The 57,671-nt window shown below is 43.4% G+C and carries 47 protein-coding genes (1 of these 47 running past the window's edge); 14 read left to right on the top strand and 33 right to left on the bottom strand.

The window, feature by feature from the left end:
• Positions 1–113, top strand: the 3' portion of a protein-coding gene (locus JU57_RS13705; RefSeq protein WP_051906627.1) for a nucleotide-binding protein. 718 nt of this gene lie to the left of the window's left edge; 113 of the gene's 831 nt are visible here — the last part of the coding sequence; the start codon falls outside the window, past its left edge; it ends in the stop codon at positions 111–113.
• A gap of 52 nt (positions 114–165) precedes the next feature.
• The gene (locus JU57_RS05210; RefSeq protein WP_051906625.1) at positions 166–723 is read left to right on the top strand and encodes a hypothetical protein; all 558 of its coding nucleotides are present in this window, start codon (positions 166–168) and stop codon (positions 721–723) included.
• 72 nt (positions 724–795) lie between these two features.
• On the opposite strand, the gene JU57_RS05205 is transcribed toward JU57_RS05210, so the two are convergent.
• The 5 genes from JU57_RS05205 to JU57_RS05185 all read right to left on the bottom strand — a co-directional run bounded on the left by JU57_RS05205 (position 796) and on the right by JU57_RS05185 (position 5,339).
• Positions 796–1,386 carry an LUD domain-containing protein gene (locus tag JU57_RS05205; protein ID WP_037957862.1) on the bottom strand — a complete coding sequence of 197 codons (591 nt, stop codon included), beginning with the start codon at positions 1,384–1,386 and terminating at the stop codon, positions 796–798.
• A complete protein-coding gene (locus JU57_RS05200; protein WP_037957861.1) occupies positions 1,383–2,756 on the bottom strand; it encodes a lactate utilization protein B in 1,374 nt (457 codons plus the stop codon). The genes JU57_RS05205 and JU57_RS05200 overlap by 4 nt, the downstream gene beginning before the upstream one ends.
• Positions 2,753–3,496, bottom strand: a complete 744-nt coding sequence (locus JU57_RS05195) for a (Fe-S)-binding protein (protein WP_037957860.1) — start codon at positions 3,494–3,496, stop codon at positions 2,753–2,755. Before JU57_RS05195 ends, JU57_RS05200 begins: the two co-directional genes overlap by 4 nt.
• A 172-nt stretch (positions 3,497–3,668) precedes the next feature.
• Positions 3,669–4,295: a LysE family translocator gene (locus JU57_RS05190; protein WP_037957859.1), complete on the bottom strand. Its 627-nt coding sequence runs from the start codon at positions 4,293–4,295 to the stop codon at positions 3,669–3,671.
• 54 nt (positions 4,296–4,349) lie between these two features.
• Positions 4,350–5,339 (bottom strand): hypothetical protein, encoded by a 990-nt coding sequence (locus JU57_RS05185; RefSeq protein ID WP_037957857.1) that lies wholly within the window; start codon positions 5,337–5,339, stop codon positions 4,350–4,352.
• An 80-nt stretch (positions 5,340–5,419) separates the two neighbouring features.
• Here JU57_RS05185 and JU57_RS05180 point away from each other — a divergent pair, with 80 nt between their 5' ends.
• Together JU57_RS05180 and JU57_RS05175 are read left to right on the top strand one after the other, a co-directional pair.
• On the top strand, positions 5,420–6,076 hold the full coding sequence (locus tag JU57_RS05180) for a hemolysin III family protein (RefSeq protein ID WP_294876028.1): 657 nt from the start codon (positions 5,420–5,422) through the stop codon (positions 6,074–6,076).
• An 88-nt stretch (positions 6,077–6,164) separates the two neighbouring features.
• Positions 6,165–6,677, top strand: coding sequence for a ferritin family protein (locus JU57_RS05175; RefSeq protein WP_037957855.1), 513 nt, complete (start codon positions 6,165–6,167; stop codon positions 6,675–6,677).
• A 163-nt stretch (positions 6,678–6,840) separates the two neighbouring features.
• On the opposite strand, the gene JU57_RS05170 is transcribed toward JU57_RS05175, so the two are convergent.
• From JU57_RS05170 to JU57_RS05160, 3 genes are all read right to left on the bottom strand, one after another.
• A complete protein-coding gene (locus tag JU57_RS05170) occupies positions 6,841–7,827 on the bottom strand; it encodes an acyltransferase family protein (RefSeq protein WP_037957853.1) in 987 nt (328 codons plus the stop codon).
• A 27-nt stretch (positions 7,828–7,854) separates the two neighbouring features.
• Positions 7,855–8,481 (bottom strand): thiamine phosphate synthase, encoded by a 627-nt coding sequence (thiE, locus tag JU57_RS05165; RefSeq protein ID WP_037957851.1) that lies wholly within the window; start codon positions 8,479–8,481, stop codon positions 7,855–7,857.
• A gap of 98 nt (positions 8,482–8,579) precedes the next feature.
• The gene (locus tag JU57_RS05160; protein ID WP_037957847.1) at positions 8,580–10,460 is read right to left on the bottom strand and encodes a methyl-accepting chemotaxis protein; all 1,881 of its coding nucleotides are present in this window, start codon (positions 10,458–10,460) and stop codon (positions 8,580–8,582) included.
• A gap of 154 nt (positions 10,461–10,614) precedes the next feature.
• On the opposite strand from JU57_RS05160, the gene JU57_RS05155 reads away from it, so the two are divergent.
• The gene (locus tag JU57_RS05155) at positions 10,615–12,429 is read left to right on the top strand and encodes a methyl-accepting chemotaxis protein (RefSeq protein WP_051906621.1); all 1,815 of its coding nucleotides are present in this window, start codon (positions 10,615–10,617) and stop codon (positions 12,427–12,429) included.
• Here JU57_RS05155 and JU57_RS14040 read toward each other — a convergent pair.
• Entirely contained in the window at positions 12,412–13,683 is a 1,272-nt protein-coding gene (locus JU57_RS14040; RefSeq protein WP_294876021.1) for a methylated-DNA--[protein]-cysteine S-methyltransferase, read from the bottom strand. The genes JU57_RS05155 and JU57_RS14040 overlap by 18 nt on opposite strands.
• A 165-nt stretch (positions 13,684–13,848) precedes the next feature.
• Positions 13,849–15,111, bottom strand: coding sequence for a serine hydroxymethyltransferase (locus JU57_RS05145; protein ID WP_037958093.1), 1,263 nt, complete (start codon positions 15,109–15,111; stop codon positions 13,849–13,851).
• A gap of 258 nt (positions 15,112–15,369) precedes the next feature.
• On the opposite strand from JU57_RS05145, the gene JU57_RS05140 reads away from it, so the two are divergent.
• Positions 15,370–15,747 (top strand): metalloregulator ArsR/SmtB family transcription factor, encoded by a 378-nt coding sequence (locus JU57_RS05140; RefSeq protein WP_037957846.1) that lies wholly within the window; start codon positions 15,370–15,372, stop codon positions 15,745–15,747.
• Positions 15,734–17,725, top strand: a complete 1,992-nt coding sequence (locus JU57_RS05135; RefSeq protein WP_037957845.1) for a heavy metal translocating P-type ATPase — start codon at positions 15,734–15,736, stop codon at positions 17,723–17,725. The genes JU57_RS05140 and JU57_RS05135 overlap by 14 nt, the downstream gene beginning before the upstream one ends.
• 64 nt (positions 17,726–17,789) lie before the next feature.
• Here the strand turns inward: JU57_RS05135 and JU57_RS05130 are convergent, their stop codons facing one another.
• The 4 genes from JU57_RS05130 to JU57_RS05115 all read right to left on the bottom strand — a co-directional run bounded on the left by JU57_RS05130 (position 17,790) and on the right by JU57_RS05115 (position 20,997).
• Positions 17,790–18,248, bottom strand: a complete 459-nt coding sequence (locus tag JU57_RS05130) for a bacteriohemerythrin (protein ID WP_037957844.1) — start codon at positions 18,246–18,248, stop codon at positions 17,790–17,792.
• Between the two features lie 76 nt (positions 18,249–18,324).
• Positions 18,325–18,789, bottom strand: coding sequence for a threonine/serine exporter family protein (locus tag JU57_RS05125; RefSeq protein ID WP_037957843.1), 465 nt, complete (start codon positions 18,787–18,789; stop codon positions 18,325–18,327).
• Positions 18,790–18,791: 2 nt separating this feature from the next.
• Entirely contained in the window at positions 18,792–19,577 is a 786-nt protein-coding gene (locus JU57_RS05120) for a threonine/serine exporter family protein (RefSeq protein WP_037957840.1), read from the bottom strand.
• Between the two features lie 109 nt (positions 19,578–19,686).
• Positions 19,687–20,997 (bottom strand): DUF234 domain-containing protein, encoded by a 1,311-nt coding sequence (locus tag JU57_RS05115; protein WP_037957839.1) that lies wholly within the window; start codon positions 20,995–20,997, stop codon positions 19,687–19,689.
• Between the two features lie 174 nt (positions 20,998–21,171).
• On the opposite strand from JU57_RS05115, the gene JU57_RS05110 reads away from it, so the two are divergent.
• The 6 genes from JU57_RS05110 to JU57_RS05085 all read left to right on the top strand — a co-directional run bounded on the left by JU57_RS05110 (position 21,172) and on the right by JU57_RS05085 (position 27,352).
• Positions 21,172–22,527: a hypothetical protein gene (locus JU57_RS05110; protein ID WP_037957836.1), complete on the top strand. Its 1,356-nt coding sequence runs from the start codon at positions 21,172–21,174 to the stop codon at positions 22,525–22,527.
• A gap of 132 nt (positions 22,528–22,659) precedes the next feature.
• Positions 22,660–24,033 (top strand): circularly permuted type 2 ATP-grasp protein, encoded by a 1,374-nt coding sequence (locus tag JU57_RS05105; protein WP_037957823.1) that lies wholly within the window; start codon positions 22,660–22,662, stop codon positions 24,031–24,033.
• Positions 24,030–24,692, top strand: a complete 663-nt coding sequence (locus tag JU57_RS05100) for an alpha-E domain-containing protein (protein ID WP_037957821.1) — start codon at positions 24,030–24,032, stop codon at positions 24,690–24,692. Before JU57_RS05105 ends, JU57_RS05100 begins: the two co-directional genes overlap by 4 nt.
• Positions 24,682–25,452 (top strand): transglutaminase family protein, encoded by a 771-nt coding sequence (locus JU57_RS05095; protein WP_037957818.1) that lies wholly within the window; start codon positions 24,682–24,684, stop codon positions 25,450–25,452. Before JU57_RS05100 ends, JU57_RS05095 begins: the two co-directional genes overlap by 11 nt.
• On the top strand, positions 25,449–26,402 hold the full coding sequence (locus JU57_RS05090; RefSeq protein ID WP_037957816.1) for a M14 family metallopeptidase: 954 nt from the start codon (positions 25,449–25,451) through the stop codon (positions 26,400–26,402). The genes JU57_RS05095 and JU57_RS05090 overlap by 4 nt, the downstream gene beginning before the upstream one ends.
• Positions 26,399–27,352, top strand: coding sequence for a M14 family metallopeptidase (locus JU57_RS05085; protein WP_037957814.1), 954 nt, complete (start codon positions 26,399–26,401; stop codon positions 27,350–27,352). The genes JU57_RS05090 and JU57_RS05085 overlap by 4 nt, the downstream gene beginning before the upstream one ends.
• A gap of 3 nt (positions 27,353–27,355) precedes the next feature.
• Here the strand turns inward: JU57_RS05085 and JU57_RS05080 are convergent, their stop codons facing one another.
• The 18 genes from JU57_RS05080 to JU57_RS05000 form a co-directional block, all read right to left on the bottom strand.
• Positions 27,356–27,868, bottom strand: a complete 513-nt coding sequence (locus tag JU57_RS05080) for a nucleotidyl transferase AbiEii/AbiGii toxin family protein (protein ID WP_294876003.1) — start codon at positions 27,866–27,868, stop codon at positions 27,356–27,358.
• Positions 27,869–27,898: 30 nt separating this feature from the next.
• Entirely contained in the window at positions 27,899–28,057 is a 159-nt protein-coding gene (locus JU57_RS14035) for a hypothetical protein (RefSeq protein ID WP_294876000.1), read from the bottom strand.
• Positions 28,047–28,430: a hypothetical protein gene (locus tag JU57_RS05075; RefSeq protein WP_037957812.1), complete on the bottom strand. Its 384-nt coding sequence runs from the start codon at positions 28,428–28,430 to the stop codon at positions 28,047–28,049. The genes JU57_RS14035 and JU57_RS05075 overlap by 11 nt, the downstream gene beginning before the upstream one ends.
• Before the next feature lie 95 nt (positions 28,431–28,525).
• Positions 28,526–29,416: a transglutaminase family protein gene (locus JU57_RS05070; protein WP_037957806.1), complete on the bottom strand. Its 891-nt coding sequence runs from the start codon at positions 29,414–29,416 to the stop codon at positions 28,526–28,528.
• Between the two features lie 3 nt (positions 29,417–29,419).
• Positions 29,420–31,900, bottom strand: coding sequence for a circularly permuted type 2 ATP-grasp protein (locus JU57_RS05065; RefSeq protein ID WP_037957802.1), 2,481 nt, complete (start codon positions 31,898–31,900; stop codon positions 29,420–29,422).
• On the bottom strand, positions 31,901–35,263 hold the full coding sequence (locus JU57_RS05060; RefSeq protein ID WP_037957799.1) for a transglutaminase family protein: 3,363 nt from the start codon (positions 35,261–35,263) through the stop codon (positions 31,901–31,903).
• Between the two features lie 146 nt (positions 35,264–35,409).
• Positions 35,410–36,045, bottom strand: coding sequence for a transglutaminase-like cysteine peptidase (locus JU57_RS13700; protein ID WP_051906617.1), 636 nt, complete (start codon positions 36,043–36,045; stop codon positions 35,410–35,412).
• Positions 36,045–43,520: a BapA/Bap/LapF family large adhesin gene (locus JU57_RS05050; RefSeq protein ID WP_037957797.1), complete on the bottom strand. Its 7,476-nt coding sequence runs from the start codon at positions 43,518–43,520 to the stop codon at positions 36,045–36,047. The genes JU57_RS13700 and JU57_RS05050 overlap by 1 nt, the downstream gene beginning before the upstream one ends.
• A 273-nt stretch (positions 43,521–43,793) precedes the next feature.
• Positions 43,794–44,405: a response regulator transcription factor gene (locus JU57_RS05045; RefSeq protein WP_051906615.1), complete on the bottom strand. Its 612-nt coding sequence runs from the start codon at positions 44,403–44,405 to the stop codon at positions 43,794–43,796.
• 1 nt (position 44,406) lies between these two features.
• Positions 44,407–45,735, bottom strand: coding sequence for an HlyD family type I secretion periplasmic adaptor subunit (locus JU57_RS05040; protein ID WP_037957790.1), 1,329 nt, complete (start codon positions 45,733–45,735; stop codon positions 44,407–44,409).
• On the bottom strand, positions 45,732–47,900 hold the full coding sequence (locus JU57_RS05035) for a type I secretion system permease/ATPase (protein WP_051906614.1): 2,169 nt from the start codon (positions 47,898–47,900) through the stop codon (positions 45,732–45,734). The genes JU57_RS05040 and JU57_RS05035 overlap by 4 nt, the downstream gene beginning before the upstream one ends.
• Positions 47,901–47,902: 2 nt before the next feature.
• A complete protein-coding gene (locus tag JU57_RS05030; RefSeq protein WP_037957780.1) occupies positions 47,903–49,861 on the bottom strand; it encodes a LapD/MoxY N-terminal periplasmic domain-containing protein in 1,959 nt (652 codons plus the stop codon).
• Positions 49,858–50,499, bottom strand: a complete 642-nt coding sequence (locus tag JU57_RS05025; RefSeq protein ID WP_037957770.1) for a transglutaminase-like cysteine peptidase — start codon at positions 50,497–50,499, stop codon at positions 49,858–49,860. The genes JU57_RS05030 and JU57_RS05025 overlap by 4 nt, the downstream gene beginning before the upstream one ends.
• Positions 50,500–50,543: 44 nt before the next feature.
• On the bottom strand, positions 50,544–51,866 hold the full coding sequence (locus JU57_RS05020; protein ID WP_051906612.1) for a TolC family outer membrane protein: 1,323 nt from the start codon (positions 51,864–51,866) through the stop codon (positions 50,544–50,546).
• Between the two features lie 629 nt (positions 51,867–52,495).
• Positions 52,496–52,963, bottom strand: coding sequence for a CreA family protein (locus JU57_RS05015; protein WP_051906647.1), 468 nt, complete (start codon positions 52,961–52,963; stop codon positions 52,496–52,498).
• Positions 52,964–53,168: 205 nt separating this feature from the next.
• Entirely contained in the window at positions 53,169–54,083 is a 915-nt protein-coding gene (locus JU57_RS05010) for an alpha/beta hydrolase (RefSeq protein ID WP_037957758.1), read from the bottom strand.
• Positions 54,074–54,598 (bottom strand): 3-isopropylmalate dehydratase, encoded by a 525-nt coding sequence (locus tag JU57_RS05005; RefSeq protein WP_037957757.1) that lies wholly within the window; start codon positions 54,596–54,598, stop codon positions 54,074–54,076. Before JU57_RS05005 ends, JU57_RS05010 begins: the two co-directional genes overlap by 10 nt.
• Positions 54,599–54,608: 10 nt before the next feature.
• Positions 54,609–55,859: a 3-isopropylmalate dehydratase large subunit gene (locus tag JU57_RS05000; RefSeq protein WP_037957750.1), complete on the bottom strand. Its 1,251-nt coding sequence runs from the start codon at positions 55,857–55,859 to the stop codon at positions 54,609–54,611.
• 111 nt (positions 55,860–55,970) lie between these two features.
• Here JU57_RS05000 and JU57_RS04995 point away from each other — a divergent pair, with 111 nt between their 5' ends.
• On the top strand, positions 55,971–56,801 hold the full coding sequence (locus JU57_RS04995; protein ID WP_037957749.1) for a LysR family transcriptional regulator: 831 nt from the start codon (positions 55,971–55,973) through the stop codon (positions 56,799–56,801).
• Between the two features lie 74 nt (positions 56,802–56,875).
• Here the strand turns inward: JU57_RS04995 and JU57_RS04990 are convergent, their stop codons facing one another.
• Positions 56,876–57,643 (bottom strand): hypothetical protein, encoded by a 768-nt coding sequence (locus tag JU57_RS04990; RefSeq protein ID WP_037957748.1) that lies wholly within the window; start codon positions 57,641–57,643, stop codon positions 56,876–56,878.
• Positions 57,644–57,671 lie beyond the last annotated feature (28 nt).

Raw genomic sequence — 57,671 nt, 5'->3', positions numbered from 1 at the left:
GTGATATAAGTGGTCTAGTTTATACACAAATGGATGAACATGGGGGTTGGCAATATAAACTTGTAGAAGAACTTAAAGCTTCAGGTTATAGCGTAAGCAAAGATAGTATTTAATTATATGCTTTCATATTATAAGATTCTTTATTTAAATAAAAAGGCGTAAATAATGAAAAGTATACTTATATTTTTAGTGTTATTCACAACAACATTGTTTTCAGCAGGAATAAAACTTGGAGAAAATTATGTTAAAAGTGATTCTGCCAAAGTTTTGCTTTCGGCGAGCGATAAAGGCAAAGAAACAGGAAAAGTGAGAAAATATGAGACTGTTACTGTTTTAGAAATCAAAAACAACTATGCGCGTGTTTCAAAATACTATGATGGATGGTCTGAAGGAGTAGATGGTACTGTCGCTCGCTGGGTCTCGGTAAATGCTCTATCAGCTGAAAAACCTGTTAAAAAAATAATTGAATCTAATTCTCTTGTTAAAAAATATATCGAAAACTCTGATGATTTTGAAAAATATTCTGATGTAATGATAAAAGCTTCTGAAGAATTGATCAAACAAGGAAAATGTACACTAAAAGATTTTGAAAAATTTGGACCGTGGGGACAATCAACAATAAAAACAAGGGGCGAAAACTATTATTTTATATATTGTGGTGCAATGAGAAGTAGTAATAAAATTTACTTAAATGTTTTAAATGGAAAAATAGAAAAAGATTGATGAAATAAATAAGAACTCAGCGCTCATGTTTACATGTAAAGCCTCGTAAATAATATTTACGAGGCAATATATTTAAATAAACACCACACACGCCTCAGTAGCGCCATGCGCTCCGATGACGAGGGATTGTTCGATGTCAGCGGTTTTGGAAGGTCCGCTGATGAAAAGCCCAAAGACATCTTTATCGCCAAAATTCACTCTTGTATACGCTTCGTGCATGCTGTGAACGATCTCACCTTTGGGGACGATGATCATCAATTTTTGAGTAATAAAATAAAGAGCGCGGTGCCTTGCATCGGCTTCTTTGATCCACACAGCACCATTTTCAGCCACGGCAAATTCACCTTTGATGATCGCCAAATCGACATCTTTAAGCGTATGCGGATCATCCGTTGCACCTAGCTCTTTCGTGTTTGTTGACAAACCTTCCACGGTTGAGACAATGACCATTGCTTCTTTGTAATGCTCTTTAATGTAGCTATCAACCACGCTCAAAGAGTCCAAATGAACGGCATTTCCACCCACGCCTGCAAGGGTTGTTGCAAATTTTGCATCCAAATCATCATACGTCGTATGAAGAATGTTGACCTCAGGAAGGGCACTTTCGCTATTTTGAGGTTTTGCCTCTTTGATTGCATTTAAAATGGCTTCGCGTGAACTCATTTGATACCCTTTTTCACTTTGTAAAGTTCTTTAAAACTGTTTTTGGGAAATGGCGGCAACTCTCTATTTTTGCCCCAGAGGTTGAATTTTGAATAAACCAGTGCGCGCGGCAAAAGTGGTACCATTTTACGCGCCATAAAGCCTGCAAAGTCCATCAGTTTTGGACGGCACATCAGCCATGTCGCCATCTTCAAAGCATTGTGTTTGACAGGACTTAGATAGCCCGCATCGACCACATCTTGGCGTTTTAAATAGAGCTGATCAGCCAAATCCACTTTGACAGGACAGACGTTGGAGCATGAAAAACACAGAGAGCAGGCAAACGGCAAGCTGTAGTATTTTTTAAGATCACGACTTGGAGCCAACGTTGAACCAATCGGTCCTGGAATGACGTAACCATAACTGTATCCACCGCTTCTACGGTATATCGGGCATGTGTTCAAACACGCACCACAGCGAATGCACTGAAGCGATTTGACGTAACGTTTATCGGCGAGGATTTTAGTTCTTCCATTGTCCACGATGACCACGTGCATTTCACCACCTTCCACGGCGCCATGATAGTGCGATGTGTAGGTTGTGACAGGCTGACCCGTGGCACTTCTGGCTAAAAGGCGCGTAAAGATGCTGAGATCTTTCAGGCGAGGAATGATCTTCTCAATGCCCATACACGCGATATGAAGCTTCGGTAAACTTGCACCCAAGTCGGCATTGCCCTCATTGGTACAGACCACGATGCCACCCGTTTCGGCGATGGCAAAGTTGACACCTGTCATTGCCGCATCGGCACCCACAAATTTTTCACGCAAATGCGCACGCGCCGCACGGGTCAAATAGGTCGGATCGGAATTGCCTTTTTGGGTGTTTAAAAATTTTTCAAACGTCGTTCCAACGTCCTCTTTTTTGAGGTGAATCGCTGGAAGAACGATGTGCGAAGGTGGCTCATTGCGTAGTTGTACGATGCGCTCACCCAAATCGGTGTCGACCACTTCGATGCCGTGCTCTTCCAAGTAAGGATTCAGATGGCACTCTTCGGTGAGCATGGATTTGCTTTTGACGATCATCTTAGCGTTGTGAGAACGCAATAAATCTAAAACGATCTCGTTGTGCTCTTTCGCATCTTTCGCCCAATGCACGCGAATACCCCGTGCTAAGGCATTTTTTTCAAACTGTTCAAGATACTCATCTAAATGCGCCAGTGTATGTGATTTGATTTTATCGGCGGTATTGCGTAGCTCTTCCCACTCGTCCAAGCTTTTGGCTTGATTGTCGCGTTTGACACGAACAAACCACAATGCTTTGTCGTGCCATTTCATACGCTCAACGTTGCTCGCAAATTTATCGGCCAGTTCAGAGTGATTGTGACTCATTGGAGATCTCCTGCTAAAATTTGAGCGATATAGATCGTTTTAAGCGGCATTTTTTCGCGATCAATCACGCCTTGCATGTGCATCAAACACGACATATCCACCCCCGTGATGTACTCACTGCCAGCATCCAAATGGTCTTGCAAACGCGCTCGCCCCATCGCCACACTCATCGCTTCTTCACTCACGGAAAACGTACCGCCAAAGCCACAGCATTCATCTTTACGCGTGAGCTCAGAGTAGCTGATGCCTTCCACTTTGTCGAGTAAATTTTTGATTTTGGAAAACTCAGGTACATTTTTCTCACTCATGCTCGCCATGCCAAGCTCTCTGTGCGCATGGCAACTGTTGTGAATGCCGACTTTGTGAGGAAACGAAGCATTCATCGAAGTTGGCTTGATCACATCGTGTAAAAATTCGATGAGTTCAAAGGTGTGTGAACGCATGCGCTCAAACCCATCACGTCCCTCTAAAAACTGGGCATAGTTATGACGCACCATGCTCACACAGCTTCCACTGGGTGCTACGATGTAGTCGTAATCTTTGAAGATTTTTAAAAAACGTTCGGCTAAAACCGCGGTCTCTTTCGTGCAACCTGTGTTGGCTTGGGCTTGTCCACAACAGGTTTGTTCCAGCGGATACTCCACATCTAACCCCAAATTTTCCAGCACCTTGAGTGTTGCCATGGAGGCTTCAGGGTATAACTCGTTCATAAAACAGGGGATAAAAAGACCTATTTTCATCTCTACTCCATTAATTCTAATTTTTTCATTATATCGTAACAACTATGTCACACAAACGTATGATATTTTTTACGAGCCTACTATATTTTGTAAAATGATTTCAATAAGTAACACTCCTGCAAAGAGCGCAAGAATGACGGCTAAGAGTTGACTTTTTTTCATCGTGTAAGCCCTATTTGGATGTAAAGGCTAATTTAACAGCCAATGCTGCAAAGATGGTTCCAGCAACGCGGTTGAGAATTTTCTCACCGTTTTTGGTTTTGGAAAACCATGCACCCACACGACCTGCAAGCAAGGAGACCAAGGTGAAAACCACAAAGGCACTGAGCATAAACAAAGCGCCCAACGTAAAAATTTGCCCAGTAACATTGCCCACTTCAGGGTTGGTGAATTGCGGTAAAAACGCTAGAAAAAAGATGGAAACTTTTGGGTTGGTGATGTTCATCAAAATGCCACGTTTGTAAAGTGAAACGAGACTGAGGCGGCTTTTAGACGATTCGAGTTTACTCTTACTGGCATCTTTAAATGCCATAAATGCGAGGTACAAAAGATACGCAGCTCCCACGAATTTGAGAAGGGTAAAGGCTAAAGCCGAGGTTTGAAAAATCACCGCAACACCCAAAGCAACGGCGGTTGTGTGAAAGATGAGCCCGCTGCAAAGACCTAGGGCTATGACAATGCCAGAACGACTTCCCTTGCTCATAGATTGGGTTAAAACAAAGAGGATGTCAGGTCCTGGAGCAAGGGCTAACAAGGTTGAAGCGGTCACAAACATCACAATGGTTTGAAGCTCAAGCATCGTAATCTCCTTTTACATGTAAAGATGTAAAATTGTACCGCCTAAAGCTTTAGGTTAACCACCCAGTTGCGCAATTTGCATGGAGATTTTGAGGATTTGCATGATAATGCCACTTTTTTCACTTTCATCATGCGTCTTCGCAAGTTTAGCATGTAAAACTTTGAGTCTATTTTTAAGCGAAGAGAGTAGATTTTCCCCAAGATCCGAAGAGGAGGATTGTTTAAGTTTCCCAAGTGACGCACTTAAAACACTGCTCGTACTGGCAGTAAGGCTTGGCGTGCTTGTTTGACCGCTCTGCTCTTGCGTCGAAGTGATCGCAAAATCGACATGCGACACCCACCCTACTTTGCCATTTTCAAAAAGAACAACGCTGCTTTCTTGAAGCTGGGCATTGGTATCGGCACCCTTTTTGTAGGTAAATGAAGAGTCCGCACTCTCCAATAAAAGCGCTCCCACTTGGGCTTGACTTAGAGAGATCAGGCTATCTTCCAAAGCACTTTTTTGCCAAATTTTTAGCATAGGGAAGATGCTATCGTTCTCATCGATCCACCCATTGCCATCATCATCGTACTGTGCTAGATCAGCAAATCCATCGCCACTTTGGGTACCAAAGAGTTCGCTGCCATCATCAATGATACCATTTTCGTTTTTATCATAGGTTAAAAATCCGTTATTGTGTCCCAAGAGTGACATCTCATCGGCTGAGCCATCACTGTTTAGATCAAACAAAAAGGTGTTTAATGCGTCAACATCGGCGAGTCCGCCACTCAGATTAATCACCAAAGGGTCCATCAAAGAAGCAATGGACTGAGAGGTAAAGGTCTCATAACGATCATAGCGCTCCAACGTACTCTGCAAGCTAATATCCAAGACATCGCCTGATTGTGTCGTGACATTTCCTGTTGCTTGAAGCTGTAACGTTTCTGCTTCGCGGATGCGTGTGAGTGTTTGCACATCTGTATCGGTTGTGCGCCTATACGCTGTACTGTTTTCCAGCGCCTCATGATTTGACTGTAATGTCAGTGATGATGATTCGATAATCATAGCTTTTTGCCCCCAAATAGCTGATGTGAACTAAATCGGCAAAATCGCAGTATAATAAAGACACTCTCTTACGAAATTCTTTGAAAGGAGATACCATCGCAACATCACACGACTACTCTTTAATGGAAGAGATTTGGCATAGTAGCATTCATGGACTTGGGTTATTGCTCAGTGTGAGTGCGCTGAGTATTTTGTGCGTTTTTGCAGGACAAAGTGGTGATGGCGCAAAGATCGCGAGTGCTGTCGTTTTTGGACTCTCTTTGATCGTTATGTACGGAGCCTCTACCCTTTATCACGCCATATGCGCCCCAAAAACAAAATCTATTTTGCAGCTCATTGACCATTGTGCCATTTACATTCTCATTGCAGGAACCTATACGCCGATTAGTTTGCTCGGCATCCAAGGGGTTACGGGATGGGTACTTTTTGGCATTGCGTGGGCGATTGCAGCCGTTGGGGTTAGTCTCAATCTTTTTTTCCCCCATCGCTTTCATCGCCCTGCGGTTATTCTTTATATCTTAATGGGATGGATGGTGGTTGGTGTGTTTAAAACACTCCTCACCAATCTGGACACCCTGACCCTTTCACTTCTAATAGCCGGAGGCGTCACGTATACGGTTGGTGTTATCTTTTACGTCTGGAGAAAACTCTATCTCAACCACGCTATCTGGCATTTTTTCGTCTTAGGAGGTTCTACATTTCACTTTTTTATGGTTTTATTGCTGATAATGAATTAAGATTGATTCTTTATCAGACTTTTATCATAGATTTCTTATAAAATGGATATAGATTTACTTTATCAAACTATCACAAAAGGGGTGTACGATGAACGTTTATGAATACGCGATGAAAGCGGAAAAAGATGGGGAGCTCTACTACAGAGAGCTTGCAACAAAAACCGATGATGCAGGCTTAAAGTCTATATGGACGATGCTTGCCGAAGAAGAGGTCAAACACTACCATATTTTTGAGAAGATGAACCAAAACAGAGCCATTCCAACTGTTCCCAGTGTCGATCTGTTCAAACACACCAAAAACATCTTTGAGAAGATGCAAAAATCAAATCACGTGCCCTGTTTTACCGAAGATCACATCAACCTCTACAAAAATGCCTTACGCTCTGAAGAGAGCAGTTACAAATTTTACACCGAAAAAGCGTTGATGCTTGAAGAGGGTGAACAAAGAAATGCCTTTTTACGCATTGCCGAAGAGGAACATGCCCATTATGTGCTTTTAGAAAACATCGTCGAGTATGTGAGTGCTCCCGAAACATGGGTGGAGAGTGCCGAGTTTAACCACTTAAGTGAAAAATTTGTGCAAAAATCAGCACTGATTTAACCATTTTATCACGGTTGTTAGGCAAAGCCTAATAACCTACGCTACGCCGCTATGGCGCTAAAGCTTGCCTCTTCGAGGCAGAAGATTTCTTGCAATTTTGCAAGAAATCTATTTACATGTAAAGTTTCCAAACCCGTAAAACAAGTGGGTTTGGAAGCTATTTTTAAATCAATTTATCAAATCCAATTTTCTTCTTAAAGCTCTCGATTCCTACGGAGATCACCAAACAAACCCCCAAAAGTACTGCAAAGATCATTACGGGATAGTGAAAACTGTAGATAAAATCAGGAAAATAGTAGTAGTAAATGAACGTGTGAAATAAGAAAATATTAAACGAATGTACGCCCACAAACTCAAACGCTTTTTTTGCCAAGGGTGAAAAAACAACCAGTTCCGTTGTCCAAAGGATCAGTAAAATCGCAAAAAATGTATCGGCACGGACACTGTCAAAAAGCCAGCCATTTTGTCTATACCACGCCACGCACACGGTTAAAATCGCAAGCGTGATAAAGCGTGCTTTACCTTGTTTATCGAGCCAAATGAGCAGTTTGACAAACCCATCTTTTTGCGAAAGGTACACGCCCACCGCAAAAGGGAATATCCAGTCATTGACCAAGGGAATGGGGAAAAAGAGAAGCCATGCACAAAAGGCTAAAAACCAGAGGTGGTATTTTTTCGTTAAGACATTCACCAAGGGGAAAATAGCGTATAGCACGATGATCAGGCTCATAAACCACCATGTTGCATTGTAACCATAACCAACCCACGTGAACATATGGATACCTAGCATTTGAAGCATAAAGCCTTGAAAAACATGCTCGCCGTAAACGCTTGAAAGCGACCTTTCCATAAACCAGACACCAATCGGCACAAAAATAAGCGCGATCAGCCAGTAATTCATGTACAGTTTTAGCAAACGTCGCTTGTAAAAAACGCCCAGTTCCAACCCTTTTTTCTTCACAGATTCCGCCAAACCATACCCACTGAGCACCACATAAATGCCCACACAGACTTTCGCCAAAAGTGCTGTTTGAAAGACGATCAAGCCCATTTCAGGCTTTTCATAGAAAAGATGATGCCACAAAATCAGCATCAGTGCCATTCCTTTACTCGCATTGGTGATGGAGACATCAAACTTTTCTAAAACCATACCCGCTCCTAATAACGTATAATTTTTCTAAATTTTAGCCTGTAATCTTTCTAAATTTTCCTCGATCTTATCGTCTTTATACACCGCACTAACGAGCGAATACATCGCAATATCATAGCGTGAAAGAAGCTCAATATTCTCCTGAGTAATGCCTCCAATGGCACAAATAGGCACATTCAGTTGCGCTTTGGCTGTTTTCAGCAATTCAGGGTCTACGATTTTGGCATGGGGTTTGGTTGGGGATGGGAAAAATGAGCCAAATGCGACATAGTCGGCTCCTAGATTGGCGTATTTTTTTGCGCGTTCGATGTCGCCATAACAGGAAACGCCGATGATTTTATCATCTCCTAGCAGGGCGCGAGCCTCTTCGTAACTTACATCATCTTCGCCTACATGTAAACCATCGGCATGGATGCGATACGCAATTTCCAAGCGATCATCAATGATGAACACTGCCTCGTAATAGTCACACAACGCTTGAAGCCTGATGCACTGTTTTTCAGCCTCTTCATCACTAGCGTATTTGTCGCGGTATTGGATGATCGTAACGCCGCTTTTTAAAACGCGTTCTACCTGTTCAAGTATTGTTTCCGTTGGGGTTAGGGTTGCATCGGTGAGGACATAAAGTCCTTTGAGGAGTTCTTTGTTTAACATAAATGCTCTCTGTTTTTTTACAAAGATTGTACAGACTCAAAGCTTAAATTGCCTACGCAATATAACGAAGCGTAGGCAATTTTGAGTAAAAAGTGCGGTTAGGACTTAAATTTTCCCAGTTCATTGTTGAGGTTTTCGGTCATGACATGTAAATGCTCACTCGCTTGTGAAACATTGTCGATGCTTCCCACATTCTCTTTGGAAATGCCATGAATTTGCTCAATCGCATCCACAATCTTTTTGATTTTCGTCGAAGTATCGATAAAGTTATCAACATTGTAATGGCTCTGATCAATGGTTTTTTGAATAATATTAGCAACATTATTCATGCTATTTTGAAGATCCGAGGTAATGGAGGCTAACGCTTGCACCTCTTGAACATTTTGAGCAATGTCAGTATTGGCATCCATGATGGACTGGACAACGACATTGATCGTTGCATCGATCTCTACCAACCCTTTTTGGGTACGTTCAGCCAATTTTCGTACTTCATCGGCAACTACCGCAAATCCACGTCCGTGCTCTCCTGCACGCGCTGCTTCAATGGCGGCATTCAACGCTAAAAGGTTCGTTTGATCGGCAATATCACGAATAACTCCTAGTACATCTTTAACTTCATTGGCATTGTGGCTGACGTTATCAAGTCGTTCTGCTAAACCCTGCTCTTTAATCGCAGCTGCTTGCATCGTGGACTCAAGTTGTTCAACTTTGCTTTTGACCTCAACGATGTCATGTTGTGTTTGACTCAGGGCTTCTTGGGAACCTTTGGCTTTCACCACCGAGGTTTCAAGACTTTTGACCAACGCAATGCCCTCATCTTTGGTCGTATCCATGATGCGAGATTCACTCTCCACATTGCGGACAACCTCAGAAGCGGTACGTGAAAGCTCTTCGGAGATGGACGCATTTTCAGTACTGATGATTTTGGAATTTTTAACAATCTCATGCAATTTTTCGATAAATTTGTTGATATTGCCTGAGACTTGTGCAAACTCATCGTTGGAGGTTGTTTCCAAACGGTGTCTTAGATCACCTTCGTTGCTAGAGAGCTCTTTGACAACACGGTTAAGATTATCCAGTGGTTTTAATAAGGCTTTGATGAGAACAATCATAATACCAATGGAAAGAAGAAGCATCAGAATACCTGCGATAAACAGCTCACGCATTTGGGTCTTTAAAAAGCTGTACGCAACCTCTTTATCGAAGGTGATCCCTAGTGTCCAGCCTGCTTCTTTGGAAACTTTAAACGCAAAGATTTTGCTCTCATTGTTGAACTGATACTCGACCAAACCATCGCTTTTACCTTTGATCTGTTGGGTCAATTCGGGCAAGAATTGGGAAAGCTCTTTTCCGTACATCTCTTTATTAGGGTGCGCGATCACAATGCCTGCGGTATCAAACAGCATCCCATAACCGCCATTAAAATTAACATCCGCAGTCGCTTTGGTCAGGGTGTCAAGTGCTATATCTAAAATCACACCACCCACATATTTGCCCTCTTTCATGATCGGAGCCATAATGGAAACGATCAATTTGTTGGTTGTTGCATCGATGTAAGCATCGGTAACACTGACTTTTTTTGATTCTTTGATACTTTTATACCAACCTCTCACACGAGGATCGTACCCAGCCGATAACGGCGTTCCTGTGCCTGTCATCGCACTGCCATCTTCCAACCCCACAGTGGTATCAAAACCACCCAAAGTTTTAGTTGTCTCTTGCAAAATAGCGATAATCTCTGATTTTTCCATGGACTGAATGTTGGTAAGATACCTCGCACTGCTTTCCATGCCACTTTTTTTACCAGCAAGCCAAACATCAATATAATCGCTCAGCGCGCGTGATGCCATTTTCAGACTGTTTTCCGTTTGAATCACACTGTTCTTTTTTGTATCGAAATAGCTGATAAAGCTAAAAATACTGAGACTTAAAAACATCAAAACGCAGAGTGCTCCGATGATTTTCCCTTTAAATGACATAGTTCCCCCTTGACAAAAACTGTGTGACAGTATACGCTTAAAAATATTCCAAAAACATTACAATAGTGCATAATTTTTATCCAAAACTTTAGTAATCCTTTTGCAATCAACTTATCATACACTTCATATTAAATTTTTTATAGTGGAGCTTTTTATGCCGCAATTTGTAAGTACCCTTTTAAAACAACTGAGCATTGCGCATCGTTTTTATCTAGGATTTTTGACACTGTTTGTTGCCTTTGTGATTATGGGCATCCTTTATGGTGTTGGTTATTTTCAAAATCAAGACTTTTTTCACGCGCAGATCGAACAGAGCGAAATCCTCAAAAGCAACCTTCAAGAGACCTCTAATGCCAATGCTCGCACCATCACAGAGTTTAGCGCCTTAGAGCACCAAGCCAAAGAGGTGGGCATATGGTACAACGATCTTGCCAATTTGCGGAACATTCGCAACGAACTCACCACCTTAAATTTCAAACCTTCCCAACAACGAAAACTTGAACGTCTTTTGGATGAGCTGATTGCATGGCAAAACAGCAGTGCAGGAAAACACCCGTTTATCGCCCCGTATGCTGGGCAATTTACCATCTTGGCGGAGCGCATGCGCAGTGAGCCCAGTGAAGATGGCGTGCGTGACATCGCATTGGTGATCGAAGATATTACAGGGAAAATCATTGAAGAGGCGTTAGCATTCAACCAAAAAACGGAAGCAACCATGGCAAAGGTCAATACCAATCTGACCCATCTCAATACCAACCTCACCCGTGATGCAAACACACTAGAGCACAACCATCTTTTGATTACCTCCTTGCATCAAACCAACCAAAACAACACTTTTTACCTTTTTATCGCTTCGCTTCTTTTTATAGCGACGTTGCTCTTTTTATCGTTGATGATTCGCTTGGTGGTGCTTGAAACGGTGCAGATTTACGCCTTTTTGCAAAAAGTCATTTTTGCCCCACACCATATCGATTTTCGTCATAAACTCAAACGAGTCAGTGAAAACACCAAAGATGAGCTCGATGGCATCACGCAGACTATTGACTCTGTCTTTACCAACGTGGCACAGACGATTTCACGCATCGCCACCATTTCAAACGATGCGCACCACTCGGCACAAAGCTTGCAAACAACCTCTCAAACCTTATTAGGCACGATTCATGCGCAAGAGAGCAACATTGAGACGATGCAAAAACCTATCGCTTCGCTGAAACAAACGCTCAATGAATCCGAAGGGATGAGTGTGCAAACCAGAGATGTCCTCAAGCAAAATATGGGCGTTATGGGACACTTTATGCAAGATCTTGACGCATTGCACAACGATGTGCAAGAGAGTAAAAAAGAGCAACATGCGGTCAATCAACAAATGGTAGCACTGACCAAACAGGTCGATGAGATGAAAAATGTCTTTAACCTCATCGATGAGATCGCCGAACAGACCAATCTGTTAGCCCTCAATGCTGCCATAGAAGCGGCACGTGCTGGGGAACATGGACGCGGTTTCGCCGTGGTAGCAGATGAAGTGCGAAAACTCGCAGAACGTACCCAAGAGAGTTTAGGCAACATCGATGTGATCACCAAGCAGATCATTGGAGGGGTAGGCAGCAACACCAAACGGCTTAACCATGTGGCAAGTTTGATGGAAGACACCAGCGTGCGCATGGCGTCACTTGGGAAAATTGCAACCGAGACGCAAGAGGAGATCACTCATTCGCTCAGCGTCGCCAACCAAGCTGTCAACCTCTCACACGCCGTTTCCCACAATGTCAATACCCTTATCGCACAAATGCAAGAGACCTTAGCACTCAGTGTGACCAACCGTGGCAATGGACAAGCGGTCGCCAATGTTGCTGAAGAGCTCTTTGAGATTTCCCATACGCTCACCAAACTCCTCTCCAAATTTTTATACCAAGAGAGCGCTACCATCGCAGTGGAAAAGAAAAAAGAGTCGCTAAAACTCGTCGCGTAACACTTTACATGTAAAGAGTTTTCGCTCTGATTGTTCAAAGCCAAGCTCTTTAAAACGCTCATAATCTGACGCCTCTTTTGCCCATAGTCTTAGTTTTTGGCAGCCCCTTTTCGTGCACGAAGCGATGGCATATTCAAGCAATTCCTTTTCAATAGCATGGTCACTGCCAACTTCATCCACGATCACCGCTTCAAACATCGCTACCTTTTCCCCTGATACAACCGATACGTTGTAGAGGACGGGCAGCACGCCTACCATCTTTGCCTCATGTATAGCAAGAAAGAGAGCATGGGTATTGGTATTTTGAATCATCTCAGAGACAATTTTCGCCCTATTTTGCGCACTCTTTGGAAAAATAGCATGCAGAAATTGGCAGATATTGGGTATGTCTTCGATCGTTGCGAGCCTAAAGTCTGGGTGACTCTTTTTATAAGTTGATTCATAGGCGATGAGGATTTTTTTGCGCTCAATGCCCCAACTGTACCCGCTCATCGCACCACTTTTGGCAATGACGCGGTGACAGGGAATGAGATAGCCGATGTGATTTTTCCCGATGGCACTGGCAACGGCTCGCACCGCATTGGGTTGATCGATGAAATTGGCAATGTCTTGATAGGTGGTCACAGCACCGTTGGGAAGATTGAGAAGCGCTTTCCAGACATTGATCTGAAGGTTCGTTCCTTTGACCAAGAGGTTGTATTTTTTATTGTTGATGAAGATATTTTCTAAATAGGTTTGCGCTTTAAGATCATCATGCACCAAATTGGCATTTTCCCAAAGCTCTTGAAACCGTGTAAAAATTGCCTCTTTGTTCTGGTCAATAAACCCCAAATAACAAATGCCCTTGTCGGTGTAAGCGATCAGTGCTTCACCAAAAGGGGTGATGCCAAAACCATACGTGATGATGACATCCCTGCCCTTTTCGCGCCACTCTTTGGGTGTCACGCCGATCAAATTGACAAAAAGCTCGTGCAGCCTGCTGACACTCGAGAGCCCAATGTCTAGTGTGCTGTCTAAAATAGACTTGGACTCTTTGATGTGCTCTTTGGCGTAATTGAGCGTCACCGAATGCAAAAACTGTTTGGGTGTCACGCCCACATACTCTTTAAACACGCGGATAAAATGGTATTTGCTCATGCCGATACTGCTAGCAATCACATCGATGGAGGGCTGTTCTTTAAAATGCGCATCGATGTATTTGATCGCTTTTTCAATCAGCTGATAGTTAGTATGCAACGCTTCCATCTCTCTCATCGCGCCCTCCTTCGTCATTTTGTCATAAGAGTTCTTACAGAACTCTTGACACGCCTTTAAAGCAAAGCTCTAAAGGCTACGTTAACACTGGGTTTTCCTCGGCGGAACGCCCACGCACCCTTGGTGCTTTTCCTTCTTGCAAAATAAGTTTTGCAAGAACTCTATTTAATACGTCGCACTTTCGTACACGTGGAAGTTTTGCAAAAGTGCCACTAACTCTTTTTTAATCTTTACATGTAACGCTAAATCGTGAATATTTTTCAACACATCGCAAATGCGGTGCGCGATCAATTCAAACTCTTTTTCTTTCATACCCAGTGTCGTTAATGCCGCAGATCCGATGCGGATACCTGATGTTAGTTTCGCACTTCGCGTATCGTTAGGGACACTGTTTTTATTGACCGTTATACCTGCATTTTCCAAGGCGGTGCTCGCCTCTTCGCCTGAGAAATCTTTGTTCAGTAATGATACCAAAATCAAGTGGTTATCGGTTCCACCACTGACCAAATCAAAACCCCGTTCAAGCATAACCTCGCCCAAAACGCTGGCATTGCGTTTGACCTGCTTGGCATACTCTTTCCACTGCGGCTTTAACACTTCACCAAATGCCACCGCTTTTGCCGCGATAACATGTAACAGAGGACCGCCTTGGATTCCGGGGAAAATAGCCGCGTTGATCTTTTTCGCAAGCGCTTCATCATTGGTCATAATCACACCGCCTCTTGGACCGCGCAATGTTTTATGGGTTGTCGAAGTGACGACATGCGCATGCGGAAAAGGGCTCCTGTGCTCACCTGCGGCAACCAGACCTACGATGTGCGCGATGTCAGCCACTAAAATTGCACCCACCGCGTCCGCAATCTCACGAAATGCTGCAAAATCAAGCTCACGCGCATACGCCGAAGCACCGCATACGATCATCTTAGGCTTCACAATCTTCGCAATCTCCAGAACCTTGGCATAATCAATATAACCATTCGCATCGACACCATAGCTAAACGATTGATAATTTTTACCTGAAAAACTTACTTTCGCACCGTGCGTTAAGTGACCACCTTGCTGTAAATCCATACCCAATATTTTATCGTTTGCATTCAAAAGTGCCGCATACACCGCACCATTGGCTTGGCTACCTGAGTGCGGTTGTACATTGGCATAGGTACATCCAAAAATCTCACAGAGTCTGTCAATGGCAAGTTGCTCGACCGCATCCGCACATTCACAACCGTTGTAGTAGCGCTTTTGTGGGTAACCCTCAGCATATTTATTGGTAAAAATACTTCCTGTTGCTTCCATAACCGCACGCGAGGTAAAATTCTCACTCGCGATCATCTCAAGATGCGTAGCTTGCCTCTCAAACTCATTGTTAAGAATCCTAAAAACAGCATCATCGGCTGTGGCTAAACGATCATTGTTGATAAAACTCATCTGATCTCCTTTGGGGTTGATGGAAGACAGTTTAGCCATAAATGTTCTTTCACTCAATCCAAAAATTGCCAACTTAGTTTTATCCGAGCAATTTTTGGATTATCCTTACAAAAGGGGCAAATCTTTTGACTTTTTTTCTTTACATGTAAAACTTTTTGAGTTTGTCTATCATTTTAAGCTTTCTCTCATTTGAATTGTTTTAATATATGAGTAATTGTTCATATGAGCATTTGTACATAATTTCAAGAGGAGGAACCGATGAGCGATGAATTTTGTAGTTGCGACATTGTGCATGAAAATGTCATCGAAATGGTTAGAAAAAAGATGCCTCAAGAGGAGAAGCTTTACGATCTAGCTGAGCTCTTTAAAGTCTTTGGTGACACGACGCGCGTGAAGATCATCTCAGCCCTTTTTGAAGCAGAGATGTGCGTGTGTGACATCGCAGAACTGTTGCACATGACGCCCTCTTCCATCTCGCACCAACTGCGTGTCCTTCGTCAAGCAAGACTTGTCAAGCACCGTAAAGAAGGCAAAGTCGTCTTTTATTCACTCGATGACGAACATATCAAAACCATTTTTAACCAAAGCTTAGAACACATTTTAGAACCACGAGGATTTGAGTATGCAATTTCATGAGACCGCACCCCAAACATGCACCACAACAGCGGAGAGTTGTTGTTCAAGGTGTAAACCTGCCGTTCCGCAGGATTTCAATCAAGAGCATGAAGCGCATGCACATCAACACGGATTAAGCGATTCGAGTCTAATGGAGATGCTAAGATCGTGGCATTTCTTCACGTTTTGCATCGGCGCGGTGCTCTTCGTCTCTGCTATTGTGATGGATGAGAGCAATTCTTTGATGTTTTGGACCTATCTGATCAGCTTTTTCTTAGTGGGTGGCGAGATTCTCTACATGGCGGTCACCAACCTTTTTAAAGGGCATGTTTTCGATGAAAACTTTTTGATGGGGCTTGCTACTGTTGGAGCGTTTAGCATCGGCGAGTATCCTGAGGGCGTTGCGGTGATGCTTTTCTTCCGCATCGGTGAGTTTTTCCAAGACTTAGCGGTCGATCGCTCTCGCAAATCCATCACCAAACTGATGGACATTAGACCCGATTTTGCAAACCTTCAAAGCGAAACCGGCGAGCACAAAGTAAACCCAAGTGATGTTGCTTTAGGCAGTCGCATCATCGTCAGACCGGGAGAGAAAATCCCACTCGATGGCGTCATTTTAGAGGGTCGCTCCACGCTGGACACCTCGGCACTCACAGGTGAATCTTTGCCCAAAGAAGTCGCAGTCGGCAGTGAAATTCTCTCTGGAACCATCAATAAAACGGGTGTGATTATCGTAGAGACGACCAAACTTTTCTCAGAGTCTACGGTTTCTAAGATCTTAGACCTTGTGCAAAATGCAGGCGCTAAAAAAGCCAAGACAGAGCAATTTATCACCACGTTTGCCAAATACTATACGCCACTTGTCGTCATCTCAGCTGCCCTACTCGCGTTTGTGCCGCCGCTTTTGATGCAAGACGCGCTTCTCAGTGACTGGTTTAGACGCTCCTTAGTTTTCCTTGTTGTCTCATGCCCGTGCGCACTGGTGGTTTCTATTCCGCTAAGCTTTTTTGGAGGTATCGGTGGTGCATCTAAAAACGGTATTTTGGTCAAAGGGGGCAACTTCCTTGAAGCACTCAATGGCGTCGATACCGTTGTTTTGGATAAAACTGGCACACTAACCAAAGGCATTTTTAGCGTAACCTCTATTACCGTACTACACGGTTACAGTGAAGTGGATGTCTTGCGGCTTGCGGCTCTGGCTGAGATGCACTCAAGCCATCCCATCGCCCTTTCCATCAAACGCGCGTACACAGAGCCTTTGGAAGCGATGGTGAGCAACTATGAGGAACTCGCAGGCTACGGCGTTAAAGCGACCATAGAAGGCAAAACCGTTCTTGCAGGCAACGATAAACTCCTCCTTGAGCACACCATCATTCATGAAACAATCGATACCCCCGACACCGTCGTTTATGTCGTGGTTGAGGGCGTTTTAGCAGGCTACCTCATCATCGCCGATACACCCAAAACAGATAGCAAACAAGCCATTTTAGGACTCAAAGCACTTGGCATTAAAAACATCGTGATGCTCACAGGCGACAATAAAGCTGCCGCCGATAAAGTCGCTAAGGAGCTTGGCATTACGCATGTGGAAGCAGAGCTTTTGCCACACCAAAAAGTCGAAAAGCTTGAAGCGATTATGGCACGCAAAAGCGGCAAAGGCAAAACCGTTTTTGTGGGAGATGGCATCAATGACGCACCTGTTTTAGCACGCGCAGACATCGGCATTGCGATGGGTGGCGTGGGCTCAGACGCGGCGATTGAAGCCGCCGACATTGTCATCATGACCGACGAGATCAGCAAAGTCGCCACCGCGCTTAAAATCGCCCGTAAAACCCACGCCATCGTCTGGCAAAACATCATCTTTGCACTGGGTGTTAAAGGGATTATTTTGATCATGGGGGCGATGGGAATTGCCACGATGTGGGAAGCGGTCTTTGGCGATGTGGGCGTTGCGCTCATCGCTGTACTCAACGCTACACGGGTTTTAACGCATAAATAAACTACGCAAAACGCTCTTCACATGAGGAGCGTTTTTGCTTTACATGTAAACACTCAAATGGTGGTTATTTAAAAAATTTATCGATCAAGGTTGTGAGCCATCCGCCGTTCATTTGAGCTTCTTTTTTGTGAAGCATCGCTTGGACAACCTCTTTATAGTCTGTATCGTCGTGTTGTATGTGATTGATAAGCCACATTTGCAGATCCATCATCAGCTGTTTTGAAATATCTTCACCGTTTTCATAGCGTTCTTGAAAGAAATGAATGCGCTCAATAAAAGAGAGATGAATCTGCTTATGAGCTTCCAATTTAGGATACCCTGCCTCTTCCATCAAACGCTCTTCAAAGGCAAGATGGGACACCGTATAATCCATCAACGCCAAAAGCACCGTACGCACTTTTTCGTTATCGTGATAGATCGAAATCGTACCGAGCTCATTAATATACGCAATCATTTGCTTATGCTGATCATCAATCACTGCAATACCCACCGAAAAAGCTGGCTCCCATTTCCAATACGACATTGCCATTCCTTTAAAATTTTGTCATCTAATACTCAAAACGAAGAGGAAATTCTTTTACATGTAAACACCAAAACCCCTAAATAATAGGCTTTTGGCGCTTGGTATAATACATCGAAGGGAGCACCAAGCCAAAGGCAATCGCAAATAAAATACTGACCGCATGCAGCCCATTCTCTATAAAACTTGAGAGCAAGGCATCGGTGACGCCATCGGTATTCATCGAAACAAGGCTTATCATCATCTCATACGCGTACGTTCCAGGGATGATCGGAATGATGGAAGGAACGGTGTAGACGGGTCTGGGCATCACATAAGCGCGTGACCAAAAAACACCGATAATGCCGATTGCCGTTGCGGCGATAAACGTTGAAAGTTCGATGGTGAGGTGATGGTGCATTAGCACCTCTCTAAACCCATACGTAAATGCGCCACCCACCGCACACAACGGCAGAGCTGAGCGCGGAACATTGAAAATCATCCCAAAACCCACAGCAGGAATCGCCGCCCACATCGCGTCCAATAAAAGAGTGACCCATTCCATCGTTACCATCCTTTGATGTCCAAAAGCCCCATGGCGAGCATGATACCAAGAGAAGACATGAGTGTTAAAAGCGTCGCTTGCGTCCAACGTCCCCAGCCCATGCTAATGTAGCCTTTGAACGCATCGAGCATCGAGTTGATGTAGGGAAATCCCGGGACAAGGAGTAAAACACTCGAAGAGAGAACGATACTTCCTGTGGCACTGAGACCTTGATAAAAAGAGAGGCTGGCGATCATCGTACACACAAACGCGGTAAAGGCAAAGACAATCAGCAAAGAGTAATTACGAGAAGAGAGTGCCCTACGTACCATCATCCCCACTGAAGCTGCCAAAAAAGTGATGCAAAATCCTGCCCAATCCGCCCCTTGTAAATGGCTAAACGCCGCACACGAAAGCCCAATCATCGGAACAATCAACCACGCAGGATACGGATTTGAATGAATGTTGGCAAGCTTGGTTTCCACCATCATAATGTCGCGAGGATTTTTCTCCGCCGCAATGCAGATCGTGACGATTTGATGCACGATGGACATATTGATCGGCTGTTCGTGCGCGCGCCTCGTGGTCGTAACCGAAGAGTCGCCAATGAGCGTGGTCAAAACAATCGCAGAGGGAATCAGCGAAATCTCAATGGACGTACACCCAAGTGCCACGCCCAAACGAGACGAGAGTTGCTCGATCAAACGACTCTCAGCGCCGTACTCCAAAAGCATCGCCGCGACTCTCACAACAACGGTGGTGATTCTGGTCTGTTCTTCCTTTGAAATCGTGGGAAATCCTTTTTGCATTTTATGTGAGAATCATAGTCTAAATAGGTTGAAACTTAAGAAATCAATTGCCTTTTATTTCATCATTTTAGTTTTAGCTTTACATGTAATCATGAACCGATGCGTCATTTTATACAATATCTTCCAAACTCAAAAGTTTCCATTGCATAGTATAATTGGGATAATCCACTAACAGTTTTTTAGCCTTTGCCTCAAGCACGCTCTGATCCAAACGTTTTTTGGCAAGTTTAACCTCGCAAATCATCAGTGTTTTGGCAAATTCATCAATCGCTACGATGTCTATTTCATTTTGATTGCCTCTCTCCCAGTAAGAGCCAATATGGGCGAATTGTTGTTGCTCTCTAAATTGATCGACAAAGAGTTTTTCTAAAAATTTACCGCTAAACATATCAAAATCTCTTAGGATAATCTCTTTGAGTTTTTCATAACTTCCTGCTTCAATGAGTGATTGATATTTAAAAATGAAACGAAACCAAAAATAGAGAAAATTATCGACAATTTCATATTTTTGAACTTTTGAATTGGGCTTTGCATTGATAGGCTTGATGCTTTTAATGATGTTATAATCATTCTCCAAGCGGTATAAATAACCCGAAATGTTTTTTTCCAAAATGCTTTCAATTTCACTTTTGGATGTTTTAGAATTAGCGATGAGTGAGAGAATCGAAAAATAGACACCATACTCTTTTCCAAACTCTTCAATTAACCGATTGCGTCCCTCATCTAAAAAAAGACCATTGGGATTGACTATTTCATTGATCATCGAAATTCTATCGAACGCTTTAACATTGATGAAAAGCTCAATATACTTAGCCACACCGCCTGTTAAGATAAAAAAATCTAAGAGATTTTTAGCAGAACTTGCATCATAGTCTTTTAAAATCTCTTGAAGTGTTGAGACATGAAAAGGTTGCAGATGTAATTTAAAATCGGCTCGTCCAAACAGAGGCTCATGCGCATTTTCAAATATTTTTTTCATTAATGAATACATCGAACCACTCAAAATGAGGTGCATTTTCGTGGATGCTTTATGGGTATCCCAAATGCGTTGCATGACAGAGTAAATAGAAGCATTGATGCGTTCAAACTCTTGAAATTCATCAATGACTAACGTGAAGGAGATACTTTGTGCCGCTTGCATTAAGAGCGCAAAAAGATTTTCAAATGTTTTGATCTCTCCAAAGATAGGAAGGGCTAGTTTATCTTTAATCTCTTCCAAAAACTCTTCACACAGCAAAGACTCTTCTTTTTTAGAGATAAAAAAGTAAAGTTTGGGCTCTTTGGTAAAGGGTTGAAGGGCTAAGGTTGTTTTACCTATGCGCCTTCTGCCAATGAGTATGGTCATAACAGAGTGCTCATTTTTTAATGCATCCGCTTTTTTTAAAAGAGCCAGCTCTGCACTTCGATTGTAAAATTTCATTATAATAACCTATGTTGTAATAATTTGAGTTATTATAATTTATTCAATCTACGAAGTCAATACAATGACTCAATGAGATCACTCTTTTGTACAATACCCAATAAAAGTCTTGTCTTAGTCACATTTTCTAACCTTCCTTTGGGTACAATAGCGCACTTTAATTTTGGAATTTAGATGAAAACCCTCTGTAAAATGGCGCTTTTGGTCATCACACTTTTACATGTAACGCACCTTTTTATGCCCGTGAGTTTGGAACTTTTAACGTTTTTTACAGCTCTTTTGTTTGGGGTGGGTCTTTTTAGGCAAAAAAGCGGGTTTCGTACCATCACGCTGTTCTTTTTTCTCATGGGTTCACTCATACTTTTCTACTACAAACTTCCCTTCCCGATTTGGATGCAGTCGCTCACTTCCATGACCAACATCATCGCCATCATCGTAGTAATGCAGCTTTTTTCCATTCCGATCGAGATTGGTCGCTACAGCGATACTGTCGAGTATTGGCTCAAAAAGCTCTTTAAAAAAGAGAGTTCGCTCTACCTTTTTGCGATGCTTGTCACCAACCTCTTCGCGAGCTTTTTGCTTTTTGGAACGGTTTCTGTAATGGTTTCGCTCTTTAACAAAGCGCTTAAAAACAATGTCTCCGAGCACCAGCGTTTTTTTGCAACTGCCATTATGCGAGGCTATGCGCTTGTCCTTTTTTGGGCGCCCGGTGCGGTGATCATGCTATTGGTGATGCAAGTGACGCATGTTTCGTGGTCACAGCTCTTTTTACCTGGACTTCTTTTAAGCGTTATCGGCTTACTGACTTCGTATGCCTTGGAGCATTTTTCAGGGTTAAATAAATCCATCGTTACAGAACCGCTGCTTGAGACATCGAGTATTGTCAAAAATGCGCCAAAGCAAACAGCGCATATTATCCTTGTTGTCATCGCTCTTTTGGTGTTGATCTCGTTGTTTGAGGCGCTTTCTATCGGTTCACCCACGGGGAGAATTTTACTTTCTGGGCTGCTTGTCTCGACCATCTGGATCGTCTCATTTTTCAAAAATGTGGAACTTAAGAGCGTTTTGAATCTCTATTGGGAAAATGGCATCACGCAAGCGACCGATTTTTCACTCTTTTTTATCGCCGTGGGTTTGTTTGCAGGCGCGGTCGATCACAGCGGTGTTTTGAGTCATATTCAGCCACTCTTGCAAGGAAGCGTCAATCACCTTGGCATCCTCTCCCTCCTTGTCATTCCGCTTTTATTTATCTTTATCGCCGTATGTGGCATCCATCCCTTGGTACTTGCCGTGATGTTTGGCAAAATCTTACTCGCCGTTTCACTGCCACTCTCGTCCGTTTCCATCGCGCTCATTTTGATTTTATCATCTGCCATCTCCTTTATCATCTCACCGTTTGCAGGAATGTCACTGATGACCGCCAAATTTTTACATGTAACACCGCTAGAAGTCTCGCTCAAATGGAACTTGCTCTTTTGCAGTCTCTTTTTGATCGAAGGGTTGTTTTTCGCCTATCTGTGGCATGGCTAAGATTAAACTTTTGTCACACTTTTGTTAGTGTTTAAAAAATAATCAAAAAATGAGACTTTTATTCGCTTTCTCTGCTTAATTTTGTGCTAAACTGCTTGTATCACATTTAGGTGAAAGGGCAAAAGGTACACTATGATTGAGTCAAACAGTCCATTCTATGATACGTTTAAAGGCATCTTAAACACTATCGACAAGAACCGCGTCCAAGAGTTGCTCACGTATATGAATACCGAAGCGATCAACTTCAACCTTTTTAAAAACAACGCGTTTATAGAGCGCAAATTTCCCTTTGACATCATTCCAAGAATCGTCTCCCCGTCAGAATTTGCGTACCTTGAAAAAGGGATACAACAGCGCATCTATGCGCTCAATCTCTTTTTAGAAGACATCTACGGTGTACAGAAAATTCTTAAAGACGGCATCATTCCTAGTGAATTTGTCTTCTCATCCAAAGCCTATCTGCCAGCATTTGCCAACACACCTGTGGCGAAAAACATTCGCGTGCACATCAGCGGTATCGACCTTGTTAAAAACAGCGTTGGGGATGGTTGGGTTGTGCTTGAAGACAACATCCGAGTACCCAGTGGCGTGAGTTATCCGCTCTCACTTCGCCTGCTCACACGCAAAGTGTTTCCTGAGTTTTTTGAAAAACTTCCGATTCAAGATGTGCGAGACTATCCAAAGAAACTCGAAGCGGCGATGGACTATGTTAACACGGGTGGCATCAATGTCATCTTAACACCGGGTCGTTATAATTCTGCGTTTTACGAGCACTCGTATCTCGCCAAAGAGAGTGGTGCGATTCTTGCCAATGGTGAAGATTTGGTCGTCGAGAAAGACAAAGTGTATCTCAAAACGTACAATGGTAAAAAAGCACGTGTGGGCGCCATTTACCGACGGCTTGATGATGATGCGCTTGATCCTGTCGAGTTTCATCCAGACTCTTTGATCGGAGTTCCCAACATCACCCAAGCGTATCGCGCGGGCAATGTAGCGCTGATGAACAGTATCGGAAACGGCATCGCAGACGATAAGGGCATTTACTACTTTGTGCCAGCGATGATTAAATATTACATGAATGAAGAGCCAATCTTGCAAAATGCCCCAACGTTCTTGGCATTTTTTGAGAAAGATCGCAACCACATTTTACAAAATATGCGAACCCTCGTCATCAAAGATGTTGCAGAAGCTGGAGGATATGGCGTTGTGTTTGGCTCACAACTCACCAAGAGTGAACGTGAAAAACTCAAAGATGCTATTATCGCGGAACCTAGGCGTTTTATCGCACAAGAGGTGATCGAGTTTTACGACATCGAATGTTTGGATGAAGCAGGCACTTTTTCACCTCGCAAAGCCGATCTTCGAATGTTTTCCATTTACGGTAAAGATATTTTTGTCTGGCCAGGAGGACTTACGCGTTTTGCGATGGATCCGACCAGTTACATCGTCAACTCGTCCCAAGGTGGCGGTTTTAAAGATACATGGGTTTTAAAGGAGCACAGATGATTCTCATACCCCCACAAGCGGCAGAACATCTTTACTGGATGGGCAGGTACATTCAACGCTCCGAGAGTATGACACGTCTGGTCATTGCCCTTTTTGATAAAATTTTAGATGAAGATTTTGAGGATGCAAAGGTCTTTTACGCCAAACTTGGCATCGAACTTGCGTATGATTCGGCACAAATGTTTTTGAGAGAAAGTGTCTTTAACTTAGAAGATGCGAGCTTGTACAATACGATTAACATGGCGCGTGAAAATGCCATTTTGACACGCTCGCACCTCTCAAACCGTATGTTTAGCCGCATTAATGCACTCTATTTAGCCTACCAAGAAGCTAAAGAGGAGCGTACTGTTTCGCTCTATTGGTTAGAGAGTACGCTCAAAGAGCTTGATGCCATTTGGGGCAACTTGGAGCTTTCACTCGTTGAAGCCAAAGAGTCTCCCTTGATTCAGCTGGGCAAAGTGGTAGAGCGAATGGATCTTAATATTCGCCTTTACGATAGCATTGAAGCGGCTTTGATGGATGTGGAAAAGCTTAACAGCATTGCTGAGAAAGTTCGCCCAAATCATAAACGTGTTACACTTTCGTCCAGTAATAAATTTAAAACATTACAAACGATCAATTCAGTATTCGAGGCATTGACCACAAAGCATGAAAGTTAATTTTTCTTACGATTTTACGCTCACCTTTGATGAGCCCGTACGCAACCATCACTTTTGTCTGCGCATGGTGCCGCACACCAATGCCATACAAACGCTTTTGGATTGGAAACTTAATCTCAACGATGGTATTCCTTATTACCAAACACGTGATGGATTTGAAAACCATTTGGTGTATGGTTATTGTGGGAAACCGCATCGTGCGCTTAAAGCCAACATCGAAGGTGAGATAGAACTCTCTACGTATATTTACCACGACCAAGAGCCTGTGGAGCTTTATCTGCCGCACTCCACGTTGGCACCTTTGTGCGAAGATGTGCGCGATTTTTCTCGTTCGCTCAAGCTTCCTGTGACAGACTTTCGCAAAGCGCATTTTTTAACCCAACTACTCTATGAGCAGTTTAGAGCCCTAGAAGAGCCTAAAGCCAAAGGGATCAAGACATTTTTGCTCTACAAAGAGGGCATCAGCCAAGATTTTAGCCATTTACTGATTGCGCTCTTGCGCAGTAACGGCATTCCTGCACGTTTTGTCAACGGCTTTATCGATGGTGTCAATAAAACACACACCTGGGTGGAAGCGTTTATGGATGGGGATTGGAGAGGGCTTGATCCGCAAAGTGGCATTTTCATTCACGATGAACCTTACATCAAGATCGCTCATGGGCGTGATTTTTCAGAGTGTCAGATTCACAGAGGCAGTTACATCGGTAAGCGTCAGCATATTTTAAAGATCATGGGTCGAATTGAGAGGAATGAACAATGATTGAAGAGGTCTTTAACGTCAACTTACCCGTCAATGAAACCTTAACGCTCAGACGCAACCGTTTTTCGCCTGAGGACATTTCCACCTCAACCAAACGCATCTCAATCGTCACGGGCATTCATGGCGATGAGATCGAAGGGCAATACGTCTGTTATCTGCTTGCCAAATGGCTCAATAACAACAAACACTGCATCAAAGGCATTGTGGACATTTACCCCTCTATGAATCCGATGGGCATCGACAGCATCACGCGAGGTTTTCCGTTTTACGATGTCGATCTCAACCGAAATTTCCCTGGCAATACCTCTGATTTCATGCCGGCGCAAGTCGCCAATGCGATTGTCGATACCGTACGAGGCAGTGACTTTGCCATCGATATTCATGCGAGTAACATCTTTTTACGCGAACTCCCTCAAGTGCGCATCAGTCGCTCCACCGCCGATGAACTCATCCCCTTAGCGGAAAAACTTGACATTGAGTTTATTTGGGTGCACGACGCGGTGACGGTTTTGGAGTCTACCTTTGCGCATGCGATGAACTCGCTTGGTACCAAAACACTCGTCGTAGAGATGGGTGTGGGAATGCGCATCACCAAGGAGTACGGGCAAAGCCTCACCAAAGGTATTTTAAACCTGCTCGCACACGTGGGCATCATCGAAAGAGCCGTCCTGCCGACAACCAAAACAACTGTTTCAAACCTGCATTCCGAAGTCTTTTTTGTCAACGCTTCCAAATCAGGGATTTTTATTCCTATTTTAGAACACAATGTCACTGTTTTAAAAGGTGAAAAACTCGGGGAAATCATCGATCCGCTCTCAGGACGGATTCAAGAAACACTCATTAGCCCCTGCAATGGCTTGTTATTTACCATTCGCGAATACCCCGTCGTGTACGAAGGCTCCCTTCTTGCACGCATACTTGAAGACCCCAAAGAGGACACCGCCCTATGAAAGAAGAAGTTTTATTTGAGATCAGCTCTCTGAGTCGCAATTCTCTCAAAGTCAAGGGGTTTCGTTTTGGAAGAGAGGGCACGACGCCTAGTTGCGTCATCGTAGGACCTATGATGGGCACTGCCATCGATCAGCTTTGGATAGCATCGCAATTGGTGCGCTTTTTACGTCAACATGAACTGGCGAATGCCGCCTTTGTCAAAGGTGAAATTCTTGTGATCCCCACCGTCAATCCCTACTCCTTTAACATGGGGAAAAACTTCTGGCCGCTCGATAACACCGACATCGATGTGATGTTCCCAGGCTACGACAAAGGTGAGACAACCCAACGCATCGCCGCACGCTTGTTTGAAAAAACCAATAACTACGACTACGCCATTTTACTTGAAGCGAGAAAAGATCACGTTGAGTGCATTCCCTACGTTGAAGTGCTCGAATCGGGTATGAGCTACATCGAGGATGCAAGAGCGTTTGGGCTTGATTTTATTCATGTCAAAGAGGAAATGCCCAATGACACGGTCTCGTTAACGTATAACTGGAATGTGTGGAATGCCAAAGCATTTTCGCTCATTTCAGGTAAAAAAGGCATCCTTCACAAACACGAAGCCAACAAAGTGTTTGATGCCATCGTGCGCTTTTTAGTCAAAAAAGAGCTCATCGACTTCTCAACGTTTGAAGGCTCACACGGCAATCTTGTTATGCCAAACGATGTGGAAGCGATCAAAAGCAGTGCCGCAGGACTCTTTGACACTCTCGCCAACATCGGTGACTCTGTCGTACACGGTCAACCCTTAGCACGCATTTTCAACGCACTCGATGGCACACTCATCCAGACGATCATCTCACCCTGCGATGGCATCATCTCCTGTCGCTACGACTATTCGCTCATCTTCCAAAACGCCATTGCGTATCGCATCGTCAAAGTCGAATCCGCACAAAACACTCTTTAAGCTTTACATGTAAAGCTTTTTCAATGCTTGTTTTATTGCCTCAGGTGCCTTTTGTGCAATATCTAAATAAAATTCTATAGGCTCAACAAGATCGATTTCATCTAAGTATTTTTGGGTGTCGAGTCTTTTCAGCGCATCATGTAAGTCACGTAAATCTTGAAACGTAACGGAACCAGAGTTTAAAAGCTTCTCAAAAATAGAGCTATCATGATAAAGTGCAACACTGAGGTCGATAATATCTCTTGATTTATTTTGATCTTTTCGATAGACGATTTTCTTTGCCAAAATATCTTCCAAACTTTCGACATAAATACTCTCATGAAAAAACGTGTGACTATCATCGATGATGGCATGACCTAGAAAATCTTGCGATACTAAAATGTCAATTTTGATATTTTCCTTCGTGAGCAGTCTGATATGATTGGCTAGGTCAATATACTTTGCGGTATTAAACGAGCGTGAGTCTTCCAACCAATGTTTTGGGCTTAGGTAATTCAATAGTTGTGGATCAGTCACGAACAGATCAATATCAAAACTTTTTCGATGCTAGAAATGATAAATCGCTAAAGCTGTGCCACCGCCAAATCGTATCAAAGAGAGATCGTTATTTGGAAGTAGCTTTTTACACTCACTGATGAGATCATTCAGTGCTTTAATTTGTTTAGCATATATCGCAAGGATGAAAGAGTGGGTTTTAGTATCCATGATTGAGTACTTTATTGACTTTTTTCATCGGTATTTTAAAGTGGCTTGCAAAATCCTCTATCTCAACTTTCAGCGCTTCGGTTTTAATAATATCCAAGGCGTATTTTTCGATAGGCTTTTCAGGAATTTTTCCCATCAAAAGCTTTTTAAGATCATTGGCTCCAAGGTGCTTCGATTCATTACCGATAGAAGCATTGACTGTTGATACGAGCATATCGTAAGCTGTTGCTGACTTGTATAAGTTTAAGATAGCGCCTGTATCGACATTGGTTAAAAAATCAGCTAAAGTTTTTTTTGAATGTCCTTCTTTTTTCCATTCATTGAGAGTCGATTGAGGAACACCAAAAATATCAGCGATCTCTTTTGCTTTCATTGGAACTCCTTTTTGGCATAATTATACGACTATCGTAGTTTTTTGTCAATTATTGAGGAAATTCCGATACCAGAATCGCTTTACATGTAAAGCTCTTAAACCATCTTCTGCACGTTCACTTCGATGGAGAGTTCGCTCTGTCCGCTGCTTAATACCACACCTTTTAGAGGTGCGACGTCGTTGTAGTCTCTGCCAGATCCGAGTAAAATGTGTTGATCTTCGGGGATGATGTTGTTGGTGGGGTCGAGTTCTAGCCAGCCAAGGCGCGGAATGTAGAGTGCAAACCATGCGTGGGAGGCGTCGGCGCCAAAGAGTTTGGGCATGCCAACGGCAGGAATGGTTTCGATGTAGCCGCTCATGTATTTAGCGGGCAGACCGATGGAGCGAAGGGCGGCGATGGCGAACTGTGCGAAGTCTTGACACACCCCTTTTTTAGCCTCGAAAATCTCCTCGATGGGCGTGGTCACGTCACTAAAACCTGCAACAAAAGCGAAGTCTTGAAAGATGCGGTTCATAAACTCCTGTGCGGCATCCACAAGGTTGCGTTGTGGCGTGAATGAGCGCTTCGCGTATTCGACAATGCCACGCGATGCTTTGGGAATAAGCGCTGAGTCAAACATAAAAGGCTTTGCAACCAGATCGTTCAGATCAAACTGTTGCAACAGTCCTAAAGACGCCTCATACGAGGTGCTTTGCGCGCGAAGATTGCTTACATGTAAACGCATTGCATCACCATTGAGATCAACGTGCGACCTGCCGATAACGCAGAGTGACTCATGCGCTTCGCGAATCAATAGATGCGTCGTGTGGTTGCCAAACATGTCATCAAATTCGCTTTGCTCATACGGCATAGGCGTGATCTCCATGCCAAAATCCATCACGCGCTGAAAAGGCGTGTCTTTGGGTTTGAGACGGGCAATGTTGTGGCTAAAGGTGACGAGGCTTTCATAGGCGAAGGCGGTTTTGTGGTAGATTTCATAGGTCATGGCTTACTCATCGTAGTGTGAAAAATAGGTTTTGGAAAGCTCCATCGAACAGAGCGAGAAATGCGCTGTCAATTTTGCTAAAAATTCATCGAGTTTTTGATACACACTTCCACCCTCTTCTATCTGCATCAAGCTTGCGACATTGGTGAGTTTCAGCGATGAAAACGCTTGAAACACAGGCTCTTCGTAACTGCTCAGGTACTTTTTACTCTTCGGAAGTGCTTTGAGATCTTCCAAAAGCTCGTTGGTTAGGTAAGCAATCGACTTTGGAAATTGCGGGCTGAGAATCAAAAACTCCAACACATTGTCCAACTGAAGCGAGCTTTTGTACTGCGTTCGGTACGCATTAAAACTCTCACACGAATTGAGCATACCTTCTAAGATGTCGTAGCTTGCGGACTTTTCATGTTTGACACAGAGCATCGAGCGCGCTTTGGAGATCGTCAAAAGTGCAGACTCCAGCTTATACCCGATGTCATACAAAATCAACCCCTGCTCTTTGTACATGCTCTCTTCGACCAGCTCTTTGTAGGCAACAAGGTAGAGCAAAAATTTATCGAGTTCGCTTAAAATCGTCTGCGTCGGAGAGTTGATTTTGCGCATAAAGATTTTCCACTCTTTTTGCATCTTGTCAAAGAGCTTCCACGCCTCAATCGCCAGCAGACTTTTGATCGAGACATTCGCGCTAAAGAGCATCTCCATCGTAAAAGAAAGTCCCCCTTGCTTGCTTTTGTCTTTGATGAGCGACTCGATTTCACTCATTTGATTGTACACACTTTTTTCATCCAAAAAGCCCGGATATGTCATCGTTAAATGGGTCAAGGATTTTTCCAAAATCAGTTGCGATTCGTGCGATAAAGCCCCTTCGTAGCGGCTGAAATTGGTCATTTTTTTCACCACATAGCGAATGAGGCGAATGGTCGTAATCGTACGACAGAGGTAGCGCCCCAACCAAAATAGGTTTTCTGCTTTGCGCGTGGGCATCGTGTGAATCGAGACATCCACATAAGGAAGCGTGTTGAAAATGGAGCTCATATCGATCGTGTCATCTTCCCCCAAAATCCACAAATCTTTACTCGTCCCACCTTTTTGAGATGAGACCAAAAGGGCATCTTTGGAGGCAGAAACGCGCACCAGTCCTCCATTCATCACCGTGTAATTCTCACTTTTTTTCAGGGCATACGCACGCACAACGGCGTTGCGAGGCTCGATTTTCCCGTTGGCATAAAAAGGAGTCGTGGAAAAACTGATCTCCTCTTGCGCAACGTACTGGTGAGGGTTTTGGAGAATGCTATGTTTAAGCTGCTGCTTCATCTCATGGGAGAGTTTTTTCACCAAATGCGTCTGAATCGCCTCAGTGCGGTCAATTTTTTTGATGATGAGACTGTCAAAATGCTCAAGCACATACTCCAACTCATGGCTCTGCCCACACCACCACGTCGCGATCTGTGGCAGTAAAAGCTCTTCATTTAAAAAATAACGACAGATGCGCTCCATAAACGGGTTCAGCCCGATGTTTTCCACAATCGCACTGCCGATGGGGTTGATCATACCAAGATTGCCCTGCCTTAAGCAGTCAACCAAACCTGCCACGCCCAATTTTGAGTCATTAAGAAGCTCAAGGGGGTCGCAAAAGCGATCATCCAAACGTCTTAACAGGGTGTTGATAGGCTTTAGCCCACTCAAACTCTTCAGCCACAATGCGCCATTTTTAGAGAGCAAGTCATCGCCCTCAACCAAGTTGATCTCCAAAAAAGAGCTCAAATAGGCATGTTCAAAGTAGGTCTCACTTAAAGGTCCCGGAGTCAGCAGTGCCGCTTTGGTGATGTCGCCTTTGGAGAGTTTTTTCAACAGTTTTTTAAACTCATCGATGAACGGAAGCAGTTTTTTGATCTCGTGTTCTGGGTAGAGGTCTTTAGAGACGATGTTCATCGTCAAGCGATTTTCAACGGCATATCCAAGCCCTGAGGGCGCTTGGGTGCGATCATTGATGACCCACATTTTCCCATCAGGCCCTCGTGCCATATCGAGCGCGTAAAAGTGAAGCTGAAAATCTTCCATTGATCCCAAAGTGTGAACAGCAGGAATAAACCCTTTATGCCCGTAAATCACCTCGGCAGGGATGATGTTCTCTTTAAGCAGTTTCTGCTCGCCGTAGAGGTCTTTTAAGATCAAGTTGAAGAGTTTTGCGCGCTGTTTGATCCCTTGTTTGATCGCTTTCCACTCCGTCTTCGTGATGACAAAGGGAATCGGATCCAAACTCCACGGACGATTGCCATTGCCCTCAGGGTCGTTGTAGACGTTGTACGTGACACCATTGTCTTCCAAATGCCACGCGATTTCTGCTTGTTTATTGGCGAGCTCCTCAGCACTGATCGCTTCAAGGCGTTCTAGAAGCGGTTGCCAATGCTCCCTGACGCGTAACTGCGCATCGAGCATCTCATCAAACTGCGAAGCCGAACTGTAATTATCTAAAAAATTCATCTATTTGGCATTCCATTTACGTCTAAGATCTAAGGTGTGTGGAAATTCACTGCTGATCGGCAGTTCTTGAAACACAAACTGTTTGAGCGCTTTGGGTTTATGCACGACAACGGTGCGTTCACTGCCCTCAACCACATGGGGTATCACGGAACTGCTTTGGTACTCTGCTTCACCTTGGGTGTGGTTGAAGTCCCAAAAACGGTTGATGCGACGGGATTCTGCTTCATAGCTGTTCACAGGGAAGGTGTCATAACTTCGACCTCCTGGATGGGCTACAAAGTAGGTCATTCCACCGATGGAGCGTTTGTTCCATGTATCGACGATGTCAAAGACCAAAGGCGTGTCGGCACCGATGGTTGGATGCAGTGCAGAGTATGGCTCCCACGCTTTGTACTTCACGCCAGCAACGAACTCGCCTTCCATGCCTGTAGGTGCTAGAGGAATCGCCACCGCGTTACATGTAAGCGTGTAGCGCTCAGGGGTGAAGTTTTGCACTTTGACTTGTACGCGCTCCAACGAAGAGTCCACATAACGCGCCGTGCCTTGCGAACTGCTCTCTTCACCCAATACATTCCACGGCTCGATGGCGGCACGAAGTTCTAGGTGCATATTTTCAATCGTGGTCATTCCATACAATGGAAAGCGAAACTCAAAGAAAGAATCAAACCAATTTAACTCAAACGCATAGCCTTCCGCTTGTAAAAATTCGACAATATCACGTAAGTCTTCTTTGACATAGTGCTCTAACAAAAATTTATCGTGAAGCTGTGTGCCCCAACGAACCAATTTGTGTTTGTACGGTTTTTTCCAAAAGAGTGCGACGAGCGTGCGTACCAAAAGCATCTGCAACAGCGCCATTTGGGCGTGTGGAGGCATATCAAACGCTCGAAGCTCTAAGATGCCCAGTCTTCCACTACTGGAATCGGGCGAATAAAGCTTGTCGATGCAAAATTCGCTTCGGTGTGTGTTGCCCGTGATGTCAGTTAGCATATGGCGGAAAAGTCTGTCGGTCAGCCAAAACGGAACCTCCTCATTTTCAGGAATCTGCGAAAAAGCGATCTCAAGCTCGTAAAGATTTTCCACCTTGCCCTCGTCCACGCGAGGCGCTTGGGATGTTGGGCCTATAAATGCACCGGAGAAAAGATACGAAAGTCCCGGATGGTGTTGCCAAAAGGTGATGAGACTGCGAAGCAGATCGGGTCGGCGAAGCAGTGGACTGTCTTCGGGTTTGAGCGCTCCAATCGTGACGTGATTGCCGCCACCTGTTCCCGTGTGTTTGCCATCCAGCATAAATTTTTCTGTGCCCAAACGTGACTCTCGTGCGTCTTTGTAGAGGAGTAAAAGATTATCGCTGAGCATCTTCCATGACGTCGCAGGTTGGATGTTCACCTCGATGACCCCGGGGTCTGGCGTGACTTTGATGTGATCGAGTCTGAGATCATGCGCAGGCTCGTAGCCTTCCAAAATAACCTTTACATGTAAAGATTCCGCAACGGCTTCAATGCTTGCAATCAGCTCTAAAAAAGATTCCGAGTGATTCAGTGGTGGAAGGAAAACATAGAGTTTACCCTCTCGCACTTCCGTACACAGTGCGGTGCGTACAAACTTTTCACGGTGATGTGTCGCTTCAATGCTCGCTTCTCCTGCTGATGCACAACGCCTTTTTGCCGCATCAGAGTACTCGCCAAGCGCTGCATACGGTGCAAAAAGGTCTGGTTCAGGATGAAGTGCCAACGCATCTTTAGGTTTTTCAGGCAAAGAACTCAGAGGAAGTCTCAGTCCCATCGGTGAATTTCCTGCACTCAGATAGACGTAACCTCTGCGCAATTCCCACGTTGATGTCATCCATTCGTGCTCGCCATAATTGAGAGGAAGCACGTAGCCCACAGGTGTGTTGAGCCCTTGTGAGAGCACTTTGGCGATGGTTCTTCGCTCCAACGAATCGGAAAGATCGGACTTCATCGGGTCAATGTCGATGGGAAGTTCAGACTCTTTGACGATGTAATAGAGCGGATCTTCGTAAGCTTCAACAATGTTTTGATCGCTGATGCCAAGGGTGAGTGAAAGCTTTGACAAAAAGCGTTTGGCGTCTTCGTTGGTGTAGCTGTACTCAGCGTTCATATCGGCAAGAAGGTCGGGATTGTGCCAGATGGGTTTGTCATCTTTGCGCCAAATGATAGACGTTTGCCATCTCGGAAGCGGCTCTCCGGGGTACCATTTGCCCTGCGCGTAATGGAGCATGCCCCCTTTGGCAAACGAGTTCAATAATTTGCGTGAAAGGGTGTCGGCAAGAGCGCGTTTGTGCTCGCCATCGGCTTTGGTATTCCACTCATCGCCTTCCATGTCGTCGATGGAGACAAAGGTTGGCTCGCCACCCATGGAAAGCCTCACATCGCCCTCTTCTAGGACTTTGTCGACCTCAAAACCAAGATTGTAAATAGCATTCCATTGGTCATCGCGGTACGGCTTTGTCACACGCGGTGACTCGAAAATGCGCGTAACGGTGTTGTCGTACACAAATTCGGTTTCGCATTGGTCGCTCAGCCCTTCTATCGCGTAAGCACTCTCAAAGGAAGGCGTGCAGGCTAGCGGTATGTGCCCTTCGCCTGCAAAAAGTCCACTCGTCGAATCCAGTCCGACCCAGCCGGCTCCGGGGATGTAAACCTCTGTCCACGCATGAAGGTCGGTAAAATCAGCGGCGGGGCCACTAGGACCATCGAGTGAAGCGACATCGGCTTTGAGTTGCACCAAATAGCCTGAGACAAAACGTGCCGCAAGCCCTAAATGACGAAGTACCTGCACAAACAGCCACGCAAAATCGCGACAACTGCCCAGTTTATTGCCCAGTGTCACTTCGCAACTTTGCACACCCGGTTCTAACCTGATGGTGTAGTTTAAATGCTGATTGATCGCGGAATTAAGATAAACCAAAAAGTCGATAATCGGGCGTTTCTTGCAATCCAAGGAGCGCACAAAAGAGCGCAACAGCTCGCCATCTTCGCTCTCTTCGAGGTAAGGTATCAGCTCTTTTTGAAGCTCTTTGGTGTAAAAGAAAGGAAACTCACTGGCATACTCATCGACAAAAAAATCAAACGGATTGATCGTAATCAAATCGGCGATAATTTCGACATCAATGCACAGCTCCTTCGTCTTTTCAGGAAACACAATGCGCGCGAGGTAATTGCCAAACGGGTCTTGCTGCCAGTTGATAAAATGGTTGTCAGGTTTTATTTTAAGGGAGTACGCCTCGATGGGTGTGCGACTATGTGGGGCTGGGCGCAAACGGATGATGTGTGGTGAGAGCGCTACATAGCGGTCGTAGTGGTATTCTGTTTTATGCGATAGCACAACTTTGAGTGACATAATAATCCTTTAAAACAGAAAGTAAAAACGCTTTACATGTAAAAATATTATAGCATGAAGTGAGGGGTTTGAGTGAGGAGTTTGGCTATGTATTAAGCAGTATTCTTCAGTCTTGCTTTAACGCGTGTGGACGTTACATGTAAAGATTAGTGTTGCCAGAGAGACTCTTTGGACGTGCGCTCCAACATCGCTTTGTAACTTTTAAACGCTCTGTGTGCTGTGTCGGGTACAAACGTGTTGTTGTGCAGTTTCACACTGCCCTCTTCGTTCATACACTCTTTGATGGCAATGTCGTAGCGTTTACTTAGCGGCAAGACTTTAAAGCTCAGGTTATCGAGCACTAAAGGCTCCTCTTTGTGCGTTGCAAACACCAACAAGATCATGTGCCAAAGCCCACGATCAGTGTCTTTGACCACGCACAACCCCATCTTTTTAGCCTCTACACCCAAGTCTTTCAGTGTGTAAAACTTTGTAATCACATAATCTTCACAATCCCCACCACCGTGCGCCAAAAACTCGCCTCTGCTAGCCCAGTATTCGTCTCTTCCATAGGTCTGCTCATCGTACGCACCCACAAAGGCATTAACGTAAAAGTTCACCGCTTCAAGCTTTACATGTAAAGGTTTGGGGCTGGTTTCGTTCATAAAACGCTCATAGTCTTTGAAAATGGCTTTGGATTTGGGGGAAGGTTGCGAGGAGAAAAAAGAGGAGGAGAGCTTAAACTCCCCTCCTAAAAGGCTTACATGTAAAAGAATGAAGCCTAGGACGACTTTAAAAAGCATTAATGAAAGTCAGTATGAACAATGGTATCTTGAATGTCGATTTTAATCGCACTATTCACGGTACTCTCGTAACGCGTAAAGCCTGCATCCGCTGTATCTGTAGAAGCTGTCCATCCTGTACCTGAGATACTATCATCACTGCCACCTAAGACTTTAAGAATCGTGCTTGCATCATCAGTGATACTCAAGACATCCGCTGGATTGATCGTAAGCGCAACACTCGCTTGCGTAAGGTCTAGCACTTCGATGCTATTGATTTTTGCATCCAAATCCGCAACATTGCTTAAGTCTACAGAGCCATCGGTGTTGATGAGAAGCGTATCGGTATCCGCTCCACCATCGATGATACTGTCGCTCGCGTCGTACACCAAAGTATCATTGCCAACACCACCATACAAGGCATCGCTTCCTGCGCCACCATCAAGGTAGTCGTTGCCGGCACCTCCATAGAGTGTATCATTACCTTCACCACCGTACAGATGATCATCACCAACGCCACCCGATAAAATATCATCTCCTGCTGTGCCAATCAGTGTATCGTTAGCATCTGAGCCCCATGTGACAGGAGTCGTAGTACTATCGAGTTTGATGCTTAGTGTTGCTTCATCCGTTGTACCATTTGGATAAACCAATTGGTATGTAAAGGATTCAATTTGTCCAACATTATTCATCAGTGCATCAGGTGTGTATGTGTAGCTACCATCTGCATGAACCGTTAATGTACCATACTCTCCATCGATAGTAGTACCTGTACTACTGACCGCTTCAAAGCTACCATTGTTTTCAATGTTCAGTGTTGTATTAACAGAACCAAGGACATCATCGCTTAAGATATTACCACTTGCCGTTGCCGCTTGTACTTCCATATAGGAGGCGGCTAAGGTTACTAAAATCACATCACTGACTTTAACACTTGGGTAACTATATCCAGAGAACCAATTACCAGATCTACCATTGGTATTAGCCGTCACAGAAATTTTGTAGTTTCCTTTGTCTAAATCTGCTACTGTAATGGTTTTGTCATTATTAAGTGCTGTACCGCTGCTAACGACTATATTATTACCATTGACAACTTCATAAAGCACCCAACTGTATGTCGCACTCGTATTATTTCCAACGGTGGTTACATCCACATTGAAACTAATTTTACCTGTTTCATTCTCATCAATGCTAAAGGTATCTGTTTTTGTTGTCGATACATTGTTGTAGTTATCGCTTGCCCCTTTAACGGTAAAGGTATCAATCAATTCTTCTGAAACAGGAGCAGGAGTGATCGTCACCTCTTTAATTGTTGCCGTAGCAACATTATCCACAGCATCCAACGTTGGTTGACCATTAATAGCAATGCTCAACGAAGAAGCTACTTTGTCGCCATCAGCATCGGTAAGATAATATTTAAACGTTTCCGTATACGAATCATCAACATCCATGCTATCTTTCACATCGCGATCTAATGTATAGGTGTAGTTTCCATCACTATAAACACGTAACGTGCCATACTGACCTTGAATGGTGCCATTTTCAATAGCCGTTCCATTACTTTCCCATGTAAGGCTTCCTGTAGTAGCAGGACCATCTTCGCCCCAATCTGCCTCAACACGTCCAATCGTTTCAGAGATAGTCGGTAAATCATCCGTTGAAGTAATTTTTGCAACCAAATCATATGAGTTGGCTTTATCTTCAAGCGTATGGACAGACGTCACAATTTCTCCGTTCGTATCAACAAAGCCTAAGATACTAAAGGTATAGGTATGACCCGCTATCTCTTGTGAAAACGTTGCATTTTGAATGGTCACAATGTCTGCATTTTTCATCGGATCGTTATAGTCATTACTTGTCTCATTATGCTCAAATTGAACCGCATGAGAAATCAGGTAATCGACACCATTAATGGTAACCGTAAAGTTCACTTGAAGATCGGCTGATTCTAACGTATCACCCTGTATAGGAAAATTATTATGTGTAAATGTTCCTACTTTAAAGGTTGAGTCAATCTCGATACCGTTATTACTTCGAAGGGATTCATTATCTGCAAATACATATCCAGAACCATTAGAATCACCCCATTTAATGATATCGTTATAAGCATCAGTGTCGTTATTGGTTCCAGTGTAGTTATCACTACCAGAACCTGTCGTATCAACATTCACCCATCCTGCTGAAAATTTACCAATCATCACTTCATCAACAGAAACATTAAGTGTTGCCGTACTAGTAAAGCTATCTGGTACATCGTTGACTGCTGTCACACTTGGGTCTGCACTGACAGCTGTTCCATTGACTGTGCCATCATTTGGTGTCAAGGTAAACGCTGGTAATTCTGTACCTGCATTGACCAAGGCAAGACCTTCGGCTGTGAGAGTGACATTTCCATTGCCATCCAGTGCATAATGTGTGGTATCACTAAGGGTTACGGAAACAGGATCACCATCAGCATCACTGGTGGTATACGTTGCTACGATTGAGCCAACCACATTGGTACTCTCATCTTCAGTAAAGTCATACGCCTGTGTCAAGGTAATCGTTGGTGCATTATCATTAACATTCGTCTCATTCAAGTTAACCGTAATATCCGTTGTTTTTGTGCTATCGGATGCGGTGACCGTAATGGAATGAGCGTTGGTCGCTGTTTCATAGTCATCTGCAAACGAAGCAACACCTGCTGCGGTTAAGCTGATCGCACCTGTCGTGGTATTGATCGTATAGAGATCATTGCCATTAGCATCTTGAACATTCGTTTTAATGCTGTAGGTAACGCTATCACCATCGGCATCTGTCGCTGCAACGGTTCCTAGAACAGTCGTTGTTGTAGCGTTTTCGGCATAACCAAAGGTATAACTATTGACTATTGTTGTGTTATGTGTAGGATCAACAAATATTGGTGCGTCATTCACGGCATTTACATGTACAACCGTATACGCTGTATTGCTATCAACGTCTCCATCATTTACAATGATAGAAATAACACGATCTGTTGTATCTGGGTCTTCACTACTGCTTGCATAGGTAATAGCTTTAAGGGCGTCTTGGTACTGTGCTAATGTTGCACTGCCTGACAATGTGACCACGTTTCCTATAATCGTTGCTGTAATACCATAAGAAGACAAATCGCCAACTACAAAAGAATCACCCTCTTTAGCATTTGTAAGCGTAACCGTTGCACTTTCAATATGAGTATCATCTACATCGCTAATGCTCACATCATGATCGACAATAGAAACGCCTGTACCATTTTCAGTGTAGCTTGTTTCAAAGCCTGTGTCAGTATTGGCTTTGAGGGCGATATTGTCCAAAAGAGCACCCAAAGAATTTTCAATACCTGTTCCTTCAAACGATAGGGTATTTTCACCGACACTAAGTCCTGTAGCTGTGACACTGATGCTGTACCAACCTGTTGTAACATTATATGTATAACTGACATTTAAGCCATCGCTTACATTGGTAATGGCAAGCACTCCTTCACTTGTATAACTCAGATCAAACGATTCAGCACCTAAAGTGACCTTCATACTACTATCGAGCTGAGCTTCAGGACGTGCATGATAATCAAAGGCTAAAGTTGCCGTTGTATCGGTTAGTGTAAGGTTCGTAGAGAGTTTCACAAGCCCATCAGAATCGAGTTCTGCCACGGCATGACCATCCGTAGCATTGACAGTAGCGAGGACATCGTTGTTTTGTACTTCTAAGTTATGTCCTGTTGTTGTCCATACAATGCCATTGTTTCCTGCAAAGGTTGAGCTTGAAAGAATCGTCCAACCTGTATCGCCAATGAGATGTTCAAAAGATTCGGTATACGCATGATTGCTTCCGCTAAGATCAAGGACAGGAGCATCGTTACGTCCATCAACGTTAATAGTTAAAATAGCGATACTTTTATCACCATCTCCATCCGTCACAGTATAGGCAAATTTTTCTTGAGGGTGATCATTTGTCCCTAATGTTTGAGCATTCGCATTAAGCGTATAGGTATAAGCGCCTGTTGCACTATTATAAGAGAGTGTTCCGTATGTTCCTTGCGTTGTTGTAAAGCTAACGGATTGGACACCATCTGCCCCTACTTTGTCATTATCAAGAACGTTGCCAGAAATACTGACGGCATCTTCATTGGTTGTTTGGGTATCTGCTTTTGCAATTGGAGCATCGTCCTCAATCTTAATCGTGACCGTTGCACTATCTGTTTTCTCGCCATCGGAAACGATAACTTTGAAGCTATCAGTTTCTGGACCTGCTTTGTCGATTGTTGCAGAAGTCAATGTATAGGTATAACTAAAAGTGCCATTGCTATAGTCTGTGATTTTTACTTTACCGGATGTTGTAGTAATTGTTTGATTAACAAGAGAGGCTAGAGAATGTGTTTCATCAATTACAAATGTTTGGGTGCCTATTTGAATCGATTTAATATCATCTAAGCCATCAACATCACCAATCGTAAAGGTTCCTGTTGCATTTTCTGAGGTAGCAGAAGCGTTTGTTCCATTAGGCAATCCTGACTCATACACTGTATCATTCCAGTTAAACCACCCATTCCCTGTATCAACAGAAATCGTTGGTGCATCGTTTGTTCCATTAACCGTAATAGTCAGTGTTGATGTAGAGGTCGCGCCATACTCATCGGTAATGGTATAGTAAAACGTATCTGTCAATGTTTCTCCATCATCAAGACCATTTACCGCACTGTTTCCATTGATCAATCCATAGGAATAGAACCCTGTTTCTTTATTGACGGTTAATATTCCATACGAACCTTGAACATCCAAGTTACCGAAAAACCAGCTAGGCGTTGTATCACTTTGATTGGTTCCCACTGAAAGAATTTTACTTACATCAATATCAGCGCCATGGTCGACATCGGTATCATTGGTAAGTAGCTTTCCTGTTGCAACACCTTTCATGCCATATTCAAATATCGTTTCATCTCCACGTTCTATGACACTGTTGGTATCAACTTCTGCTACTGGTGCATCGTTGGTTCCTGTAACAGTAATCGTGACCGTTTGCTCTGTGGTTGTTGCATCATGGCTATCTGTGGCTATCCACGTAAAGGTAACCTCTTTCGTTTCACCTTTTGCTAAAGATTGGTACGCCTCATCGCTTGCATCAAAGGTGTAATTTCCATTAGAATCAAGCGTAAATCCTGCTGGTGCATCTCCCACTAATGAATAGGTAAGGGTTGTGCTATCATCGTCATTGTCAATATCATCTGCAACCAATTGTCCATAAACAATACTATCCTCATTCACACCAAAATTATCTTCTACTGTTGCGACTGGTGCATCATTCGTTCCTGTCACGGTTATAGTTACGGTTTTAAGCTCAGACGTATTCGATTCTCCATTAGCCTGTGTGAAACTATCATCAACGGCATAGTATTGGAATGTAATTGTTGCAGTTTCGCCTACAGCTAAAGCATTGAAGTCACCCGTGATACTATAGGTTCCATTAGTATTGACAATAATGTTATCAATAGTAATATCAGCATCGGATTCGATGGTATAGGTAACGCTTTCCCCTTCTTCTGTCTCATTATTATCCATTACTGCATAGAACGTATGTCCATCATTGACGTCAGCATCCGTTGCTACAAGTTTGAGATCACCTTCAAAAGTAAATATGTCTGTACCATTTGTTTCTGTTGCACTTACTTCAACGTTACTTACTACAGGTTGATCATTGGTTCCTGTAATTGTAAGCGTAACGGTTGCTGGTGCGGAAGTGTTGGACTCACCATTGGTTTGGTTGATGCTATCATCTATCGCCACATATTGGAATGTAATTGTGACAGTTTCACCTGCAGCAAGGGCATTGAAATTTCCACTGACGGTATAATCACCTGTCGTTTTGTCAATGCTAACTTCAAGATTTGTAATTTTAGTAGTATCAATATCGGTAGAAGATAGTGTTACATTGCTATCGGGTGCTAGCGCGTAAGTATGGCTATCGCTAACATCGTCATCTTGAACCTCAGGAAGGGTACCTGCAAAGAGTGTTGTCACATCAGATGAGACAGCGTCTGATGCTGATGACTCATATTCAGCATTTGTTGCAAGCGGTTCTACATAGCCAACGGTTTCAACATTCGTAATTTCACCACCCGACACATAGGTAATCTCTAAGTTTGAATCCACAGCAGTGTCATCATCGTTCATGACGCCAAAAGTAATTTCATGGGTTCCTGCTGTTGTAAACGTGTAGGTAAAGACGCCACTATTCGTATCGCCTTCATCGGAAACGCTAGCAAGCAATGAAATGGTTTGCCCATCAATGACGACAAATGAAAAGTCATTATAAGAAGCTTCATCGCCTTCTTCATCGTTAAATGTCCAGTTAAAGGTTACGGTCTCACCGGCAATGGTATTAACGGTAAATTTGATAGCAGAACCATCTTGTGGATTATTGCCATCCCCTTCTGTAAAGAGATTTCCGATTTCAACCAGCCCTTCTGGACTGATAAACGCATTGATTGCAGCTAGGTCAATACCATCTGTACTACTTATCTCGTTTTCATCATCATTGGAATTAACAGATGTACCAAGTAACCATGATGTAACCTCATCGCTTCCAATGGTGACATCACTCACAACCGGTTGATCATTCGTACCAGTGATAACAATCGTCACGGTAGCAGGAGCGCTGATTGAGCTTGCGTTGGTTCCATCGGTGCCATCAAATCCTTGTCCATCATCGGCAACATATTGGAACGTGATGGTCGCACTCTCGCCTGCGGCAAGGGCGTTGAAGTCACCGGTAACGGTATAGGTTCCGTCTGCATTGACAGTGACAGTAGGGATTGACAATCCACTATCCACACTGATACTATCGGCAACAAGAGCATAGGTAAGCGCGTCGCCATCGGCATCGGTTCCTGTAGCTAGATTTCCAGTAAATGTATTTTCACCATCAAGCGCTTCGATCATAGCGCCTTCGAGACTTCCTATGACAGGGGCATCGTTTGGATCAACCTGAAAGAGTCCCGAAGCAAAGAGCGTTGCACCACCTGCACCGTCTCCAAGGTCTCGCTCACTACCCGTAACATTGCTCTCCGTACCCCCTGCGACATACTGCGCTGTTGCAAAACCTGAGATCAAGTTCGCGCCACCAGGAGCACCTTCGCCACCGGCTGCGGTCTCTTCAAGGTTGGTGATGTCTTCACCACGAAGCAAGGCTTCTTGAATCTCTGCGGCACTTTTACCAGCACTGACAGCACTGGCGGTTTTTTGTGAGATAACAGCTTCATCACCAAACGCTTCACCTGCGGCGTAAACACTTTTATCAAGGAGTAGACCATCATTGCCACCCAAGGCGATCTCACGACCATCGGCGAGCATGAGTGTCGCGTGAGAGCCTGCACCAACGGTGCTAATAGTATCTTGGTAATTGATCGTATCACCTACTTTTAAGACTCTCTCTTCACCCATTGCGTTTCGTGCGATGACGATACCGCTAATTTCTTTGATTGTCCCGATTGAATGTGCCATGATGCTACTCCTATTAGAATTTTATGATGAGATCATAACGCAATTACAAAAGTGTGACTATTGTACTTTGGTACAATAGATTTTATGTGAAGTAAAAGCACCCAAGGTGCGTGGGCATTCCGCCGAGGAAAACCAAGTGTTAGCGTAGTTTTTAGAGCTTGGCTTTAAAAGCGTGTTTAGCGTTCTTGCAGAACGCTAATAAAAAAGTTTTGAGAGTGTTTACATGTAACGAAGGAAAAGTGTGGTTTGAAGCCTATTCATGCCCCAAATCCACTATAGAAGGATGGCTAACGCGAGGCGATCTTTTACGCCAATTTTTTCATAAATGGAACTGAGATGTGCTTTGACGGTGCGTTCAGTCGTACCCACACGCATCGCAATCTCTTTATTGCTCATCCCTTCTTTAATGAGCAGTGCAACATCGCGCTCTTTGAGGGAGAGTTTTTCAAGCAAATGATGCTTTACATGTAAGGATGTTTTTTGAGTCATCAAGGTTTGAATCATCGTTTGAATAAACTCAGGATAAAGCCATGTATCGCCGTGTCTGACAACCGCTAATGCCTCTTCGAGATGCAAAGGGTCCATATAGGTGTTGCCATACGCTCGTATCCCGTATTTGAGCAAAAGTGAGCCTTGGACAAACGTTGGTTTTTGGCTAAAAAGCATAATGTGAACATGCGCATATTCGCTCTGCAATAGATCTAAAAACCCCTCGATCTCGTCGCCATAACAACGCTCATCAAGCAGTAAAACAACCTTTACATGTAAGGATTTTAAAAAGCTCAAAAGTTCTTTTTCGTGGTGGCAAATACGAATCTCTTCTGCTTTTAAGCTCTCTGTCCAATGGTCAATAATGTCGGCATGCGATGCGTAGAGGATGATCATATTAACGCTCCCTTAGTGCATTATTTTTTGCTTTCAAAATAGGTTTAAGTAAATAGTCCAAAACGGTCTTTTTGCCCGTTAAAATATCGACGGTTGTGGTCATCCCCACCATTAATTCCAGTGGTTTTTCAGCTGTTCCAAGATGATTTTTATCGGTTTTGATATGAACTAAATAGTAACTCTCTCCTTTGTCATTGGTAATTGTATCGGCACTGACGAAGACGAGTTTGCCTTTAAGTCCCCCGTAAATCGAAAAATCATACGCGGTAAATTTAACCGTCGCATCCAGTCCAAGCCTCAAAAAAGCGACATCGGAAGGTTTGATCTTGGCTTCGACGAGCAGAGTATCTTCCGTTGGAACGATCTCTAAGATGTCCATACCCGGTTTGACAACGCCTGAGACCGTGTTGACCAAAAGTTGCTTCACCGTTCCATCCACAGGAGCGCGCACCAGCGTTCGCTGCACACGATCTTCCAAACTGGTTTGTGCTTCTTGGAGCCTCGACATCTCCGCCACGGCTTCATTGAGATCTTTTTTCGATTTATTCATAAAATTCAGCTCAGCTTCACCCCGTTTGCTTTTGACCTCGCTGATGCTTGATTGAACTCTTGGAATGGCAAGACGCGTGGTTTGAAGCTCACCTTGAATGTTGTTGGTTTGGCGTTTGAGTTGCAAAAATTCGATCTCAGAGACCAACCCTTTTTTAACCAAAGGCTCCATAATCTCAACCTCTTTGCGTACCAAGTTGTAGCTGGTTTGCAGTTGAGATACCTTCGATTCCAACTCTGTCAGCTCGCTCTCTTTTTGCTTGATCTGTTCATTGAGAATTTGAAACGTTTGCATCAGCTGTTCTTGATTGGACTGGTACAAACTTTTCTCATACATGATCTGCTTTTTCATCTCCTCGCTTTCACTCTCCAGTGAAACTTCAAAAGGCTGACCGCTTGCTTCAGCTTCAAGGCGCATCGACTTTGCTTTAAGTTCAACATACCTCAGACGGCTCTCACCGTACGAGCTTGCAAAGTTTTTATCATCGATGCGAAGAAGAATTTGCCCTTTTTGAACATGGTCACCCTCTTTGACCAAGATCTCAGAGACAATACCGCCTTCTAAGTTTTGAATCACTTGCAACTGTTGTGAAGGAATAATTTTGCCTTCACCGCGTGTCAACTCATCGACCTCAGCGATGCTCGCCCAAAGAATAATCCAAAAAATAGCCGCTGCAATCACCCACAAAATCTTCCGCGAAGAGCTCGGAGCTTTTTGTAAAATCGCCTCACTGAGGCTGGACATAAACTCTAAATCGTGTTCAGTATAGGACTTTTTCATGCGTGTTTCACCCCATTGAGTTTGGCAATAACGTCCTCTTTTTTACCATCTAAGAGCACGTGTCCGTTTTCAATGACGATCAAACGGTCTACAAGATCTAACAGTGACATTTTATGTGTCACCAAAATCGTTGTTTTATCTTTAATAGCCTCTCTTAACGCATGCTTAATGCGGTTTTCTGAGGTGTTATCGAGCGAATTGGTGGGCTCATCCAAAAGCATAATCGGCACATCGACCAAAAAAGCCCGCGCAATTGCGATGCTTTGCCTCTGCCCTCCTGATATGCCATCGCCTCGCTCCAACACAGGCATATCAAATCCTAAAGGATGCGCATCAATGAACTCATCGACTGCACCCATTTTTGCCGCTTTCAAAATCGTTTCATCATCAACATACGGCGCTTTATAGACGATATTTTCACGCACTGTACCGTTAAAAAGAACCACATCTTGAGGCACATAGCCGATATTTTTACGCAAATCCACAGGATCGATCTGGTTGATGTCGATGCCATCGACCAAAACAGAACCGCTATCAGGGGCATACAGCCCTAAAATCAACTTTTCAACGGTTGTTTTACCCGAGCCATTGCGACCTAAAATGCCCACTTTTTCACCTGCCTCGATCTTAAAAGAAACATTTTCAAGGGCTTGCTTATTGCTCTCAGGATAGGCAAAAGAGACATTTTTAAATTCAATTCTTCCACTAAAGCGCTCACGTCTGACAAATTTTTTACCACTCGGACGCTCAACGGGAAGTTTCATAATGTTATCAAGCGCGTTATAAGCGGTACGTGTCTGCTCAAAACTTGAAATCAGTGCCGCCACTTGTCCCATCGGTGCAATCGCTCGTGACGAGAGAATGACTGCGGCAATGAGTCCACCCATAGTGAGTTCAACCTCTTTGATCATATACACACCAATTAAAATCACCACGACCGTATCTAGCTGAACCAGAAACGAGGTAATCGTTGTAATGGAGTTTGATAAAATCTTAGATTTTAAGCCACGATTGGCGATCTCGCCGCTCGCCTCTTCCCATCGCCACTGTGCATGACCTCCTGCAGAGAGCGTTTTAATCGTTTCAAGCGCATTAAGACTCTCAATCAAAATGCCATTTTTGATCGCAGATGCCATGTACGTACTCTCAATGCTTTGCTGCAATGGCTTTTTAACCATAAACGTATAGAGCAAAATCAACAACATTAAGACAATCGGAACAAACACCAACGCCCCTGCGATAAAATAGACCGTAAGGAGAAAAATAAGCGCAAAGGGAAGATCGATAATCGCACTCAGCGTTGAAGAGGTGAAAAAATTGCGAATCGAGTCAAAATCGCGTAAATTGCTTGCAAAAGCACCTACCGATTTTGGGCGCGACGCCATTTTAAGATCCATCACCTTTTCAAACAAGATGGAGGACATAATCACATCGCCCTTTTTACCTGCGATTTCCAAGAAATACGAACGTACAAATTTGAGGACAATGTCCAGAATATACACAACAAAAAGCCCCAAAGAGAGCACCCATAAGGTTTCGACCGCATTATTGGGAATGACTCTGTCGTACACATTCATCGTAAAAAGAGGACTGGCAAGCACAAAAAGGTTGACAACCAACGAGGCTAAAATCACGTCAATATAGATCTGCTTAGAGCGTTTCAGTGTTCCCCAAAACCAACTGCTCCCATCATGATCTATCATCTGACTTCGACTCTCTTGGCTCATAAACTCTTTTTTGAGCAAAAAGGCAAAGCCCAAATACTCTTGCGCTAACGTGCTTACATCGACCCAATTTTCACCCTCACCAATGTCGGGGTGAATAATCTTGGCTTTTTTGCGTGTCTCATCAAAGCTTTCCAAGATCACCGCCGAGCGGTTTTTAAGCATCAAAATGCACGGAAGCACCAAAGGAGAAAGATCCGCTAGGTCTTTTTTGACCAACTTTGTGAGAAATCCTGCACGTTTTGCAGCGCGTGAAAAGAGTGACTTTGAGCCACCTTTAAGGGAAAAAAGCTCCACAGAGCTAAACCCCTTTTCAATCGGCAAACCCGCAATCAACGCTTCAGCACTGTACGGGATGTTGTGTAGCTTTGTAAAAAGCACTAAACACGATAGCAATGGATCTTGTTTATAATCTTGTTTGACTTCGATTTCAGATTGCATATTTATCCTATGATCTTAGGCTCGGCGATAAAACTGCCTTGGATATATTTGACACCCATTTTCTCTAATGTCTCTTTTTGGGTACTGTTCTCAACATTGGTCGCGATGACTTTTATCTCCATACTATCGGTGATAATGCCAAGGCTTCGGTTCGGTGCATCCAGACCATTACCAAAAAGATCGATCATGTATGAGGCTTGAATCTTGATGTAATCAGGATTGATCTGCTGAATTGCATCTAGGCTTTCGCTGTTAATCGCAAAGTTATCGATTCCAAATCCGTATCCAAAACTGCGTAGGTATTTTGAAAATTTGATCAAAATTTCAATCGGCATATCTAAGGAACTTGGCATCTCAAAATAGAGCCCTTCCATGCCCAGTTTTTTAAAGCCCTCCACACTGTCTTCCAACCACGCCCAGTCGTTACTTTGCATAAAAATATCTTTCCCAAGGTTGATACAAATCGCTTTACATGTAAAGTGTTTTTCACGCAAAACCTCGATGGCACGCTGAATTACATAATGATCCAGTTGCGCGCCTAGTTTAAGCTCCATCACCATCGGCATAAAATAGCCTGCATTGTGCAGATGCCCATTATAATCTTCCAAACGCAAGAAAAGCTCGCTGTGAAACTCTGAGGCGACCGTATGAATAGCCACCACATTTTGATAAGCGAGTTTGAAGCGTTTTTGATCCATCGCATTTTTAAGCTCTTGTGTCCACGCCTCTTTACCAAGCACGAGTTGCGAATCGCCTGCTTGTTCCACAAAACTGTTGATGCTAAACGCACCTCTGGCTTTGGAAGAGGTCAGCGCAAAATCGGCTTTAGAGAAGAGCTCTTTGGAGTCGGACTTAGCAAAATACTTGGCATACCCGATATTGATAAAATGCTCTTTTTCGTTGAGTTCATAATTTTTAGTCAGGTTTTTCACCATCGCATTGATCTCTTCGCAAAGAAGCTCAAACGAACTTTGTGACGTCGCAGGCGCTAAGATAGCAAAGTCGGTGTCACTGAGTTTGGCACTGACATACTCTTTTTGATTGCTAATCGCCATCGTAATGCACGATGCCATCTCTTTGATAAACGCTTCACTTTTTTGATACCCCAATTTTCCCTTCAAACGCTCAAAATCATTCAACGAGACCAAAATCAACGCCCCTTGCGCATTTTTAGCTTCGCTGGAGAGGTACTCTTGGAGTTTGATGTTAAAATAACGACGGTTGTACATCTTGGTGACCGTGTCTTGGTAGAGAATTTCATGGTAACGACGAACCGCATCCGCCTCTTTTTCAAAAATCTCTTTGACTTTTTTCACCATACTGTTCATCGCAAAAACAACGTTTTTGAGCTCTTTGGTAAACGGAATGTCATGTTGAAGGATAAAATCGCTCTCCAAAATAGCTTCGGCTTGCTCTTTGACCCGTTTGAGAGGCTTCAACACAATGGTTAAGATGAGTTGCAAGCAGAAAAAGCCGATAAATGAAGCGACGATAAAAACAGCTAATACTTCTTTAAAAATCGTCCATAATTGACGGTACGCATGCCCACTGTTGAGCTGTACGGAGATAATACCATAAGGCGTCCATCCTAGCATGATTTGTGAACTAGCGACAGGCGTTTCAACTTTAATATTTTTAACAAACCACGCAGGCACGTCTGCTACAATGACCTCTTGGACTTTTTCAACCAAAATCTCTTTGTTCATTCCTTCTAGGGTGATTTTTTCATAATAACCACTGTCAAACACGGAATTAATCATTGTTTCAGCCATGGAAGTGTCATCTTCACTTGCGACCGAACTGATGGACAAGCCTAGTGAATTCGCCGTATGAAGCGCGTCCGTGTACGCTTGTTCTTTGACATATTCATTGGAACTGTTAAAATTGAACCACATCACAGCGCCAAAAATCACTGTCTGAAAAATGGACAAAACAATAATTATCTGTTTAAAAAGGGTCATTGCTCTTCTCTCCTAATCTTATCTATCAAATCAAACCATTTTTTATTTTTCTGCATACCGGAGGGGACAATTTGCCCTAATCCTTGTTGCTTGGCAAGATACAACGCATCACCATTAAAACTGTAAACAGGCACGAGATCGTTTCTCTGTGTTGCTGGTAAAATTTTGTAATTGATGTTGTCTAAAACAAGAGGAACAGAAGTGGGTGTCTCAAAATAGGTTAAAACCATATGAGCTTGTTGAAATTTTATAGCCTTAACATACGTAAAAAAAAGCTTATCTGTTGAAATGCCTAATTGCTTTAACGTAAAATACTTCGCAATCACAAAATCTTCACAATCACCCGCACCCATCCCAATAAACTCCATGCGTGTCGCCCAGTAATCTTTCTGCTTCCAAAGGGATTCGTCGGATACAAACTGCATCTGGTTGAAAAAGGCGTTGACCTTCTCAAGCTTCTCAGATTCCCTAGAAGTTTGAAGCGAGAGCAGCAGCGTGTTTAATGCCTCAACTCTTCGCTTCGCAGAGCCTCCGTATTTTGTTTCAACTTTTTTGAGGATTTCTTGTGTAAAAAATTCTTGTCCTGCATACAGTGTTAAAACAACAAAGATAATAACTAAAAATAGCTTTTTACGCATCCTTCGTTTCTGGGGCTTTAGCCCATCTCCCTAAAGTCTGCTCATTAAAATGAGACACTTTTATGAGAGCATGTTTGAACATCATAGGTTTGCCCAAATGAAGCATCAAAATAGTCGGTTAAAACACCCATGTTATCTAAGATTCTGTATTTGGCGTATAGCAACGTTGCTTCTGCTTCTGCGAGGGCTTGTCGTGCTGAGTAGTATTCGCCCTCGGCATCCAAAAGGTTAATCAAATCGCGTTTACCAATTGCAAACTCTTGTTGGTACGCATTGAGTGTTGCTTGGCTAAATTTTTTGTGTTCTTGCAAAAGGTCAATACGTTTTTGAGTCGACTCATAACTCTCCCATGAAAACTTAACACTCTCTTTAAGATCACGTTCAAGTGCGGCTAAGGTCTCTTTTTCTTTCATCGTCAAAATGGTGTACTTCTCTTTGGTGAGCATGTCAGCACCTTTGTTATACAGGTTGTATCTGAATTTTAAAAGCGCGGAGGTGTTTTCATAACGTCCATCAACGCCATCAAGGTCATGACCAACGGTTCCGGCAAGTTCAAAATCAACTTTAGGGTAAAACGCTGCTTTAGAGCCTTCATACAAAGCATCTGCAAGTCTGACATTGGCTTCTTGCATCTTAATGGAAGGGTTACATGTAAAGCTTTTTTCATTGAATTTTTCATAACTGACAGGAACAGTCGCTGCAAAGTCTGGTTTTACAAGGTCTTTAGCATCGAGTTTTTGACCGTAGAGTTTTTCAAAAGTTGAAACGGCGTCTTTATAGTTGTTTTCTTGCGAAATCACATTGGATTGTGCAAGCGTATAACGGCTACCGGCTTGTTGTGTCTCAGAGAGACGACCAAAACCTGAATCAGAACGCTCTTTAATCTGTTTGTAGATCGCTTCATGGGTTTGTGCGTTTTCACGTGCAAGATCCAAAAGCTCTTTGTTTTTTAAAAGCATAATGTATGCGTTGGTATACGCCAAAAGTGTTCTATCGGCTTTCTCCGTTACGCCAAACGATGCCGCTTCGAGTCTATTTTTTTGTTGTTTGATGGTATTTTCTGTCGCAAAGCCATTAAAGAGATTTTGGTTTAAAACCAATGAAGTCTCATCGGTGACACTGGAAAGTTTACCCGCTCCTGGTTCTTTGTACGTCTGATGCCCGTAGGAGCTAACCAAGTCAAGTGTTGGAAGGTATCCATTTTCTGCAATGTTATACTCTTTCTTCACTCCATTGAAATTCTCGACACTCTCCTTTACTTTAGGACTTGATTCGAGAATCGTTTTTGCGCCTTCTTCTAATGTTAAAGAAAAAGCGAACACTGGAAAACATATCGCTGCCAAAGTTAATGCTTTTGTGAGATTCATAATCTCCCCCTTTGTTTGATCTTACCAAAATAATACAGAACCCTATTCATCGATTGAGCAATTGTATCATATTATTTTTCCAAGTGCAATAGAAAATGAGGATTATAAGTCTCAAAAGTATTTATGTGTGACAATTTGCTTTCACAAGCCCTATTTAAAGCCTTTTGTCACTAAAAATTATGCTGTAATCTTTTTGTAATATTCTTCACTATTTTTATTAAAAGACGATTTAAATCTCTTTTTAATTTATACGTTATTGCACTCCTTTCACTCCTCAAATAACGCTATAATCTTCGTGTATTTCATCTTTTTTATCTCCCTTCATGCCACATTTAGAGGTAAGAAAATCTTAAAACAGATTACCATACTCCCTCTCCGTCACTTCTTTAATAGGCTAAAACTGCCTCTCTCATTTCTTTACATGTAAGCCTATTAGCATAGGTTTTCATTCATGATTAACATTTGGTTCACACTAGATTATCAAACCGTTAAAGTTTTTCATTTATACTTTCATTACAAAACAAAAACGCCAATTTGTTTTGTAATGATCTTCCAAAGTTAAATTTCGACACTCAGATTGCCCCCATTCTGAGTGTTTTTTCTCCTTCAACCACGCTTTTTAGACGCAATTATTTTTCAAAAATACTATTGGTAATTTGCACCGTTGAAATCGCATTTTGGGGTGAACCATCGATGAGTTTGTCAGAGTAGGTCAGATAAATAAGCGTATTGCGTTTGGCATCGTAAAAGCGAACCACCTGCACATGCTTAAACAGTAACGATGTTGACTCTTTAAAAACGCGTTCACCATCACTCTTTTTGGACTGAATCGTTTGAGGCAATGTGATAACACCTGTTTGCCTGCACGCGATCGAAGCATCCGACGTATCTTCCGCAATCCCCAAAGAGCCTTTCACCCCGCCCGTTTTTGCACGCGAAAGATGGCACGAAACACCAGGTATTTTGGGGTCATCAAATGCTTCAATCACAATTTTATGATTGGCACCCAAGAGAACAAAAGCCGTATTGACCGACCCAATCTCCTCTGCAAAAGCACATGAGCCCAAACAGATAAAAGCCATCCCTAAACGATACATTTTTATCGCACTATCCCTCATTTTGAATTCCTTAGTTTGGTTATATTGCAAGCCCTAAACACCACTTAGCTGATTCTGCACTTCATTTGGCGTTGGTGATACAGCCAAAATGCAGTCACCTACAATGCTTTTAAAGACTTAGAATAGAACTCTTTTTCAGAATGCTTGCTTAATTTTACCGTTTACGTAAGATCACTACAATGATTTAACTTTTTTTACGTTTTTGCTCTAGGAAAGCGCCTAACGCTTCCAACACAATTTGAGGCTTCTCTTCAGGCACAAAATGACCGCAATCCAAAAGCCCAAAGCCACTGACATCTTCGGCACGATCTTTCCACCCTTGAAGAATGTCCCACAGTTTTCCCACAACACCATTCGCGCCCCACAACACTAAAAGCGGTGTTTTGATCTTGGTGGAGCGATCAACGATGTCATGTTCAAGGTCAATGCTCGCAGCCGCCCTATAATCTTCACTGATCCCATGCACCGTCGCAGGGTCAGAATAGCATCGGATGTAGTCTTGTAAAACATCTTCTGGGAAGTTTTTAAGTGCCTCAGGGGAAGCTTTTTTCAGCAAATTATTGCGAATAAAATAATCAGGATCAGCGCCTAAAAATCGCTCAGGAAAATCGAAAGGCTGAATGTAAAAAAACCAGTGCCAATACTTCGTCGCAAACTCTCTGTTGGTGCGCTCATACATATCGTACGTCGGTAAAATATCCATCATCGTACAGGTCAACACTTTGTCGGGATGATCCAGCATCAAGCGATGGCACACCCTAGCCCCTCGGTCATGCCCTACGATGTGATACTCACTAAAGCCTAAATGCTCCATCACCTTCACTTGATCGAGGGCCATCACACGTTTGGAGTAGTTCGAGTGATCGGGTAACCCTTTGGGTTTTGAGCTATCACCGTATCCGCGAAGATCGGTCATTACAACAGTGTAACGCTTCGCAAGATCGGGAGCAATGTCTCGCCAAATAAGATAGTTCTCAGGATGCCCGTGTAACAGTAAAATGACCTCTTTGCCCTCGCCTCCAACAAGCGTATGGATCGACACATCGCCCACATCTATCATCATACGCTCAAACCCTTGAAAATAATCCGTTATAGCCATGACGTTCTCTCCTCCATATTAAGCTCCATCTGTTTTTTAATCAACGATTTAATGCCACCACTTTCAAGAATATGCAGCGTATATTCTGACATCGGCTCTGCCTGTGCAATTTTGCCCGTTTCATCGCAAATTTCGCCACTTAAAAGATCGACCTGCACAGTGGCACCTGATGTGACGAGTTTTGAAATCAAAGGGCACACCAACACGGGCAGTCCTAAATTGATGGCATTGCGATAAAAGATACGCGCAAACGACTCCGCGATAATCGCACCCACACCAACCGCTTTGAGGGTAATCGCCGCATGCTCACGACTACTACCACAGCCAAAGTTCGATCCAGCAACGATAAAATCGCCTTTTTTAACGTTACATGTAAACTCAGGATCAGCTCCAAACATCGCATACTTGGCGACATCTTCCACATCGGTAAACTCCACAAAACGCCCTGGGTAAATCTGATCCGTATCGACATTATTGCCAAAGACAAAGGCATTGCCTGTTAATAATTTTTGCATTTTTTATCCTTTACATGTAAAGTGTTGGGTCAACGATTTCGCCCATTAAAGCCGCAGCAGCAACTGCTGCAGGAGAACCTAGAAAAATCTCCGCTTTGGTGTCACCCATGCGCCCAGGGAAATTGCGGTTGGTCGTGGTGATGCAGGTCTCACCAGAGGCAAGCATCCCCTCATGCGTTCCCAAACAGGCTGCACACCCAGGGGTCACAAAGGTAGCACCTGCTTCAACGAGGGTTTGCACATACCCTTTCTCCATTGATTCAAGGAGCACGCCTTTAGACGCAGGCACAATGACAAAACGTGTGCGAGATGCAACCTTTTTTCCTTTTAAAATACGCGCTGCAATGCCGATGTCCTCAGCCCTTCCACCCGTACACGACCCCAAATAGGCTTGATCGATGTGCCGACCGATAAATTGACCCAAATCGTAGACGTTATCCACACTGGAAGGAGCTGCGAGTTGCGGTTTGAGGTGATGCACATCAAACGTGACTTCATCCGCATAATGAAAGTCAGCGTCCGTATGATAAATCTCGTAAGGACGCGCTACTCTCTCTTTCAAAAACGCCATCGTAATGGCATCAGGCTGAATGTAGCTCGTTTTTGCGCCCATTTCGGTACTCATATTGCACAGTGCCATACGCTCTGAGATGCTAAGATGCTCCAACATCGAGCCACCAAACTCAACCGCTTTGTAAACAGCATAGTCCGCTCCTAGTTCGCCAATGGCATGCAAGATGGCATCTTTGGCGTAAACGCCTTTGGGGAGTTTGCCTTCAAAATTGATTTTGATGATTTCGGGGACTCTAAACCACAGTTTTCCTGTCACTAAAATGATCGCCAAATCCGTCGCTCCCACACCCGTTCCAAACGCGCCAAACGCGCCATGCGTCGTAGTGTGTGAGTCGGTAATAACGACGATCTCTCCGGGGTACGACAACCCTTTATCGACAAGGACTTGATGGCACACGCCTTGGTCGATGTCCATCAAAAGATCAATGCCTTGATCCCAACAAAACTCTCGAAACTGCTTCTGATTTTGGGCTTGCAGGATCGTTGAAGCAGGTGCATAATGATCTAAAAACATAATCACACGGCTTGGGTCATGCACTTTAACGCCACCCATTTCATAAAAAGAGCGAATCGTTTGTAAATACAGATCGTTAATGCCTGCCATATCGACTTCACAGTTAATAATCTCACCCGCTTTGACAGACGTCAACCCTGCTTTTTTCGCCAATAGCTTCTCAATTGCGTGCATGATGCCTCTCCTCTTTTTCAGTTACTTTCAAATTTCTTTTGGTTATTGTATTGCAAGTAGTTATCTAAAAGCAAATAATACATAATTATATACAATATAAAGGAGAGCAATATGGATTCATCATTACTCAAGATTTTCGTTGCGGTTGCCAAGCATCAAAGCATCTCATTGGCGGCGCAAGAGCTCTATTTTACGCAATCCAATGTCACGCTTCGCATTAAACAACTTGAAAAAAAACTGGGCTACCCTCTTTTTCACCGTGTACCAAAAGGTGTTATTTTGACGTATGAGGGAGAAAAACTCTACCCTTATGCGCTTGATATTGTTACCAAAGTGGAAGAAACCATTTTAAAAATGAAAAATATCTCAGAGCAGACGCTTTTACGCATTGGAACAAGCCAAGCCAATGCCATTATTCGCCTCTTGACCTTTATCGAAAAGCTTTCACTTGATTATCCTACCATGCAAATCGAACTTTTTGCCAATGGAACACCGCAGGTCATTGACGCTCTTTTGGAGTATAAAGTCGATATTGCGTTCATAACAGGCGATCCGAACCATAAAGACATCATCATCTTAAATGAATTCAGCGATGATCTCTACATGGTTGAATCCAAACATAAAACGAGTCAAAACTGCATCATAGGCTATCGCGAAAAAAGCACGCACTTGAACTTCTTTAAGCAGTACTGGGAAGCGTTGGGAAACACGGAGTACACGACGATCATTTTAGAAAATTACGAAGTGATGCTAGGCTGCGTTAAAGCCGGCATGGGAAGAGCGTTTTTGTCAAAAACAATTGTCGATAAATACCATTATACCGATGACCTCATCTTAACCAAACTCCCACCCAATGCGTGCAATTTAGAGACCCATTTAGTGTGCAGAAAGGACTCCATTCCTTTCATAGGGGATTATTTAAAGCAGATGCAATTACACTAGTTTGTGCTTACATGTAACCTTCATTGATTGAGTGTCCTCTTTCTTTAGGTTAAAGTGTATATTTGCACAAAATATTAATGAATAAACTCCATTGGATTTTTACACAGGTACTCAAATTCAAGATCTTCAAGCTTACAACCTTCAATAATGCGTTGATTAGACTCTACACTGTCTATAAAAAGTGGAAGGATCAACTGACACTGCTCACACTGATGGCGATAAAGTTCCTCTTTTGTGGGATGTAAAGGAGCCGATAGATTGAAAATGCCCTCAAGAGAATGATCCATTGCAAAGATAACAGCGCGAATGACATCCATTTGATGAACATGATTCACGCGGCTCTTTCCATCCTTAACAGGTTTGTTGGAATAATATTTACCAGCAATGCGACCAGCTCCCATTAACCCAGCACATCGAAAAATAACATGCACTTTTCCATAAAGACTCTTTTCTGCTTCATAATATAACGGATTTGATGAAGATGTTATCTCACTGTTTTCATTATAAACGCCAGGCGTTTTAGGGTAAACAGAAGACGAACTTACAAAAAATATTTTCTCAATGGTTGAAAAAGATGGGTGCTGCGAGAGTCTCTTTATAAAATGAAGATAATCCTTAAATTTGGATGGAGGATAGTTGATAAACAGATACTCACACGAGAGTAATACATCAAGGTTATCATACACACCTTCCGTTAAGACATAAGATTCAAAGCCTAAGTCCATATGAATGCGTTTCGCTTCTTCATTACGCGCAGCAAGCTTGATAGTATAGTGGTCTTTCAGTGTGTGAGCAAGTTCTAAGCCTAACCAGCCAGCACCTAAAATAGAGAGTATTTTCATAAACTATTACTCCCCCATCAAAATACAT

The sequence above is a fragment of the Sulfurospirillum sp. SCADC genome (genome assembly GCF_000743525.1).
GTDB lineage: Bacteria > Campylobacterota > Campylobacteria > Campylobacterales > Sulfurospirillaceae > Sulfurospirillum.
Note: the sequence above shows the minus strand (reverse complement) of the source record. Positions and strands in the feature narration are given on the sequence as shown.

Excerpts from the sequence above, each read along its gene's own strand:
- JU57_RS05210 (WP_051906625.1), top strand. The coding sequence starts at position 166 with ATGAAAAGTATACTTATATTTTTAGTGTTATTCACAACAACATTGTTT.
- JU57_RS05205 (WP_037957862.1), bottom strand. The coding sequence starts at position 1,386 with ATGAGTTCACGCGAAGCCATTTTAAATGCAATCAAAGAGGCAAAACCT.
- JU57_RS05200 (WP_037957861.1), bottom strand. The coding sequence starts at position 2,756 with ATGAGTCACAATCACTCTGAACTGGCCGATAAATTTGCGAGCAACGTT.
- JU57_RS05195 (WP_037957860.1), bottom strand. The coding sequence starts at position 3,496 with ATGAAAATAGGTCTTTTTATCCCCTGTTTTATGAACGAGTTATACCCT.
- JU57_RS05190 (WP_037957859.1), bottom strand. The coding sequence starts at position 4,295 with ATGCTTGAGCTTCAAACCATTGTGATGTTTGTGACCGCTTCAACCTTG.
- JU57_RS05185 (WP_037957857.1), bottom strand. The coding sequence starts at position 5,339 with ATGATTATCGAATCATCATCACTGACATTACAGTCAAATCATGAGGCG.
- JU57_RS05175 (WP_037957855.1), top strand. The coding sequence starts at position 6,165 with ATGAACGTTTATGAATACGCGATGAAAGCGGAAAAAGATGGGGAGCTC.
- JU57_RS05170 (WP_037957853.1), bottom strand. The coding sequence starts at position 7,827 with ATGGTTTTAGAAAAGTTTGATGTCTCCATCACCAATGCGAGTAAAGGA.
- thiE (WP_037957851.1), bottom strand. The coding sequence starts at position 8,481 with ATGTTAAACAAAGAACTCCTCAAAGGACTTTATGTCCTCACCGATGCA.
- JU57_RS05160 (WP_037957847.1), bottom strand. The coding sequence starts at position 10,460 with ATGTCATTTAAAGGGAAAATCATCGGAGCACTCTGCGTTTTGATGTTT.
- JU57_RS05155 (WP_051906621.1), top strand. The coding sequence starts at position 10,615 with ATGCCGCAATTTGTAAGTACCCTTTTAAAACAACTGAGCATTGCGCAT.
- JU57_RS14040 (WP_294876021.1), bottom strand. The coding sequence starts at position 13,683 with ATGAGAGAGATGGAAGCGTTGCATACTAACTATCAGCTGATTGAAAAA.
- JU57_RS05145 (WP_037958093.1), bottom strand. The coding sequence starts at position 15,111 with ATGAGTTTTATCAACAATGATCGTTTAGCCACAGCCGATGATGCTGTT.
- JU57_RS05140 (WP_037957846.1), top strand. The coding sequence starts at position 15,370 with ATGAGCGATGAATTTTGTAGTTGCGACATTGTGCATGAAAATGTCATC.
- JU57_RS05135 (WP_037957845.1), top strand. The coding sequence starts at position 15,734 with ATGCAATTTCATGAGACCGCACCCCAAACATGCACCACAACAGCGGAG.
- JU57_RS05130 (WP_037957844.1), bottom strand. The coding sequence starts at position 18,248 with ATGTCGTATTGGAAATGGGAGCCAGCTTTTTCGGTGGGTATTGCAGTG.
- JU57_RS05125 (WP_037957843.1), bottom strand. The coding sequence starts at position 18,789 with ATGGAATGGGTCACTCTTTTATTGGACGCGATGTGGGCGGCGATTCCT.
- JU57_RS05120 (WP_037957840.1), bottom strand. The coding sequence starts at position 19,577 with ATGCAAAAAGGATTTCCCACGATTTCAAAGGAAGAACAGACCAGAATC.
- JU57_RS05115 (WP_037957839.1), bottom strand. The coding sequence starts at position 20,997 with ATGAAATTTTACAATCGAAGTGCAGAGCTGGCTCTTTTAAAAAAAGCG.
- JU57_RS05110 (WP_037957836.1), top strand. The coding sequence starts at position 21,172 with ATGAAAACCCTCTGTAAAATGGCGCTTTTGGTCATCACACTTTTACAT.
- JU57_RS05105 (WP_037957823.1), top strand. The coding sequence starts at position 22,660 with ATGATTGAGTCAAACAGTCCATTCTATGATACGTTTAAAGGCATCTTA.
- JU57_RS05100 (WP_037957821.1), top strand. The coding sequence starts at position 24,030 with ATGATTCTCATACCCCCACAAGCGGCAGAACATCTTTACTGGATGGGC.
- JU57_RS05095 (WP_037957818.1), top strand. The coding sequence starts at position 24,682 with ATGAAAGTTAATTTTTCTTACGATTTTACGCTCACCTTTGATGAGCCC.
- JU57_RS05090 (WP_037957816.1), top strand. The coding sequence starts at position 25,449 with ATGATTGAAGAGGTCTTTAACGTCAACTTACCCGTCAATGAAACCTTA.
- JU57_RS05085 (WP_037957814.1), top strand. The coding sequence starts at position 26,399 with ATGAAAGAAGAAGTTTTATTTGAGATCAGCTCTCTGAGTCGCAATTCT.
- JU57_RS14035 (WP_294876000.1), bottom strand. The coding sequence starts at position 28,057 with ATGGATACTAAAACCCACTCTTTCATCCTTGCGATATATGCTAAACAA.
- JU57_RS05075 (WP_037957812.1), bottom strand. The coding sequence starts at position 28,430 with ATGAAAGCAAAAGAGATCGCTGATATTTTTGGTGTTCCTCAATCGACT.
- JU57_RS05070 (WP_037957806.1), bottom strand. The coding sequence starts at position 29,416 with ATGACCTATGAAATCTACCACAAAACCGCCTTCGCCTATGAAAGCCTC.
- JU57_RS05065 (WP_037957802.1), bottom strand. The coding sequence starts at position 31,900 with ATGAATTTTTTAGATAATTACAGTTCGGCTTCGCAGTTTGATGAGATG.
- JU57_RS05060 (WP_037957799.1), bottom strand. The coding sequence starts at position 35,263 with ATGTCACTCAAAGTTGTGCTATCGCATAAAACAGAATACCACTACGAC.
- JU57_RS13700 (WP_051906617.1), bottom strand. The coding sequence starts at position 36,045 with ATGCTTTTTAAAGTCGTCCTAGGCTTCATTCTTTTACATGTAAGCCTT.
- JU57_RS05050 (WP_037957797.1), bottom strand. The coding sequence starts at position 43,520 with ATGGCACATTCAATCGGGACAATCAAAGAAATTAGCGGTATCGTCATC.
- JU57_RS05045 (WP_051906615.1), bottom strand. The coding sequence starts at position 44,405 with ATGATCATCCTCTACGCATCGCATGCCGACATTATTGACCATTGGACA.
- JU57_RS05040 (WP_037957790.1), bottom strand. The coding sequence starts at position 45,735 with ATGAAAAAGTCCTATACTGAACACGATTTAGAGTTTATGTCCAGCCTC.
- JU57_RS05035 (WP_051906614.1), bottom strand. The coding sequence starts at position 47,900 with ATGCAATCTGAAATCGAAGTCAAACAAGATTATAAACAAGATCCATTG.
- JU57_RS05030 (WP_037957780.1), bottom strand. The coding sequence starts at position 49,861 with ATGACCCTTTTTAAACAGATAATTATTGTTTTGTCCATTTTTCAGACA.
- JU57_RS05025 (WP_037957770.1), bottom strand. The coding sequence starts at position 50,499 with ATGCGTAAAAAGCTATTTTTAGTTATTATCTTTGTTGTTTTAACACTG.
- JU57_RS05020 (WP_051906612.1), bottom strand. The coding sequence starts at position 51,866 with ATGAATCTCACAAAAGCATTAACTTTGGCAGCGATATGTTTTCCAGTG.
- JU57_RS05015 (WP_051906647.1), bottom strand. The coding sequence starts at position 52,963 with ATGTATCGTTTAGGGATGGCTTTTATCTGTTTGGGCTCATGTGCTTTT.
- JU57_RS05010 (WP_037957758.1), bottom strand. The coding sequence starts at position 54,083 with ATGGCTATAACGGATTATTTTCAAGGGTTTGAGCGTATGATGATAGAT.
- JU57_RS05005 (WP_037957757.1), bottom strand. The coding sequence starts at position 54,598 with ATGCAAAAATTATTAACAGGCAATGCCTTTGTCTTTGGCAATAATGTC.
- JU57_RS05000 (WP_037957750.1), bottom strand. The coding sequence starts at position 55,859 with ATGCACGCAATTGAGAAGCTATTGGCGAAAAAAGCAGGGTTGACGTCT.
- JU57_RS04995 (WP_037957749.1), top strand. The coding sequence starts at position 55,971 with ATGGATTCATCATTACTCAAGATTTTCGTTGCGGTTGCCAAGCATCAA.
- JU57_RS04990 (WP_037957748.1), bottom strand. The coding sequence starts at position 57,643 with ATGAAAATACTCTCTATTTTAGGTGCTGGCTGGTTAGGCTTAGAACTT.